The sequence below is a fragment of the Buttiauxella cochleicola genome (assembly GCF_021282435.1).
GTDB classification, from domain to species: domain Bacteria; phylum Pseudomonadota; class Gammaproteobacteria; order Enterobacterales; family Enterobacteriaceae; genus Buttiauxella; species Buttiauxella massiliensis.
On the sequence record NZ_JAJSOT010000014.1, the window covers coordinates 1 to 41,084 of the forward strand.

The window sequence follows — 41,084 nt, forward strand, 5'->3', positions numbered from 1 at the left end:
AAGCTGGGGCTAAAATGTTGGTGGAAGCGTAGAGATTCGAACTCTAGAACCCTTTCGGATCGCCGGTTTTCAAGACCGGTGCCTTCAACCACTCGGCCACGCTTCCAACGAGGCGAACTATAAACATCCCCATACTTCATGTAAAGCACGATTTCGTTCGTTCGCCTGATTAATCACCAATTCGGTATTGTTTGGGCAAAACTTCAACAATTTGATTGGTTTAATAGCAGAAATCATTGTGGGTTTAGCCTCCCAAAATGAAATGCGCCCTAGTGTTTTTTGATAAACATATCTTTGGTGTAGTAGAAACCAAGATTATTTGGCGCGTATCCACCGACATAAGGTTTCACTAACTGGACTAAAACATAGTGATAAACGGGAATCGCTGGCACATCTTCCGCCAGTTTATCCTCGGCCTGTTGGTAGAACTTGCCGCGCTGCGCAACGTTGTCTGCCTTCGCTGCATTTTTCAGTGCGTCATCAAAAGCAGCATTGCTGTACTTCGAGGTGTTTTCACTATCGCCTGTACGGAAGTTATTCAGGAACGTCGCCGCATCGTCGTAATCAGCAATCCACGCATAGCGCACGACGTCAAAAGTCCCGTTGTGCATGGTATCAAGCATCGTTTTCCATTCCTGATTTTGCAGCTTCGCTTCAACACCCAGATTTTTCTTCCACATTGAACTGGCCGCAATCGCAATGCGCTGATGTGACTCAGAGGTGTTGTACAACAGATTGAAACTCAATGGGTGAGACGTATTAAATCCCGCTTCTTCCAGTAGTTTTTTGGCTTCAGTTACACGCTTCTCATGGCTCCAGGACGCATAGTCAGGAGATTTTAGTTCGACACCGCCGATGTTTTTCTGACTGATAACCCAGGCAGGGATCTGCCCCTGTCCTAATACTTTCTCAGCGATGATGTCTTTATCCAACGCCATATTGAGCGCCCGGCGAACGCGCGGATCATTAAATGGAGCTTTGGTTGTATTGAACTGGTAGTAGTAGGTTGCAAGCTTAGGTGTCACATGAACCTGATCCGGAATGGATTTTTTTAATGAAGCAAACTGTGTCTGTGGGACGGTTAAAACAATATCTATTTCACCTGCTTTATAGCGATTGATATCGGCAGTTTCGGAAGCGATGGGTAAGTAAGTTACTTTATTAATAACGGTGTGGCTATCGTCCCAATAGTTTTTATTACGCACCCCGATGACTTTTTCGTTTACCACCCAATCAGAAAGTGTGTATGGCCCACTACTCACAAAATTCGCAGGCTGCGTCCATTTGTCGCCGAACTTCTCTACGACGGCTTTATCAACAACCACCAGCGAGGTGTGTGCAAGCATTGCGAGAAATGCGGCGGTAGGTTGAGTCAGCGTAACTTGTAGCGTTGCATCATCTAACGCTTTAACACCTAACGTATCAGGGGATTTTTTACCTTCTGCAATATCTGCAGCGTTTTCCACATGCATATTGCCGAGATAGCTCGCATAAGGTGATCCTATTTTGGGGTCAACCAGGCGCTGCCAACTCCAGACCACATCTTCAGCGGTGATCGGCTCACCATTAGACCATTTAATGCCAGGGCGAAGATGGAAAACCCAAACCGTACTGCTTTTCTGTTCCCATTTTTCAGCAAGCCTTGGTTCAATCGAACCATCGTTGCGTACTTCTACCAAACCTTCAAAAAAGTCACTAATAATACTCGACTCAACACTGCTTTCGACTTTATGAGGATCAAGCGAGGCTGGCTCGCTGCCGTTGTTACGAACTAATTCCTGTTTTGCGGCCAACTCTGTTCCTGCTGGCACATTGGCAGCCCAGGCTCCAGAAATTGCACAAGCAACGCCAATAGCGACAAACGATCTGATAATTGTGATGTGGTTATTTGCTTTCATTAAACACGCCTTATTTGAGTTATTAACGACGGTACAGTTAACACTCTTAGCATCCGAAATGATTAAAGCAATAATTTTCAGCCACATATAAGTGAGTTTTATGACAGATATCGAATCTGTGAATTAAATCAGAGCAAGGTAAAGATGGGTAAAAGGGCTTCCTTGCAATAAAGGAGGCTATTATTCTCAGTCACCATATACACCTGTAATAAGAGAGAGTTTCTGAATGGATCGCATAATTACTTCCTCGCGTGACCGTTCGTCACTGCTAAGTACCCACAAGGTACTGCGTAACACCTATTTCTTGCTCAGCCTGACGCTGGCGTTCTCTGCGATTACCGCAACCGCAAGCACCGTGTTGATGCTGCCATCTCCAGGTCTGATTCTGACGCTGGTTGGTATGTATGGTCTGATGTTTTTAACTTACCGCCTGGCTGATAAACCGACGGGTATCCTTGCTGCCTTCGCGTTCACCGGGTTCCTGGGGTATATCCTCGGCCCAATGCTTAACTCCTACATCTCTGCCGGTATGGGTGATGTGATTGGTATGGCATTAGGTGGCACGGCGCTGGTGTTCTTTAGCTGCTCCGCTTATGTGCTGACCACCAAAAAAGACATGTCCTTCCTCGGCGGTATGCTGATGGCAGGCGTAGTCGTGGTGTTGGTGGGTATGGTTGCGAACATATTCCTGCAACTGCCTGCTCTGCACCTGGCAATCAGCGCGGTATTTATTCTGATCTCTTCTGGCGCGATTTTGTTTGAGACCAGCAATATTATCCGCGGTGGTGAAACTAACTACATCCGCGCAACGGTGAGCTTGTACGTTTCTCTGTACAACATCTTTATCAGCCTGTTGAGCATCCTGGGCTTCGCAAGCCGCGACTAATCGCTGCTTGTTCCCCATCCAAAGCCTCGCTATCGCGGGGCTTTGTTTTTTCTGACACGCTAAAATTTGCTACACTGCCGCCAGTTTGTCTGGAGCAAAGAATAATTATGTTGATGTTTGAAGGCCGAGAAATAGAAACAGATGCCGATGGTTATCTGAAAAATAGCCAGGAGTGGAGTGAACCGCTTGCCGAAGCTATTGCCGCCAATGAAGGTATTACCCTTGCAGTTGAACACTGGGAAGTAGTGAGATTCGTGCGCGAGTTTTACCTCGAATTTAATACCTCCCCGGCGATTCGCATGTTGGTTAAAGCGATGGCTAACAAATTTGGCGAAGAGAAAGGCAATAGCCGCTATCTGTACCGTTTGTTCCCAAAAGGGCCGGCTAAGCAGGCAACCAAAATTGCAGGCCTGCCAAAGCCGGTGAAGTGCATTTAGTAGCGAATACTGAAATCGGTCCATTGGCGATCGGGTTGATGCGGCTCAGTCAGCACTTTATCGACCCGAGCGCTGCGTGGCCCTCCCGCTTTTAGCCACGCGATAAGTTTATCAACCTGCTGCTCTTCGCCGCAGGCTAATACCTCAACGCTACCATCATCCATATTACGGGCATAACCGGTTAACCCCAGTTTTAACCCTTCACGCTGGGTGCTGTAGCGGAACCCAACCCCCTGAACCAGGCCGTGGACCCAAGCAAGTGTGCATACTGTGGCCATAACTTCCTCCGTTTCGGGTTCTTGCGTTGCATTTAGCCGGTCTAACCCGGAAAATGGCGCCAAATTCTTAGCAAGAAAGCATAGCAAATTATGAGTGTACGTTTAGTGTTAACCAAAGGGCGCGAAAAATCGTTATTGCGCCGCCATCCGTGGGTGTTTTCTGGTGCTGTTGCACGCATGGAAGGCAAAGCCAATCTCGGTGAAACAATTGATGTTGTGGATAGCAATGGCAAATGGCTGGCACGTGCCGCTTATTCGCCATCTTCGCAAATCCGTGCGCGCGTCTGGACTTTCGATGCGAATGAAAGCATCGACATCGATTTCTTCACTCGTCGTTTGCAGCAGGCACAGGTGTGGCGTGAATGGCTCGCCGCTCGTGACGGGTTGGATAGTTATCGTCTGATTGCTGGCGAGTCTGATGGTCTGCCAGGCGTGACGATTGACCGCTTCGGCAACTTCCTTGTGCTGCAATTACTTTCCGCTGGCGCTGAATATCAACGCCCTGCGCTGGTTGCTGCTTTGCAAAATCTCTATCCTGAATGTGCTATTTACGATCGTTCCGATGTTGCGGTTCGTAAGAAAGAAGGAATGGAACTGACGCAAGGCCCGGTCAGCGGTGAACTGCCACCTGATTTGTTACCAATCGAAGAGCACGGCATGAAGTTGCTGGTCGATATTAAAGGCGGCCATAAAACGGGTTACTACCTTGACCAGCGCGACAGCCGCTTTTCAACTCGCCAGTATGTGAAAGATAAGCGCGTGCTGAACTGCTTCTCTTACACCGGCGGTTTTGCGGTTTCCGCATTAATGGGTGGCTGCAGCCAGGTTGTCAGTGTTGATACATCTCAGGATGCATTAGATGTTGCGAAGCAAAACGTTGAGCTGAACAAACTCGACCTGAGCAAAGCTGATTTCGTGCGTGATGATGTATTCAAACTGCTGCGCAAATACCGCGATCAGGGTGAGAAGTTCGACGTTATCATTATGGACCCACCAAAATTCGTCGAGAATAAGAACCAACTGATGGGTGCCTGCCGTGGCTACAAAGATATCAATATGCTGGCAATTCAGCTGTTGAATCCGGGTGGCATTCTGATGACGTTCTCATGTTCTGGTTTAATGACGACAGATTTATTCCAGAAAATCATCGCTGATGCCGCCGTAGATGCCGGGCGTGATGTACAATTTATAGAGCAGTTCCGCCAGGCCGCAGATCACCCTGTGATCGCCACCTACCCGGAAGGGCTGTATCTGAAAGGGTTTGCCTGTCGCATCATGTAACTTGAATTACAAAAACTTGCCCGCACATTAATGGCAGGTAATGTTTCTCAGGAGGTGACTATGATTGCCAGCAAATTCGGCATAGGCCAGCAAGTACGACACTCTTTGTTGGGTTATTTGGGGGTAGTGGTCGATATCGACCCGGAATACTCTCTGGATGAACCTGCAGAAGATGAACTGGCCGACAACGATGCCCTCCGTAGTGCACCCTGGTATCATGTAGTGATGGAAGATGATGATGGCCAGGCTGTGCACACCTATCTTGCTGAAGCCCAGTTAAGTGGGGAGTCACAAGACGAGCATCCCGAACAACCGTCGATGGATGAATTGGCGGCTTCGATACGGCAACAGCTTCAGGCACCTCGCCTGCGTAATTAGCAAAAATCCCGCAATTGCGGTAACACCGTTAGTTTAAGAATGAGATATCCGGGGCGACCACCGGGTTTGGCGTTCCTCCGGGAACCAAATCCCGGCGTTTCCCCTAATTCATTAGCTTAAATGAATGGTGTTACGCAATCGCGGGTTTTTTATTATTTAGCCAGACCTAGTCTTGGTATTTCAATCGCCGGACATTTATCCATCACCACGTTTAAACCGGCATCTTGCGCAAGGACAGCAGCTTGCTCATTAATCACGCCTAACTGCATCCATAACGTTTTGGCGCCAATGGCTATCGCTTCGCGTGCCACTTCCCATGCTGCTTCCGAATTTCTGAACACGTCGACCATATCAACTTTCTTAGGTATTTCTGCAAGTGAGCCATAACCCTGCTGCCCTAACAGGGTTTTACCCGCCACTTTTGGGGACACCGGGATCACTTCATATCCTTGATCGAGCAAATACGCCATCACCCGATAGCTTGGGCGATCTGGCTTATCACTGGCACCGACCAGCGCAATGGTTCGGGTATCTTTTAGAATAGTTTCGATATCAGCCTGTTTCATCACTCTCTCCGCTCGGACTCTGTAATCAAAAGTGTATGTCATCCGTTACTGACTCACCATCTTTCCCATACGCAGGTAGTAGAGCAATTATTGAGAATATGTCTATATGTTAATGAACCGTCCATATGAAAAACTTTGAAACATTCAGTAAGGGATGGTCCTATTTACCCTCAGGCAGGAGAAATTGATGAGAACCGTGTTCTTAATCGCACTATGCTGGATCCTTCTTTTGCCTGGTGAATCGAGGGCGACAACCCTGCGTCTGTCCACAGAGATCGACTTGCTGGTACTGGATGGGAAAAAAGTTTCCAGTTCTTTGCTAAGAGGTGCTGATAGCATTGAGTTGGACAACGGTCCGCATCAGCTAGTATTTCGTGTAGAAAAAAATATCAGAACCAACACGCGAGAACAGCGCCTTTATATTTCCCCACCTTTAGTGGTGAGTTTCGATACCAAAGAAGTCAGCCAGGTAAATTTCAATATCCCACGGATTGAAAATGATAAAGACAGCGATGAATTTGACCTGGCACCTCATCTTCAGTTGCTCGATGGTGACGCTGGAGTCATCCCATCGAAAGTAGATATTTTGCCGGTTAAAAACGCATCACAGGGAATCGACTACGAGCGGGATACTCAGGTCTACAACAAATCGGGGAAAACGGCGGCGGTAAAAGGATTCGCCACTATGATGGCAGACGACAGCGAACTACTCTCGAAAACATCTGAACTCGACGCTCCGCCTCGTCAATCCGATACGTTAATCGAGCAGCGCCTCAGATATTGGTTTCTACAAGCAGATAAACCTACCCGCGACCGTTTCTTGCAATGGGCAAAAGATAATCCAACGCAATAATTGACTTCCAAATCACGCATTTTTGACACCCTTCTCTTGCAGCATCAGTGGCTTCCAGTAAGCTGTAGCCAATATAAATCAATCAGGATTAACCAATGGAATTAACGACCCGCACCCTGGGGGAAAAAAAACATATTGCGCTGGTTGCGCATGACCACTGTAAAGATGCCTTATTGAAATGGGTTGAGCGCCATAAAGTTAATCTTTCACATCACGTATTGTACGCGACCGGCACCACCGGAAATCTCATCCAGCGTGGCAGCGGTCTTGATGTCAACGCTATGCTTAGCGGCCCGATGGGTGGCGATCAGCAAGTCGGTGCTTTGATTTCCGAAGGGAAAATTGATGTGCTGATTTTCTTCTGGGACCCGCTTAATGCAGTTCCACACGATCCTGACGTTAAAGCATTGCTACGTCTGGCAACTGTGTGGAACATACCTGTTGCAACTAACTTATCAACCGCCGATTTTATTATTCAGTCACCGGGTTTTAATCAGGCAGTTGAAATTTTAATCCCCGATTACGCACGTTATCTGGCAGAACGACTGAAGTAATTACGGTCGGTTTGCTGCGGGCACGCCAAGATGTTTCAGGATATCGACAAAACTGGACGGTTCCTGTTTGTTGAATAAAAGCCAGACTCGATGACGGGCCCGCGTCATCGCCACATACAATAATCGCCTTTCTTCAGCATCAGGATAATCTTCCGGCTGCGGCAATAATGCCTTTTCCATTACCGATTCTCGTGCTACAGCCGGGAAACCATCTTTACCCTGCTGTAAGCCCAACACCACAACGTAGTCAGCCTGCTGCCCTTTACTGGCATGAATAGTCATAAAATCAATGGCGAGCTTTGGCCAGCGTGTTACTGCCTTTTCCAGAATCGCCGGACGTAAATGATGGTAACGGGCCAGAACCAGAATGCGCTGCTGCGGGTTCACATATCCGCTCATCTTATCCAGCAGTGCTTCGAGCTGGTCATCAGCCAATAACGTGACGGATTTTTTATCGCCTTTAGACAGACTATTTAATGGTTTAGCCAACTGATGCGGATTTTGCTGTACGAACAGATTCGCTATTTCACCTATACGATCGTTGAAGCGATAAGTGGTATCTAACGCACACTGGTCTGCATCGCCAAAATGGTGGGCAAAAGCGGTGGTCAGCGACATTTCTGCGCCACTGAATCGATAAATTGCCTGCCAGTCATCACCCACCGCATATAGCGAAGTATGCGAGTTTTGTTTTCTGAGTGCCGCCAGCAGTGCTGCACGCTGCGGTGAGATGTCCTGAAATTCATCCACTAAAATATGCTTCCACGGGCTAATAAACCGCCCCTTTTCCAGCACATTAATTGCCTGATGAATTAAGCCCGAAAAATCGACTGCTTCTTCAGCTTTCAGCGCAGTTTTCCAACTTTTCAGTAACGGGGCCATTAGCTTGACGCGTTTGGCAAAGAGATCGCGGATATCCTCAGGCGCTGCAGCAATCATTTCCGCCTGCGAACCACCATGCATACGCAATAACCCCAACCAGCGATCTAACCGGCTTGCCAGACGTTTAGCTAAACGTTCATCTTTCCAGTATTCACCTTCCGGCACTTCCCATTGCAGCTCGTCTCGCAACCACTCACGCCAGCCTTTTGCCTGCGCTTTTTTCTCACGACACTGCTGTTGCCAGCTTTCAATTAGCAATTGGTGGCGTGCCGTAGTATCGGATTCCAGCTCGCTAACACGCGGCACTTTTTTGCTTCCTTGCTGAATAATATGCAATGCAAGAGCATGAAACGTACGTGCAGAGATAGCATCGGTATTCAAGCGTTCAGCAATCCGCTGATCCATCTCCTGCGCAGCTTTGCGCCCAAATGCCAGCAGCAGGATTTGTTCTTCACTGGCTTCGCCGCGTTGTAATAGCCAACCGGCACGTGCAACAAGAACGGAGGTTTTGCCACTCCCCGCCCCCGCGAGCACTAATAGCGAATCTTCGCCATTGACGACGGCACGAGCCTGAGAAGGATTCAGAGGAGAACTTTCTATGTGCTGGAAAAAGTCAGCATACTTTTCCAGCATGTGATTGGTAAAAGCGGTATTGCGTTGATGGCGGCGCGTATCACCTTGTTCAAGCCAGGCTTTACAATGAAACCAAAGTTCGCGGCAATTTTCGAATTCATCAAGCCGTGCTAATGGCAGCGGTAGTGCTGAAAACGCAGCGCGAACATTTTGCTGTAACGCCTGCATATCACTGCGTTTGAACCATTTCTCTTGCTGAACCCTGCGTGTTATTTCGGCATATTGCTGTTGTAGCACCTGAGCTGCCACTTCGCTCATTTCAGTGCTCCAGTTCTGCCACAGTTCGTTCAGGTGATGATAAAAGTGCTGCGTTTCACTCCATTCCGTACCATGCAAACGCACGACTTTATCATCGGGCAAGACAAATTCCAGCTCGCCCCAAACCAGACCACGCTTGCAATTAATTGCGATTAACTGATTGAATGGAATAAGGTATTCATGACGATCGCCCTTTACCTCTACACCCGCAGTCAGTAATCTCACCCGATTGTAGGGATGTTGTGCTAAATGTTTGCCAAGGGAGGTCGCTTTCAATTCCATTACGCTTTGCCTGATCCAAAAAATGGTTGAGGTTAAGTTTACCCGCCGAAGGAATGACGCTCCAGAGTAAAAACGCGTTACAATTGCTGTGGTTATTCATTTATCTACATTCATACCAACAAAGAGTGATTATGCGTACAGTCCTTAATGTATTGAACTTTGTACTGGGTGGTTTTCTCACCACTCTCTCTTGGTTGCTGGCCACTCTCGTCAGTATCATTTTTATTTTCACTCTCCCGCTGACTCGTTCCTGCTGGGAGATAACTAAACTCTCGTTCGTTCCGTACGGCAACGAAGCTGTTCATGTTGATGAGCTCAACCCGCAGGGTAAAAGCACCATCCTGAACACCGGCGGCACGCTGCTAAATATTCTCTGGCTAGTATTTTTCGGCTGGTGGCTATGTGTGCTGCACATTTGTACCGGGATTGCACAGTGCATCACTATTATCGGTATTCCTGTAGGAATCGCTAACTTCAAGATAGCAGCGATTGCACTTTGGCCAGTGGGTCGCCGTGTCGTTTCTGTAGAAACTGCACAGGCTGCACGTGAAGCTAATGCACGACGTCGTTTCCAGTAAATTTGACAAGAATAGTGAGTATTAATGCTTAGCCCAATTCTGCGCCGCTATACCTGGAACAGCACCTGGCTCTATAACTTACGTATTTTCATTGCGCTTACGGGCACCGCTGCCTTCCCATGGTGGTTGGGCGAGGTCAAGCTCACTATTCCGTTAACGCTTGGCGTTGTTGCCGCAGCTCTTGCAGATTTAGATGACCGTCTCACCGGGCGTATACGTAATCTTCTGATTACTTTGGTTAGTTTCTTCATCGCTTCCGCATCGGTGGAGTTGTTATATCCATGGCCTGTACTGTTTGGTATTGGGCTAATGGTTTCCACCAGCGGGTTTATTCTTCTGGGAGGATTAGGTCAGCGTTACGCCACTATCGCTTTTGGGGCGCTGCTTATCGCCATCTATACCATGCTCGGCATTTCTTTGTACGATCACTGGTATCAACAACCTATTTTGCTGTTGGCAGGTGCCATCTGGTACAACTTACTGACACTTGCTGGGCATCTTATATTCCCGATTCGACCGCTTCAGGATAACCTGGCACGCTGTTATGAAAGCCTCGCGCGTTATCTCGAAGTCAAAGCAACCCTATTTGACCCCGATATCGAAGAAGAAAGCCAGGCACCAATGCTTGAACTTGCGATGGCGAATAGCCAGCTTGTGACAATGTTGAATCAAACCAAAGGCTCGTTGCTGACGCGCTTACGAGGAGATCGTGGGCAGCGAGGCACTCGGCGGACTCTGCACTACTATTTTGTCGCTCAGGATATTCATGAGCGCGCCAGCTCTTCCCACATCCAGTACCAGGCACTGCGCGATAAGTTTCGCTACAGCGACATCATGTTTCGCTTTCAACGCCTGTTAACCATGCAATCTCAGGCCTGCTTGCAGCTTTCACGCTCCGTTTTATTACGCGTGAAATATCAACATGACCCACGGTTCGAGCGAGCGTTTACCCATCTTGACGCCGCCATTGAGAGATTAAAAACGGATCAGTCTCTGGCCAGTGAATTAAAAGCACTTGGCTTCCTGGTGAGTAATTTGCGCGCCATTGATGCTCAGTTAGCAACTATTGAATCTGAACAAGCCCTCGCCGCGCCGCACAGCGATATTGAAAACCGACTGTTGGATGATCGCTTAACTGGCTTTGGTGATATCTGGCAGCGATTAAAACGGAATTTAACTCCAGAATCAGCGTTATTCCGCCATGCGGTGCGCATGTCCGTTGTACTATGCGTCGGCTATGCGTTTATTCAATTCACCGGGTTAAAACATGGCTACTGGATACTGTTGACCAGCCTTTTTGTTTGCCAGCCTAACTACAGCGCCACTCGCCGACGCCTGGCTTTACGTATTATTGGCACTTTGGTAGGCGTGGCTGTCGGGCTTCCGGTATTGTTCTTTGTGCCATCAATTGAAGGACAGCTTGTTTTAATTGTGATTACCGGCGTGCTGTTCTTTGCTTTTCGCAACGTACAATATGCGCACGCCACCATGTTTATCACCTTGCTAGTGTTGCTCTGTTTCAACCTGTTGGGCGAAGGGTTTGAAGTCGCAATGCCACGTATCTTCGATACCTTATTAGGATGTGCCATAGCCTGGGCCGCAGTCAGTTTCATCTGGCCTGACTGGCGTTTTCGCAGATTGCCATTAGTGGTGGAGCGTGCATTTAACGCTAACTGCCGTTATCTGGATGCGATTCTTGAGCAATATCACCAGGGTCGTGACAATAGGCTTGAGTACCGTATTGCACGCCGGGATGCACATAACAAAGATGCTGAACTGGCTTCTGTTGTGTCGAATATGTCGTCTGAACCGCGTGTTTCACCGGAGATGCGGGAAACAGCATTTCGACTATTGTGCCTGAATCATACCTTCAACAGCTATATTTCAGCGTTGGGTGCACATCGTGAAAGACTGACCAACGAGGATATTTTGCTCCTGCTTGATGATGCTGTGTGCTACGTCGACGATGCACTTCATCACCTGCCAGCAGATGAAGAACGAGTACAAAAAGCACTTCAGGGACTATCTGAACGTATAACCACACTTGAACCGCAACCAGACTCCAAAGAGCCACTGGTGCTTCAGCAGGTTGGTCTGCTGGTTGCGCTATTACCTGAGATATCGCGCCTTCAACAACTTGTGTCGCAACAACACGATTAACGCCTTTGGCGTTTCTCGTAATGATGCCCCCACTCGACCAACTCCTGGCGCGTTGCCGCCGGGAGTGCAGCCTCATGAATTCCGCAAATAGCACCAGCTAATGCCAGCAATACCTGTACGCCAAGCCCTTTCTTAATGCCTCTAAGCTTTATCCAGGAGCGCTTTGCGCCGTAGGCATGAAGGGTACGTACATCGGCAATACCGACTTCCCACAACATCATTTCCAGACTGTGCGTTAAATTGGGTAAATCTTTAAGCCTTTGCTGAGCACGCTGCCGGGATTTTTGGCGCCGGGCACTGAATAGAGCATCCATTGACAGTTGCACTAGCTTTTCCCGATCGCTCCACAACCCCTCATCAACGAGGTAATAATTGAGTTCGATAGTACGTCCGCGTTTATTGTAGAGCAGAGGCTGCGAGGCTCGTTTAACAAAATAGACTTCCGTTTGTTCACATGCTCGCAGGTAGAGCTCCCCTTCTGAAACCATGGCAAACACAACATTTTCTACCGTCAGGCTATATCCACCAAATAGCGATCGACAGCCTATTTCCCCTAGTGGTGATAAGTATTCTTTGGACTGATGAATCCTTGCATATGATTTATTTTTCATGAATATATCCCTAAATATCATGTATTAACGCATCATCACAGTTTATTACCGCTTCCTGTAGTACGAAAATAAGTAACCTAATCACTCACCGCAATCACATTCTCACTTTCCGTCGAATTACATGATGAAATTGCGAGACACTTTCCGAAATTTAGATTGATCTTTATCCAAACAGGCATTACTGTATATCCATACAGTAACCCATCAGGCGGGATTAACTATGCATTCACATAACGTTCGAACTCAGGTTGCCACTGTTACAAATGCTGTGCCTTCTGTGGCCCAGTCATCAGCGGGTAACAAAATTAAAGGGTTGATCAGTGAAGTGATCTACAGCGAAGATCAGCCATGGGTTACACAGCTGGTTTTATTGCCACTGCTTCAACAACTGGGACAACAGTCACGCTGGCAGCTGTGGCTAACACCACAGCAGAAATTAAGTCGTCAGTGGGTACAATCAGCAGGTCTTCCGCTGGCAAAAGTTATGCAAGTGAGCCAGTTAGATCCACTTTTCACAGTAGATGCTATGGTAAAAGCATTGCAGACAGGAAATTACAGTGTTGTTATCGGTTGGTTACCTGAAGAATTGACGAATGAAGAGCATTCGCAACTGTCATCTGCCGCCGAAATAGGGAATGCGATCGGCTTCATTATGCGTCCAACCCGTATCTCGGAAACAGGGTGTCGACCACGAAGTGAGCTAAAAATTCATTCTAGTTTGTATCATTAAGTAAATTTAAGAGAATTCCTGGAACTTTTTATGAACTCTTGACAATCCATTGTGAATTATCAAGAATCCGCGTCCCAAGCCGCTCCAGGCGGCCTTCCAGCAAATCTTTAGAGTGTGAATTACGCGCAAAAATGTTAGAAAATGTTTATACAAGTCGTTTTTTTTCATATGCCTGACGGACTTCACACTTGTAAGTTTTAAACTACGTTGTAGACTTTAGCTCGCCAGGGTTGCTCTTCATAACACCGATTGATCGGTAGAGTAACAAGTGAGCATAAACTCGGGCGAAGGATTTAACCCTGGGCTTTAGAGCGATTTTAAAGCTCATGGCCTTTTTGGATGATAATGAGGCGCAAAAAATGAAAAAGACAGCTATCGCGATTGCAGTGGCACTGGCTGGCTTCGCTACCGTAGCGCAGGCCGCACCGAAAGATAACACCTGGTATGCAGGTGGTAAGTTGGGTTGGTCCCAATTCCACGACACCGGTTTCTCTAACCAGAACGGCTATGATAGCGGCATCGGTAATGGCCCTACTCATGAAAGCCAACTGGGTGCTGGTGCGTTCGGTGGTTACCAGGTTAACCCGTACGTTGGTTTTGAAATGGGTTATGACTGGTTAGGTCGTATGCCATATAAAGGCAGCGTAGAAAACGGTGCTTTCAAAGCGCAAGGCGTTCAACTGACCGCTAAACTGGGCTACCCAATCACTGACGATCTGGACATCTACACTCGTCTGGGTGGTATGGTATGGCGTGCAGATTCTACAGCTATGAATGCTGCTGGTAACCGTGTAAGCGATCACGACACTGGCGTATCTCCGCTGGCTGCTGGTGGTATCGAGTGGGCTGTTACCCGCGATATCGCTACCCGTCTGGAATACCAGTGGACTAACAACATTGGTGACGCTGCTACCGTTGGTACTCGTCCAGACAACGGCTTGTTGAGCCTGGGTGTTTCTTACCGTTTCGGTCAGGGCGAAGTTGCAGCTCCAGTAGTAGCTCCAGCTCCAGCACCAGCTCCAGAAGTACAGACCAAGCACTTCACTCTGAAGTCTGATGTTCTGTTTAACTTCAACAAAGCAACTCTGAAACCAGAAGGTCAGCAGGCACTGGATCAGCTGTATACTCAGCTGAGCAACCTCGACCCGAAAGATGGTTCTGTTGTAGTTCTGGGCTTCACCGACCGTATCGGTTCCGATCAATACAACAACAAACTGTCTGAAAAACGTGCACAGTCAGTTGTTGATTACCTGATCTCTAAAGGTATCCCAGCTAACAAGATCTCCCCACGCGGTATGGGCGAATCTAACCCAGTTACTGGCAACACCTGTGATAACGTAGCTCCTAAAGCTAAACTGATTGATTGCCTGGCTCCAGATCGTCGCGTAGAGATCGAAGTTAAAGGTATCAAAGACGTTGTAACTCAGCCTGCGGCATAAGTTACCGTTATAAAAAAACCCCGCTAAGGCGGGGTTTTTTGTTTTTATTCTTTGGTGGATACCCAGAACCCAAAAATAGAACTCTGGGTCAATACAACCGCCCCTCTACTCTTTGCCTAGCAAAGCCTGGAGATCCTGTTTGAGCGATGACATCTGATTGGCGTATTGCTCTTTACGCTCAGCATCTTCAATCAATTGCACAATAGTTTCTGAGAGAGTGCATCCTCGTCGATGAGCAAGCCCTGCTAACCGCTGCCAAACCAAATATTCAAGGTCGATGGACTTCTTACGGGTATGTTGATGCTCGGCATTAAAGTGCCTTTTACGCCGCGCACGGATAGTTTGCTTCATACGATTATGAAGCTCTGGATTCATATGTTTCTCAATCCAACTCAACACAAGCACAGGTTCATTTTCGAAGCGTAACAGTTCATCAACGGCTTCTTTCGCCGCACTAGCTTCGATGTAACGTGTAATTAATTCGCCTTCGCGGTGTTTTTTGACCAGATACTTCCACTTCCAGCCGCTCTCGAGATTTTCCAACTGTTGATATTTCATTGCGATCTCAGTGTGACCGTGTAACTCATTTCAGAATAACAGTTTTTTTTATTTTCGCTTACCTGAAAAATGAAAGCTGTGAGCTAAGTAAACTTGCCGCTCCGCATAAACCGTGTGCTGCCTTCCCTATTCTTGTATAATCGCGCCTTTGACATCTAATTAATAAATAGCGACTTTGACGACTAATCGACTTGAATGGCGTGCTCTTGTACCTGATACCGAAAGCTATCAGGAAATTTTCGCACAGCCTTATGATTCCGAAACTGCCCCTTTCTCCGCTGTGCAACCCCGTCTGTCTTACGGACTGGTGCAGCTCAGCCAACCGGTAGCCTCGGCCGATCTGATGCTGGTAAAAGCCGCTGAAGAAGCCGAATACCTTAATCTTATTACCGAAGCAGCACGCGAGTGCTGGTCGCATGACAACGCTCTGACGGGCGGTCATTATCTGGTAGAAGGCAGTCACGTAACGTTACGCCCGGCCGAGTCCGCAGAAGACAATTTTGCAGGGCTGTCTGAGGTTGTCGCTGCCGACTGGATTGAAGCGGACCAGCTGTTTGGCTGCGTGCGCCAGTTTGCAGGCGAAATTACTCTGACTCCAGGCCTGGTTCACCGTGCAAACGGTGGCATTCTGGTGCTGTCATTGCGCAGTGTGCTCGCACAACCGCTATTGTGGTTACGCCTAAAGCAAATGGTCATTCAGGGTCGCTTCGACTGGATTTCACCTGACGAAACGCGTCCTCTGCCAATTAATATTCCTTCATTACCATTGAGCCTGAAACTGATTCTGGTAGGCGAGCGCGAATCGCTGGCAGACTTCCAGGATATGGAACCTGAACTGGCTACTTCGGCGATTTATAGTGAATTTGAAGAAAATCTGCAGATCGCCTCTGCTGATGATATGGCGTTATGGTGCCAGTGGATTTACGCGGTAGCCAAATCAAAATCTCTGCCTGCCCCTGCAACTGATGCATGGCAAGTGTTAATCCGTGAAGCCGTGCGTTATACCGGCGACCAGGAAACACTGCCGCTATGTCCATCGTGGATTAGCCGTCAGCTGCGCGAAGTTGCCGCCTTTACTGAAGAAGAAAGTTTCGGTGCTGACGAACTAACGCAAATGCTGGCACAGCGTGAATGGCGTGAAGGTTATCTTGCTGAACGTATGCAGGATGAAATTCTGCTTGAGCAGATCCTCATCGAAACTGAAGGTGAAATGGTCGGGCAGATCAATGCCCTGTCGGTGATTGAGTTCCCAGGGCATCCACGTGCATTTGGTGAACCTTCTCGTATCAGCTGTGTGGTGCATGTCGGTGATGGCGAGTTTACTGACGTTGAACGCAAAGCGGAGCTGGGCGGCAATATTCATGCGAAAGGCATGATGATCATGCAGGCATTTTTAATGTCTGAGTTGCAACTTGACCAGCAAATCCCCTTCTCTGCATCTCTGACTTTTGAACAGTCTTATAGTGAAGTGGATGGCGACAGTGCCTCAATGGCCGAACTTTGCGCATTAATCAGTGCACTGGCAAATGTACCTATTTATCAGCATATTGCGGTGACAGGTTCCGTAGACCAGTTTGGTCGAGTGCAACCCGTTGGCGGTCTGAATGAGAAGATCGAAGGTTTCTTCCGAATTTGCCAACAACGCGAGTTTACCGGCAAGCAAGGCGTGATTATCCCGGTTGCCAACGTGCGTCACCTTTGCCTGCATCAGGACGTTCTGGATGCTGTAGAACAAGGGCAATTCACCATTTGGGCCATCGATGATGTCACTGATGCACTACCCTTATTAACAAATCTGCCCTGGGATGGCGAAGGGCAAAATACGCTCATGCGTGCGGTACAAGAGCGAATCGCTCAGGCATCCGCGCAAGATATTCGGCACCGCTATCCATGGCCACTGCGTTGGCTCAATTGGTTCAATCAAAACTGATCGGACTTGTTGAGCGTACACGTGTTAGCTAACATGCGTGCTTCATTACAATAAGGCTTACTGTAAACATGGTAGATAAACGCGAATCCTATACAAAAGAAGATCTTCTTGCCTCTGGTCGTGGCGAACTGTTTGGTGCTGAAGGCCCACGTTTGCCTGCGCCATCCATGCTGATGATGGACCGCGTCGTCAAGATGACCGAAGACGGTGGTAACTTCGATAAAGGTTACGTTGAAGCAGAATTAGATATTAATCCTGACCTGTGGTTCTTCGGTTGCCACTTTATCGGCGATCCAGTAATGCCTGGTTGCCTGGGTCTGGATGCGATGTGGCAGCTGGTAGGTTTTTACCTCGGCTGGTTAGGCGGTGAAGGTAAAGGCCGTGCACTGGGCGTGGGTGAAGTTAAACTCGCGGGTCAGATCCTGCCGACAGCGAAAAAAGTCAGCTACCGTATTCACTTCAAACGCGTTATCAATCGCCGCCTGATTATGGGCCTGGCAGATGGTGAAGTGTTGGTTGATGGACGTGTAATTTACACCGCCACCGATCTGAAAGTGGGTCTTTTCAAAGACACCACCGCTTTCTAAGCCTGATTTTATACCCAAAATAATTCGAGTGGCATCGAGGCGGCAAGAAAGCAAGTCCCGATGAACTTACATAAGTAAGTGATTATTCGGCCCATCCATGCGCCTCACCCCTTCGGGGCGCTGGTAACAGCGTTCAAATCTGCTCCAGGCAGATTTGTCGGGCGCGTGAACGAGCCAACAAAGATGCAGCTCGAAGTATGAAGGGTATAAACGCGAAACCTCCGCTATGCGGAGGTTTCTTTTTCTAAAGAGACAGTGATTACGCGGTAACCGCCCTGTCTTCCATGGCTTCTCGCCAGCCTCCCATCCAGTACGACCTTTGATTCAGTGTCTGATAGGGACACATCTCTTTGGAGCGTCCGACGATACCTGCTTGATAACCACGTTGATGAGCCCGTTCCAGGCGATCTCGTTTTTGTCTCTTCATGCCTCGTTTCCCTCATTTCTATATAATCTGGTGGAAAGAAAACAGTGGCCACAAAACGTGCAACCACATATAAGCAATAACTCCTAAAGCCTCTATCGTCAATGCGCAAAATTCACGCCAATGTCATAAATGTGAGCTACAAGAGTTTTGTTTTGCACAAAAAGTGTGAGAACGCATGGGTAACAAATTAATGCCAAAAGAAAAGCTGCGTTCCGCTTTGTAGGCGAATGACGCAGCTTTTTTGTGCTACTGAGATGATTAGTTAAAGCGAGTCAGCTCACCAGCGATACTTTTCGCTTCTTGCTGCCAGGCCTGAGCTAAGGTTTTCACCATGGCATCATAACCATCAGCTTCTTGCTTCAGCTCAACGTGGAACGGACGTTTAATCAATTGCCCCTGATGTTTGAGCAACCACTCGCCACTTACAATCACTTTCCCGTCATAACGTCCGTGAAAACCGGTCACGTTAACATTCAGAGTATCCTGATCGTTGCCTAGTGGTTGTGATGCCACAACCCAACCAGGTAACGCGCTACTCAGATTGCTGACAAGAGTATTTCGCAATTGCTGATCCAACGGACTTGCCCACAAATTGCTGGAGGCAATGACGTACTGCACCTCACTGGTCTGATAAACCACGCCATTGCCAGCGAGGTAATCAGGAACCGCAACCTGCTCTACCCACAATAAATGGGTTCCAGGCTGGCTCACGGCCTGCATAGCAGGTGCGGAGCTTTGAGGTAGCTGGTAATAGGTCTTTCCATTATCGCTGCTGCTACAGGCCGTTAGAGCCAATGCAGCAAAGAGTGGGAGCCATTTTTTCATTCTTTCGCCCTCTTCGGCTGGGGATCTTTTTTATCCTTCGCTTCAAAGACCAGCGAATTGCTCTTATCGTTCAACGTGCGCAGTACAGGCTGCAATTCACGCAGAACCTGATCAAGACGCTGCATATCGGCCACCATCTTGTTGTAGGCCGCAGAACCCGGCTGGAAGCCCTGCATACTGCGATTAAGTTCACGCAGCGTTGACTGCATATCTTCAGGCAAAGATTGCATCGACTTATTCGCGGTAATCTTATTAAGATTATCGAGCGTCTGCTGCAAGCGCTTCATGGTTCGCTGACTTTCCGCAAGCGAATTGGTGGTTTGTTCAATCATCGGATTGAGCGGCAAGTTGTTAATCTTATCCAGTGTCTCCAGCAAGCGTTGTTGGATTTGCGCCAGTCCACCACTCATCGTTGGGATTATCGGGTAACCCGCAAATGTCGGTAACTCGGTTACCGGCGGCGCTTTAGGATTGAAATCCAGGTCGATAAACAGTGCCCCGGTAACAATGCTGCCCGTTTTCATAGACGCTCGTAAACCACGTTTAATCAACGCTGTCATGTTGTCCTGGATATGGACATCATCACCGACAAGATTTTGCAAACGCTCAGGTTCAAGACGGATCAGAACCGGAATACGGAAGTCATCATTGATCTTCTGGCGCATCCCATCGGTAAAGAATGGCACCTTAGCCACGGTTCCCAATCGAATGCCGCGGAACTCAACTGGTGCTCCTGGCTGCAGACCACGCACTGAATCTTTAAAGAACATCAGGTAGTCAATGTGATCTGTATACAGAGAATCCTGAATGCTTTTCTGATCGTCGAAGAGATTGAACTCGCTACCCGGTTTCGCAGGTTTACCAAGCTCCCAGCCTTCTGGTACGTCAAAACTAACACCGCCGCTAAACAGCGTGGTAAGAGACCCCATCTCTACGCGCATACCTTGTGAAGACATATCAACGGCAATGCCGCTGTCTTTCCAGAAGCGTACGTTACTGGTCACCAGGCGATCGTTTGGCGCACTGATGAATAGCTGATAACTGATGCTACGTTTCGCCGCATCAAAGGTACTGGTTTCTACTGAACCAACTCTATAGCCACGGAACAGCACCGGGTCACCTGGAGAAAGCTGCCCTGCTTTATTACTGTCGAGGGTAATGCGGATACCTTTAGCATCAGGTGGTGCCAATGGAGGAGCATCCAGCAAATCATATTTAGCGGATTGCGACCCCTTATTGCCCGGTTGCAGTTCGATATATGCACCAGAGAGCAGAGTACCAAGCCCGGAAATACCTTCACGCCCGACTTGCGGCTTAACGACCCAAAATACTGTGTCATTATGCAGAAGTTTTTCCATGCCCGAATTCAGCCGGGCTGTAATTTCGACATGAAGCAAATCGTCTGACAGCACCGCGCTTTCAACCACGCCCACATTGACACTGCGGCTTTTAATCATGGTTTTCCCACCTTCGATGCCTTCGGCATTAGTGGTAATCAACGTGACTTCAGGCCCTTGATGGCTGTAGTGATAAAATAAGATCCACGCGCCGATTAGCACGGTTACGATAGGGAAAATCCATACCGGGGACCAATTTTTCACCTTTGCTACTTTTGCTTCCCCGCTTTTATTTTCCATGCTCAGACGACTCCTCATGAGTTGAATCCGGTGCGCGATCCCAGGACAAGCGAGGGTCAAAGGTCATCGCCGCAAACATTGTTAAAATCACTACTAATGCAAACATCACGGCTCCGATCGCCGGGTAGATACTCATCAATCCTCCCATACGCACCAGAGCCGATAATACCGCTATAACGAACACATCGATCATTGACCAACGCCCGACAAATTCGACCACCTCGTAGATCAAATGCATTCTTTCACTATCACGCTGACCGTGGCCTTTAGCATCCCAGCACAACCAGGCAATCGCTAACATTTTCAGTGTCGGAACCAAAATACTGGCGATGAAAATAACACCAGCAACCGGGTAAGAGCCTTCGCTCCACAACAATATAACCCCGGCAATAATCGTCGACGGGATTTTGCTGCCCAATACTTCGGTTATCATGATGGGCAATATATTTGCGGGTAGGTAAAGCATAATTGAAGTCAGCAACAGAGCGAGTGTCCATTGCAAGCTATGACGGCGACGAACGTACCCTTTGGTTTCGCAGCGGGGACAAATTTCCTGATCCTCTGGCACGATTGCTGTGCAGCATGAACAAGAACGCAGCCCCTGGCGAAGGCCTGATACACCGACTTTAAGCGGTACCGAAATCGCCGGCTCAGGCGCAATATCATCCCAAAGCCAGCGCCGGTCCACACACTGGAAAGCCCGTAGTTGCAACACACAGAACAGGCACCACGGAATAAAACTGCTCCCGACGCCAATGTCGCCGTAAGCCATTAATTTGACGAAACTCACCAAGACGCCAGCAAGAAAAATTTCAGCCATACCCCAGGACTTTAGCTGGAATAGGATTCGTGCCAGGCGCTTTTTAAGAGTTAGTGGTAATGCCACCTGGTTAACTAATAACAAAATCGTGATTAAACAGAACGTAGGCACCGCCTGCACAAAGACCATAAAGAAAGTGCCGAGGCTTGCGTAGTCTTCATTGAACATGACGCCTGGAATTTCAAGCAGCGAAACTTCACTACTCAGTCCTGCTACTTTCATGTTGATGAAGGGAAATAGGTTGGCGAGCAGCAACATAAACAGAGCTGCCAGCGCATAAGCTGTAGGACGTTGACGTGGTGAGGACCACTGAGTGAGAAGTGTTGTACCGCAACGTGGACAGACGGCCTTATGGCCGTCCTCCAATACCGGTAGCGCGACCAGTAAATCACATTGTGAGCATAATATGTGTGAACGATGATGATGCGTGGCACACATATCGTGTCTCCTTGTGTTACGCGCCGTTTTTCAGAGCTTCAAGATATTCCCAGCGTTCAAAAGCCTCTTCCAGTGCTTTTTCTGCCGTGGTCAGGTCGCTCAATGTTTTTTGTGTGACGTCGTGTGGTTGGTTGAAAAACTCAGCATCTCCGACCTTAGCCTGGATAGCTTCCAGTTCCGCTTCAAGTTGTTCAAGACGTTGTGGTAATTGCTCTAATTCACGTTGCAGGTTATAGCTTAGCTTGCTACTTGCACGTTTAACAACTTCCGCCTTTGCTGGCTGGTTGTTTTGCGCCTTATCTGCCACAGCGTGGCGCAAAGTTTGCGCAGATGCCTGTTGACCTTTGGCGTCATGATAACCACCGACGTAACGACCAATCTTACCTTCGCCTTCAAAAATCCAGCATTCAGTAACAGTGTTGTCCACAAATTGACGATCGTGGCTCACCAACATGACCGTGCCCTGGTAACCATCAATCAACTCTTCAAGTAATTCGAGAGTTTCGACATCCAGGTCATTCGTCGGTTCATCGAGAATCATCAAGTTGCTTGGTTTTAGGAATAACTTCGCCAGTAAAAGGCGGTTACGCTCACCACCAGACAACGCACGAACCGGAGTCATGGCGCGTTTCGGATGGAACAAGAAGTCCTGCAAGTAACCCAGTACATGGCGTGGCTTGCCATTCACCATCACTTCTTGCTTACCTTCCGCCAGGTTGTCCATTACCGTACGATCAGGATCAAGCTCCGCGCGGTGTTGGTCAAAGTACGCTACTTCAAGCTTGGTACCGCAATGCACACGCCCGCTATCCGCTTTCAACTGATCTAACATCAGTTTCAACAATGTGGTTTTGCCACAGCCGTTTGGCCCCACCAGCGCGATTTTGTCGCTGCGCTGCACCTGGGCTGAGAAATCCGACACCAGATTTTTGTTAGCGATCTGGTAAAACACGTTTTCCATTTCAAAGACGATCTTGCCGGAACGCGCCGCTTCACCAACTTGCATTTTAGCGCTACCCAACACTTCACGACGAGCACTACGTTCGTTACGCATCGCTTTCAAGGCACGCACACGGCCTTCGTTACGCGTACGGCGTGCTTTAATGCCCTGACGGATCCACACTTCTTCCTGCGCAAGTTTGCGATCAAACTCGGCATTTTGCAGATCTTCAACACGCAAAGCTTCTTCTTTTGCCAACAAATACTGATCGTAATCGCCAGGGTAAGAAACCAGTTTGCCGCGATCAAGATCGACGATACGCGTCGCCATATTGCGAATAAATGAACGGTCGTGCGAGATGAAAATAATGCTGCCCTGGAACTCTTTCAGGAAACCTTCCAGCCAGTCGATAGCTTCGATATCCAGGTGGTTGGTTGGCTCATCAAGCAACAAAACGCGTGGAGAACTCACCAGCGCACGGCCCAGTGCCGCTTTACGCAACCAGCCGCCAGAAAGTGCCGACAGTTCAGTATCAGCTTCCAGGCCTAATTGTTCGAGCACTTCATTGATGCGGCTATCCAGTTGCCAGAGATTCTGATGATCCAAAATCTCCTGGATACGCGCCATTTCATTGAGGTTTTTATCGCTCGGGTCGGTCATCACTTTATGGGAAATATCGTGATACGCCTTGAGGTACTCGGCCTGCTCTTCCACGCCTTCCGCAACGAAGTCGTAAACCGTGCCCGCGACATTACGCGGAGGATCTTGTTGCAAACGCGCGACAATCAAATCCTGTTCGTAAACCATGCGCCCATCATCAAGCGGCACTTCACGGTTGAGGATTTTCATCAGTGTGGATTTACCTGCACCGTTACGGCCAACCAGACAGACGCGTTCGTTTTCTTCAATATGAAGTTCGGTGTTATCTAACAACGGTGCGTCACTAAACGACAACCAGGCACCGTGCATACTAATCAATGACATGACAATTAATCCTTGGCTACGTGAGTAACGAGCCAGCAGTTATGAATTTGGCGATTACGGGCAAAATCTTGTGACAAGGTTTTCTGCGTGATTTCCTGAGCACTCAAGCCCAGATTAGCCAGCCCGTCAAAGTCCATTTTGAAGCCACGTTTATTGTTGGAGAACATAATGGTGCCACCCTGGCGCAACAGACGCTTAAGGTCTTTCATCAGCACGATATGGTCGCGCTGGACATCAAAAGATTCTTCCATACGTTTTGAGTTTGAGAACGTCGGTGGATCGATAAAAATCAGATCAAACTGTTCATCGGTTTCACGCAACCAGCCCAGGCAATCAGCCTGAACCAAGCGGTGTGCACGGCCACTCAAGCCGTTAAGACGCAAGTTACGCTCAGCCCACTCAAGGTAAGTACGAGACATATCAACGGTGGTCGTCGTTTTAGCGCCACCTAACCCTGCGTGAACTGTCGCGCTGCCGGTATAAGCAAACAGATTAAGGAAATCTTTCCCTTTGCTCATTTTGCCCAGCATTTGGCGCGCGATACGGTGGTCGAGGAACAAACCGGTATCAAGATAGTCAGTCAGGTTGACCCACAGACGAGCGTTATATTCGCTCACTTCCATGAAGTCGCCCTTCTCATCCATTTTCTGATACTGGCTTTTCCCTTTCTGACGCTCACGGGTTTTCAGAATCAGACGGTTGGATGGTAATTCCAGTACAGACATTGTTGCAGCGATCACATCAAACAGACGCTGACGTGCTTTATTAGCATCAACCGTTTTCGGCGGCGCATATTCCTGGACCACAACCCACTCGCCGTAGCGGTCAACAGCAACGTTATAGTCTGGCAAATCGGCATCGTAAATTCGGTAGCATTCGATGCCTTCCTGCCGCGCCCATTTATCGAGTTTTTTGATATTTTTGCGCAGGCGGTTCGCGTAATCGTCAGCGATCTGACCTGATTGCGCACCCGTGCTGGTGGCAGATAATTGATAGTTTTTCTGCACACAATCCAGCGGGCCGTTCTTCGCTTTAAACTGGCGTTCGGCGCGCAGTTGCAGGCAGCTTAGCAAATCCGGAGATGCACTAAACAGCGACAAATTCCAGCCGCCAAAATGGTTTTTCATATTGCGGCCAAGCAGGCTGTGCAACGCAATCAACGCAGGTTCGCTATCCAGACGCTCGCCGTATGGCGGGTTACTGACCACCGTACCAACCGGGCCTTCCGGCAGCGGATTGGTCAATTTAGCCACGTCTTTGACTTCGTAGCTGATGATATCGCCCAGACCCGCACGACGGGTGTTGGCGCGGGCGCGTTCAATCACGCGTGAGTCGTTATCCGAACCATAGAAACGCGAAGTGTATTCGCCGAGACCTTTACGTGCACGAACCTGCGCTTCGGTGGTGATCTCTTTCCACAGATCGAAATCATGGTTCGCCCAACCAAGGAAACCCCAATGTTTGCGATGTAAACCAGGCGCACGATCGGTGGCGATCATCGCTGCTTCAATCAACAGCGTGCCGGAACCGCACATTGGATCGAGCAGCGGAGTACCCGGCTGCCAGCCTGAACGCATAACAATAGCGGAGGCCAGCGTTTCTTTAATAGGAGCAGCACCAGTGCTATCGCGGTAACCGCGCTGATGTAGACCTTCGCCGCTTAAATCCAGCGCGATGCTGGCGGTATCTTTGTTCAGCCAAACGTTAATGCGCAGATCTGGCTGTTCACGTTCAACGTTCGGACGCGGCAAGTTTTTACGCGTGAAGGAGTCAACAATCGCATCCTTCACTTTTAACGCGCCATATTGACTGTTACGGATGACGTCATTCAGGCCACTGAAATGCACTGCAAATGTGGCATCCGAGCCAAACAATGCAGGCCAGTCGATGGTCTGTACGCCCAGATATAAATCCAGGTCGCTATAAACACTGCATTCATTTAATGGCAGCAAAATGCGGGACGCAAGGCGGCTCCACATCAAGCTTTGATAGAGCAGACGTGAGTCCCCCTGGTAATGTACGCCGCCCTGAACCACCTGGCATGCTTGCGCACCAAGGCCCTCCAGTTCAGTTTTTAATAGCTCTTCAAGCCCACGCGCCGTACTGGCAAACAGAGAATTCATATCGTCACTTAATCAGGTATAAAAAGAAAATTGTGGCGCATTATAGCCAATCCGCCACGCATGTCATAAAGTTGGCCTCTTATATTCTCTTTTTCTTCATTTATGCAAGGAGCGCGTGCGTATCATGATCACCCTATCCCAGCTTTATATTCACCCGGTGAAATCGATGCGCGGCCTTGCGCTCTCCCATGCACAGGCAACAACTAGCGGCTTAGCTTTTGACCGCATCTTTATGGTGACAGAACCTGACGGCACTTTTATTACCGCACGTCAGTTCCCGCAGATGGTGCTATTTACTCCGGCCATTATTCACGATGGTCTATTTTTGAGTGCGCCAGACGGCAGTTCCGCCACAATACGCTTTAGCGATTTCCGGCCTGAGGCTGCGCCAACGGAAGTCTGGGGAAACCATTTCACCGCCCAAATTGCTCCAGATGACATTAACCAATGGCTAAGCGGTTTTTTCTCACGCCCGGTACAGTTGCGCTGGCTGGGTGAAAATTTAACGCGTCGCGTTAAACGCCATGAAGAGGTACCACTCTCTTTTGCCGACGGTTTCCCATTCTTGCTGGCTAATGAAGCTTCGCTGCGCGATTTGCAAAATCGCTGCCCAGCGAGTGTAAAAATGACGCAATTTCGCCCGAATATTGTGGTCACCGGCGCACAAGCCTGGGACGAAGATAGCTGGCAAGTAGTACGGATTGGCGGCGTCATCTTTGATGTAGCAAAACCATGTAGCCGCTGTATTTTCACCACCGTCAGCCCGGAGCGTGGCCGCAAACATCCGAGTGGCGAGCCGCTGGCAACATTACAAAAATTCCGTACCGCACTGGATAATGGTGATGTCGATTTTGGCCAAAATCTGATTGCCCGCAATAGCGGTGTGATTCGCGTGGGTGATGAACTCGAAGTACTGGCGACAAAACCTGCGAAAGTTTATGGCGCAGGAGTGACCGAAGAAACTCTTGAGCCTTTCGAGCAGCAAGAAAGTTTGGTGGCGATTGACTGGCAGGGTCAACAATTTCGCGGTAACAACCAACAAATTTTACTAGAACAACTCGAACAACAAGGAATTCGCGTGCCCTATTCTTGTCGGGCCGGGATTTGCGGCAGCTGCCGGATAAAGTTAGTCAGTGGGGAAGTCAAAGCGTTGAAGAAAAATGCTATCAATGATGATGGCACAATCCTTTGCTGTAGTTGTATTCCTGCAGGAGATGTAGAGTTAGCGGGAAATTAAACTGCCTGATCAAGGTTAAGGGCGTGACTTGTTGGTTGCGGCCTTAATCTGTCATTCATCACTTTAATCGCATCACCGAGCTGCATGGTACGGCCAGCAAGTTGCAAGCCTGGTTGTGCTAATAAACAGAGTGCAGCGTTATCACCTGTTTCTACCACCAGCAGATTCACCTGCTGCATATCGTCGCTTAACCACACACAGGCTGCATCGCCCGGTATTGGCTGCCAGCATTCCCCATGAGAGAGAAAGTGCCAGCTTTTTGGCATCTGCGGCTTGAGATAACGAATCGCTACGAGTGCGTTTAATACCAGTTCAGCGCGCTGCTCTTTGCTTAATACGAGATCACGACATTTTTCTTCAAAAGAGAAAAAAAGAGCTGCATCATCAACACAAAACCCTGTGTTTTCAAAGGCATCGGGAGTAAGCATTTTACGAGGGAAACGGGAACGGAAAAGCATACCATTGGCTAAATCGAGCATCATACGATCATGCTCCTCATCATAATACCAACGCCAATTATCGTCCGGTTTAATCCGCATAATTATTTGCCCTTATCCCCATATACCTGCGATTAGAAATATCCTTATCACCGCTTCGTAAATGAACACATTAATAAAAGACCAATATGTTCAAATTAGCAACAGTGATGGAATATAAAACAACCGGGACTCAAAATAAAGCCCCGGTTGTCCGAAAGTAAAACATTCAGAGATTACAAACCTGAAATGATTTCTTTAATCAGAGGTGGGCCTTTAAATATGAAGCCGGAATATATTTGTACTAAAGAAGCACCCGCTGCCATTTTCTCACGAGCAGCAATCACCGAATCAATACCGCCTACGCCAATAATCGGCAGACGACCATTTAATTCTTGCGACAAGCGGCGAATAATTTCTGTGCTTTTTAACTGAACCGGACGACCACTTAAGCCACCCATTTCATCGCAATATTTCATACCCTGCACCAGGCTGCGATCCAATGTCGTATTGGTCGCAATTACCCCATCAATATTATGGCGTACCAAACTATCAGCTACCTGGATCAATTCTTCTTCAGAAAGATCTGGTGCGATTTTCACCGCCACAGGTACATATTTATGATGCAATTCCTGAAGCGCTTGCTGCTTATTTTTGATTGCAGATAACAGATCATCCAGCGCATCGCCGTATTGCAACGTGCGTAATCCAGGGGTATTTGGTGATGAAATATTAATCGCTATATAACCCGCGTAAGGATAAATTTTATCCATGCAGATCAAATAGTCATCTTTCCCTTGTTCAACTGGAGTGTCTTTATTCTTACCAATATTGATGCCAAGTACCCCGTCAAAATGGGATTTTTTGACATTCTCAACCAAGTTATCAACACCGTGGTTATTGAAACCCATACGGTTAATTAATCCTTCAGCCTCTACCAGACGAAAGATCCTTGGCTTGTCATTACCAGGCTGTGGGCGAGGCGTTACCGTGCCAATTTCAATGGAGCCAAAGCCCATTGCACCCAACGCATCAATGCACTCACCATTTTTGTCCAGACCTGCAGCCAGGCCTAATGGGTTCTTAAAGGTCAATCCCATACAAGTGACAGGTTTTGACGGCACGTTTTGCCGCACCAGCCATTCGAGAGGTGTACCTGATACACGACGCAATTGCTGGAATGTCACTTCATGAGCGCGCTCTGGATCGAGCTTGAATAGGGCTTTACGAACGAAGGGGTAGTACATGAACTCTCCTGGATTCCCGGTATGCAAACCGGGGCCGTATTATCGTCGATAACGTCATTGAATGGAATTGACCTGTGACAAAAAAGGCTGAATCAGCGCAATCGTTTCCCTCTATCCCTGATGTTATGCGTTTTTTAGCAATTGTTTTCCAGATAAATCATTTAGTGGAATAAGAGTTCTGCGCGAATATCACACTCAATTGTTATCAATGTTATCTAAAAGCAAACAATTAGTTATAAGGAAACGATATGCGTGTGATTACCCTTGCTGGAAGCCCGCGCTTCCCATCCCGTTCTAGTGCACTGCTGGAATATGCCCGCGAAAAACTGAGCGCTCTGGATATCGAGGTGTGTCACTGGCATCTACAGAATTTCGCGCCTGAAGATTTGCTGTACGCACGTTTCGATAGCCCCGCTCTTTTAGCGCTCATTGAGCAATTGCAGCAGGCCGATGGCGTGATCATCGCAACACCTGTTTATAAAGCTTCATTTTCTGGCGCGCTGAAAACGCTGCTCGACCTGCTTCCTGAGCGCGCACTGGATAAGAAAGTCGTTCTGCCTTTAGCCACTGGCGGTACGGTCGCGCACATGCTGGCAGTCGATTACGCACTAAAGCCTGTCCTTAATGCGCTAAAAGCTCAGGAAATCCTACATGGCGTGTTTGCTGATGACAGCCAGATAGCGGATTACCAGCACAAACCAGTGTTCAGCAACAACTTACAACAACGCCTCGATAACTCGCTGGAAACCTTCTGGCAGGCTCTGCACCGCCGGGATTTCATTGTCTCCTACCCTTTTAAAACGCAAGGAGTTGCTCATGTTTAACTTTCTGAAACGAACCGCGCCCTGGCTTGCACTCGCAGGAACATTAAGCCTGAGCGCTACACTTCACGCGGCTGAAACTGGTCCTGAGCAGCTACGCATTGGTTATCAAAAAGGCTCGGTCAGCATGGTGCTGGCGAAAAGCCACCAGCTGCTGGAAAAAGAGTATCCAAACACAAAATTCCAGTGGATTGAATTCCCGGCGGGCCCGCAAATGCTCGAAGCGCTGAACATCGGCAGTATCGATCTTGGCAGCACCGGTGATATTCCGCCAATATTCGCGCAGGCCGCGGGCGCTGATCTTGTGTATGTCGGGTCTGAGCCTGCAAAACCAAAAGCCGAAGTGATTCTGGTACCGGAAAATAGCCCAATAAAAACCGTGGCGGATCTTAAAGGACATAAAATTGCTTTCCAGAAAGGTTCCAGTTCCCACAACCTGGTACTACGAGCGCTGCAAAAAGCTGGGCTGAAATTTACCGATGTCCAGCCTGCTTATTTAACGCCAGCAGATGCGCGTGCTGCATTCCAACAGGGCAACGTTGATGCCTGGGCGATTTGGGACCCGTACTATTCTGCGGCCTTGTTAAACGGCGGTGTGCGCGTGTTAACCGACGGCAGCGAGCTGAATCAGACGGGTTCTTTCTATCTTGCTTCACGCCCTTATGCCGAACAAAACGGTCCGTTCCTGCAACAGGTTCTGAAAACATTTAGCGACGCCGATGCGTTAACCCGTAGCCAACGTGATGCAAGCGTCGCGCTGCTGGCAAAAACCATGGGGCTACCGGAAAAAGTGATTGCCACCTATTTCGATCATCGCCCACCAACGGTGATTACACCAGTCAGCGCCGAGACTGCGAAAAAACAACAGCAAACCGCAGATCTGTTTTATGACAACCACTTAGTGCCTAAGAAAGTCGATATTCGCACCCGCATCTGGCAGCCCTCAACACAAGGAAACAAGTCATGAGTTTAAATATGTTCTGGTTCTTACCTACCCATGGCGATGGCCACTACTTAGGAAGCAACGATGCAGCACGCCCGGTTGATCACGGTTATCTGCAACAGATTGCTCAGGCTGCTGACAGACTCGGTTTTACTGGCGTACTGATCCCAACGGGCCGTTCTTGTGAAGATGCCTGGCTGGTTGCCGCATCTATGATTCCGGTGACGCAGCGTTTGAAATTTCTGGTCGCGCTGCGCCCAAGCGTGACCTCGCCAACCGTGGCTGCACGCCAGGCCGCAACGCTCGACCGACTTTCCAACGGGCGTGCTTTATTTAACCTGGTGACCGGTAGCGACCCGGAAGAGCTGGCTGCAGACGGCGTGTTCCTCAATCATAAAGAGCGTTATGAAGCCTCTGCGGAATTTACCAATATCTGGCGTCGTTTGCTGGAAGGCGAAACGGTAGATCACGAAGGCAAACACATTCAGGTTAAAGGGGCAAAACTGTTGTTCCCGCCAGTGCAACAGCCCCGTCCCCCGCTCTATTTTGGTGGCTCTTCAGATGTGGCACAGGATCTTGCCGCCGAACAAGTGGATCTCTATCTCACCTGGGGCGAGCCACCACATTTAGTGAAAGAAAAAATTGAGCAAGTCCGAGCGAAAGCCGCAGCTCATGGCCGCACGGTACGTTTCGGCATTCGCTTGCATGTGATAGTGCGCGAAACCAACGAAGAAGCATGGGATGCCGCTAATCGCCTGATTTCTCAGCTTGATGATGAAACCATCGCCAAAGCGCAGGCCGCATTTGCGCGCACCGATTCCGTCGGGCAGCACCGCATGGCGGCGTTGCACGGCGGCAAACGTGACAACCTGGAAATTAGCCCGAACCTGTGGGCGGGCGTTGGCCTGGTGCGTGGCGGTGCGGGTACTGCGTTGGTAGGTGATGGCCCAACTGTTGCGGAGCGCATCAACGAATACGCTGCGCTTGGTATCGACAGTTTTATTCTTTCGGGATACCCGCATCTGGAAGAGGCTTATCGAGTTGGGGAGTTGCTGTTCCCACATCTTGATGTCGCGATTCCACAAATTCCACAGCCGCGCCTGGTTCATGAACGGGGCGAAGTGGTAGCAAATGACTTTATCCCGCGCAAAGTGGCGCAAAGCTAAGGAGCAGCCAATGACCCCTTCAACGCACAAACTGTTACTGAGGCTGGCACCGTGGTTTTTGCCGGTTGCGGTTATCGCAATCTGGCAACTCTCTTCGAGCGCAGGCTGGCTCTCGTCGCGAATCCTCCCTTCTCCTGAAGGGGTGGTGATTGCATTCTGGAATCTCTCAGCCAGCGGTGAATTATGGCAGCACCTGGCTATCAGCTCATGGCGTGCGGTGATTGGTTTTAGCATTGGCGGTTCTCTGGGGTTAGTGCTCGGATTGATAAGCGGCCTGTCTCGCTGGGGAGAGCGCCTGCTGGACAGTTCGATTCAGATGCTGCGTAACGTCCCGCACCTGGCGCTGATTCCGTTGGTGATTTTGTGGTTCGGTATCGATGAATCTGCGAAGATTTTCCTCGTCGCACTCGGTACGCTGTTCCCTATTTATATCAATACCTGGCATGGCATCCGTAATATCGACCTGGGTTTGTTGGAGATGGCACGTAGCTATGGGTTGTCGGGCTTTAGTCTGTTCTCGCAGGTGATTCTACCCGGTGCACTTCCTTCGATTATGGTCGGAATTCGTTTCGCCTTAGGCCTGATGTGGTTGACTTTAATCGTGGCAGAAACCATTTCTGCTAACTCAGGAATTGGTTATCTGGCAATGAACGCCCGCGAATTCCTGCAAACCGATGTGGTGGTGGTCGCCATCATTCTTTACGCCCTGCTCGGCAAACTCGCTGACATCAGCGCGCAATTACTCGAACGTGTCTGGCTGCGCTGGCATCCGGCTTATCAGTTGCAGGAGGAGAACGCATGAATACCGCTCGCTTAAACCAGGGGACTCCCCTGCTCCTTAACAGCGTAACCAAACGCTACGGTAATAAAACGATTCTTGATGAGCTGGAATTACATATCCCTGCCGGGCAATTTGTTGCCGTGGTTGGGCGCAGCGGCGGCGGTAAAAGTACCTTGCTGCGTTTATTGGCAGGGTTGGAAAATGCCAACGGTGGCTCGCTGATTGCCGGAAACGCACCACTGCGCGAGAGCCAGGATGAAACACGCTTAATGTTCCAGGATGCTCGCCTGCTGCCGTGGAAATCAGTGATTAACAATGTTGGCCTGGGGCTGAAAGGGAACTGGAAAGAATCGGCGATGAAAGCGCTGGAAGCGGTTGGGCTTGCCAATCGCGCTACCGAGTGGCCGGCCGCCCTGTCCGGCGGCCAGAAACAACGCGTGGCGTTGGCCCGGGCTCTAATTCATCGCCCACGCCTGTTATTGCTGGATGAACCGTTGGGTGCACTGGATGCCCTGACGCGTATCGAAATGCAGGAGTTGATTGTCTCTTTGTGGCAGGAACATGGGTTTACGGTATTGCTGGTGACGCACGATGTTAGCGAAGCCGTTGCGATGGCGGATCGAGTGTTACTGATTGAAGAAGGAAAGATCGGTTTGGATCTGACGGTAGATTTGCCACGTCCCCGTAAGCTCGGCTCTGTCCGGCTGGCTGAACTGGAATCTCAGGTGTTAGAACGAGTGATGAAACGGCAGGTTATAGAAGAACCGGCACGCGTGGTGCGCACCGGTTAAATTATGTCGGATGTCGCTTACGCTAATCCGACCTGGTCAAACTTTTGTAGGGTGGATTAGCGGTAAGCGACATCCACCTTATAAAAGCGATATTAAGCTAACGCTTTAGAAATTTTCTCGAACAGATCGCCTGACAAATTCTCCAGCCCTTTCAGCTGTTCCAGCGCTGCACGCATCATGCCCTGACGTTTCTCGTCATAGCGTTTGAGGCGAATCAACGGCTCAATCAGACGCGACGCCACCTGCGGGTTGCGGTGGTTCAGCTCGCTGAGCATTTCCACCATAAACTGATAACCGCTACCATCAAGCGCGTGGAATGCAGACGGGTTAGCCGAGGCAAAAGCACCAATCAGCGAGCGCACGCGGTTCGGGTTACCCATGCTGAACGAGCGATGGTTTAGCAATTCACGCACTTTGCTCAGCGTGTCAGCCGCAGGACTTGTCGCTTGCAGCACAAACCATTTATCCATAACCAGACCGTCCTGATGCCATTTCTCATCAAACGCGGCCAGCAGTTCTGCACGGCACGGCAATTGCGCAGCAACTGACGCAGATAAAGCGGCAATAGAGTCCGTCATGTTATCAGCGCTTTCGAACTGGTTACGCACCAGTTGCTCAGCAAGCTGCTTCTCGCCAAAGGCCAGATAACGCAGGCAAGTATTACGCAGCGCGCGTTTGCCGATATCCGCATGCTCGACGCGATAAGCATCGAGTTTGTTGGCGTTATAAACCGCCAGGAACTCATCAGCCAGCTCGTTTGCCAAAGTACGAGTCAGTGCTTCATGCACTGCAGCAATTGCCTGTGGATCGATTTTCTGGAACAGCTCGGCGATTTCGTTCTGCGATGGCAGCGTCAGAATTTCTGCCGCCAGTGCCGGGTCAATTTTCTCATCCAACAAAATTGCACGGAACGCATCAGCAACATGCAGCGGCAGCGACAACGGCTGGCCCTGTTGGCTGCGGTTGACGTTCAGCTTGATGTACGTCGCCAGCAAACTTTGCGCTGCATCCCAACGAGAGAAATCGTTACGCGCATGACGCATCAGGAACGTCAGCTGCTGGTCGCTCCATTTGTATTCCAGTTTCACTGGCGCAGAGAATTCACGTAGCAAAGACGGAACTGGCTGGAAGTAAACGTTATCAAAAACAAACGTCTGCTCGGCCTGAGTCACATTCAGCACGTGGTGAATCGGATGACCATTTTTCTGCAAAGGAATCACTTTGCCCTCGTTGTCATACAGTTCGATGTCGAACGGAATATGTAACGGGTGCTTTTCCTGCTGCTCGGCGGTTGGCGGTGTGTGTTGGCTGATGGTCAGCGTATACAGCTCTTTTTCCGGGTCGTAGTCATCACGCACGGTGACTACAGGCGTACCTGCCTGGCTGTACCAACGGCGGAAGTGCGATAGGTCAACGTTCGACGCATCTTCCATCGCCTGCACGAAATCATCACAGGTTGCTGCGCTGCCATCATGGCGCTCAAAGTAAAGTAGCATCCCTTTCTGGAAGTTCTCTTCACCCAGCAAAGTGTGCAGCATACGGATAACTTCTGAACCCTTCTCATACACCGTCAGGGTGTAGAAGTTGTTCATTTCAATGACTTTGTCCGGGCGAATCGGATGCGCCATCGGGCTTGCGTCTTCAGCGAACTGCGCAGCACGCATGGTGCGCACATTCTGAATGCGGTTTACTGCGCGTGAACCGAGGTCTGAACTAAATTCTTGATCGCGGAAAACAGTCAGCCCTTCTTTCAGGCTTAACTGGAACCAATCACGACAAGTCACGCGGTTACCGGTCCAGTTATGGAAATATTCGTGGCCGATAACGGCTTCGATATCGAGATAGTCTTTGTCCGTCGCGGTTTCCGCACGGGCCAGCACGTATTTGGAGTTAAAGACGTTAAGCCCTTTGTTCTCCATCGCGCCCATGTTGAAGAAATCGACGGCGACAATCATATAGATGTCGAGGTCGTATTCCAGGCCGAAGCGGGTTTCATCCCATTTCATCGACGCTTTCAAAGAGGTCATCGCCCAACCTGCGCGGTCGAGATTGCCACGATCGACGAACAATTCCAGCGCCACATCGCGGCCAGAACGCGTTTTGAACGTGTCACGTAAGACGTCGAAATCACCCGCCACCAGCGCAAACAGGTAGGAAGGTTTTGGGAACGGATCCTGCCACTGAACCCAATGACGGCCATTTTCCAGTTCACCTTCGGCAATGCGGTTGCCGTTAGATAACAGGAATGGATATTTGGATTTATCGGCAATGATTTTGGTGGTGAAACGCGCCAGAACGTCTGGTCGGTCGAGATACCAGGTAATGTGGCGGAAACCTTCAGCTTCACACTGAGTGCAAAGCGCATCGCCTGAAAGATAAAGCCCTTCGAGCGCGGTATTAGTTGCCGGGCTGATTTCATTAGCGATGGTCAGCGTGAAGGCTTCTGGCAGCGATTCAATAATCAATGCGCCATCTTCCTGGCGATAATCTTCCCAGGCAGCACCGTTGACCGAAATTGAAACCAGCGTCAGGTCTTCGCCATCAAGACGCAGTGGCGCACCAGCCGCGCCCTGGCGGGTAATTTGGCTGACCGCAGTGACCAGGGTTTTTGTGGCATCAAGGTCAAAGGTCAAATCGATATCGGTAATCGTGTAATCTGGCGCACGGTAGTCGTGGCGATATTTGGCTTGTGGCTGTTGTGTCATAAAAAACCTTATATATCTTCCGTAAGTTTTCGGGGTTCAGTCTATTCCTGTTGCTCTAATGTTGCCACGCAGAATCATCAACTTTTCTGGGCATCTGGCGCATATTGCTACATTTATATAACAAGCGGCACAAATTGCCATCGACCCGGATCGGTTCGTGTGTTGTGATCCAGGTTTAATAAACAGATAATCAGGGTATACTCCTGCGTCTTTTATCTGCTTAGCCCTTATGGAAACGCTCCTGTGAGAGGATGCTGCAACGCGCCATGACACGATACGCTTCCCCGATTTTGCAAACGCTTCTGGATACTGACGCCTATAAGCTTCATATGCAGCAGGCGGTTTTCCACCGTTATCACGACGTGAGCGTCGCGGCCGAGTTCCGTTGCCGCGGTGACGATCTGCTGGGCATTTATGCAGATGACATCCGTGAACAGGTTGATTTAATGCAGCACCTCGCGCTTAGCGACGAGGAATTTACCTTCCTGGAAAGTCTGCCGTTCTTTAAAGCAGATTATCTCGCGTGGCTGCGTACTTTTCGCTACGACCCCTCGACAGTCCATATCCGCAATAACAATGGTCATTTAGACATTCGTCTGACCGGCACCTGGCTGGAAGTAATTATGTGGGAAGTGCCGCTGCTGGCCGTGATCAGTGAAGTGGTGCATCAGCACCGTTCACCCGGCGTCACGCCGCAAATGGCGCTGGAGAGTCTGGAAAGTAAGCTGGTTCAATTCAAAGAACTGACAGCAGACACCGACCTTTCCAAATTCCGTCTGATGGATTTTGGTACCCGCCGCCGTTTCTCCCGTGAAGTTCAGGAGGCGATTGTCAGCCGCCTGCAACAAGAAACGTGGTTTGTCGGTACCAGTAATTACGACCTGGCGCATCGACTGAATTTAACCCCAATGGGCACTCAGGCCCACGAATGGTTCCAGGCACATCAGCAAATCAGCCCTACACTGGCGAACAGCCAACGTGCAGCACTCCAGGCATGGCTTGACGAGTATCCTGACAAACTCGGTATCGCATTAACGGATTGCATCACTATGGATGCCTTCTTGCGCGATTTTGACCTCTCGTTTGCCAGCCAATACCAGGGATTGCGCCATGATTCAGGGGATCCAGTCGAATGGGGCGAAAAAGCTATCGCTCATTATCAGAAGCTGGGCATTGGTCCAAAAACCAAAGTATTGGTGTTCTCTGATAATTTGGATTTGCCAAAAGCTATTGAGTTGTATCGCCACTTCGCAGCGCGCATCAATTTAAGTTTTGGTATCGGTACTCGCCTGACCTGCGATATTCCACATGTGAAGCCGCTGAATATTGTTATCAAGTTGGTAGAGTGTAACGGCAAGCCGGTTGCCAAACTTTCTGACAGCCCTGGCAAAACCATATGCCACGACAAAGCGTTCGTCCGCGCACTGCGTAAAGCCTTCGATTTGCCACAGGTTAAAAAAGCCAGCTGATTCAGATAAACTCATGGGTGATATTCATTGAGCCCATGAGTTTTCCTATTTATCCCCACACGCCCCCTTCTTTATTGTATTTCTTGCTCTCTGATGATTTTTCTACTTGTCTGATTGCTCGCGACAGGTAACATAGATAACCCCCCATTGTGGGTAATTTATTTTTGTCATTGACCAATTAATAGAGAGAAAAATATGAGCGTTGTGCCTGTAGCCGACGTACTCCAGGGCCGTGTAGCCGTTGACCAAGAAGTCACCGTGCGCGGATGGGTGCGTACTCGTAGAGATTCAAAAGCTGGTATCTCCTTCCTCGCCGTCTATGACGGTTCCTGCTTCTCTCCTGTACAGGCCGTCATTAATAATACTCTGCCTAATTACAATGAAGACGTACTGCGCCTGACCACTGGCTGTTCAGTCGTTGTCACAGGTAAAGTTGTAGAGTCTCTCGGTCAGGGCCAGAGCTTTGAAATCCAGGCCACTGAAGTTGAAGTGACTGGTTGGGTTGATGATCCTGATACTTACCCGATGGCGGCTAAACGCCACAGCATTGAGTATCTGCGTGAAGTTGCTCACTTGCGTCCGCGTACCAACATGATCGGCGCTGTTGCACGCGTTCGTCATACACTGGCCCAGGCGCTGCATCGCTTCTTCCATGAGCAAGGTTATTTCTGGGTTTCTACACCACTGATTACTGCCTCAGACACCGAAGGCGCAGGCGAGATGTTCCGCGTGTCTACGCTGGATATGGAAAATCTGCCACGTACCGACGCAGGCAAAGTCGATTTCGATAAAGACTTCTTTGGTAAAGAAGCGTTCCTGACCGTATCGGGTCAGTTGAACGGTGAAACCTATGCGTGCGCGTTGTCCAAGGTTTATACCTTCGGCCCAACCTTCCGTGCTGAAAACTCTAACACCAGCCGTCACCTGGCTGAGTTCTGGATGTTAGAACCGGAAGTCGCTTTCGCAAATCTGGACGACGTAGCAGGTCTGGCAGAAGCGATGCTGAAATATGTCTTCAAAGCGGTGCTTGATGAGCGCATGGATGACATGGAGTTCTTCGCAGAGCGCGTTGACAAAGATGCAGTCGCACGTTTACAGCGTTTCATTGATGCTGATTTCGCTCAGGTTGACTACACCGACGCTGTTACAATTCTCGAGAATTGTGGCCAGAAATTCGAAAACCCAGTTTACTGGGGCGTTGACCTTTCTTCTGAGCATGAACGTTACCTTGCTGAGCAACACTTCAAAGCACCGGTAGTTGTGAAGAATTACCCGAAAGATATTAAAGCGTTCTATATGCGCCTTAACGAAGACGGTAAAACCGTCGCAGCGATGGACGTGTTAGCGCCGGGCATTGGTGAGATCATCGGTGGTTCTCAGCGTGAAGAGCGTCTGGATGTGCTGGACGCGCGCATGGCTGAGATGGGTCTGAATAAAGAAGACTACTGGTGGTACCGCGACCTGCGTCGTTACGGCACCGTTCCACATTCGGGCTTCGGTCTTGGTTTTGAGCGTCTGATTGCCTATGTAACCGGTGTTCAGAACGTTCGTGACGTGATTCCATTCCCACGTACACCGCGTAACGCAAGCTTCTAAGTCGTCGTTTTTCTAAGGCCAGCATCGCTGGCCTTTTTTTTGCCTGTCGTACAAACGTCTTTTTTCTTCAACGAAAGTTAAACAAACGTCAATTTCAACCCCTTCCTGCAACTTGCCCGTTACCAATTGTGTCTATGAAACAGACAAACACAAAATAACCTTACTTTCCCCTTGCAGCCTCATTCTGATGTTTGACTTAGCACATTCGGCCAAAATTCACACAGATGTCTGGACATCCAAAAAACACTCGAAAAATGTGTAAATGTAAGCGAAGAATTCACTAAGTTTATCCTTATACGGATTAAACATAAGTAATTCATATATATAGGAATGGAAAGGTCGAATTTTATACGAAGCGGCTAAGAAGTTTGAGTTAGTTCACAAAGTTCCATAAAATACACATTTAGTTACACATAGTTTCTTATTGTAACTCACTCTCGATGTTTGTAGCACTTTCAGGCTAGCGAAACGGTTTCATGGATGGAAAGATGCCTGACAGATACAGAAAGACACCAAACTCTCATCAATAGTTCCGTATAGAATTATTGACGGCAGTGGCAGGTGTTACAAAAAAACCTAATGAGGGTAATAAATAATGATGAAGCGCAATATTCTGGCAGTGGTAATCCCTGCTCTGCTGGTAGCCGGTGCAGCTAACGCTGCAGAAATCTACAACAAAAACGGCAACAAACTGGACTTCTATGGTAAGGCTGTTGGTGAACATGTTTGGACTACCAACGGTAACACCAGCAACGAAGACACCACTTACGCTCGTATCGGCTTCAAGGGCGAAACTCAGATCAATGACCAACTGATCGGTTACGGCCAGTGGGAATACAACATGGACGCCTCCAATGCGGAAGGCTCCCAGGGTACTAAAACCCGTCTGGCCTTCGCTGGTCTGAAATTTGGCGATGCCGGTTCATTCGATTATGGCCGTAACTATGGCGCAATCTATGACGTAGAATCTGCAACAGATATGCTGGTTGAATGGGGTGGTGACGGCTGGAACTACACTGACAACTTCATGACTGGTCGTACTAACGGTGTAGCAACTTACCGTAACTCCGATTTCTTCGGTCTGGTTGATGGTCTGGCATTCGCTGTTCAATATCAAGGCAAAAACGAATCTTCTACCCGTAGCGTGTTCAAACAGAATGGCGACGGCGTGAGCACCTCAGTATCTTATGACCTGGGCGAAGGTTTCGGTCTGTCTGCGGGTTATGCTTCTTCTAACCGTACCGTTGATCAGAAAGCTAACGGCACTGGTGACAAAGCTGAAGCATGGGCAACTTCTGCTAAGTACGATGCAAACAACCTGTACGCAGCAGTTATGTATTCCCAGACTTACAACATGACGCCAGAAAGCCGTGCTAACGATACTGATGCAGCTTTCTTCGCTAACAAAACTCAAAACCTGGAAGCGGTTGTTCAGTACCAATTCGACTTCGGCCTGCGTCCATCCGTTGGTTACGTACAGTCCAAAGGTAAAGATCTGGAATCACGCGCTGGCTTCAGCGGCGGCGATGCTGACCTGGTCAAATACGTAGAAGTGGGTACCTGGTACTACTTCAACAAAAACATGAACGTATACGCAGCGTATAAGTTCAACCTGCTGGATGACAACGATTATGCTAAAGCGACCGGTCTGGCTACAGACGACCAGGCAGCAGTTGGTATCGTTTACCAGTTCTAATTATCCAGCAACTTTGTTGCAAGGATGATTTAAAAACAGGGCTTCGGCCTAATGCTGATCGTTTAAGGATCAGTTGACCGATCCGGTGGCTCGTGTAAAAAGGGTTCATGCACAACATGGACCCTTTTTAAATGGAACTTTCACAAGCTCTCGGTATTATCAATCTCACTGCCCCCGATGAAG

36 protein-coding genes and 1 tRNA gene are annotated in these 41,084 nt (G+C 49.1%); 21 read left to right on the top strand and 16 right to left on the bottom strand.

The features are described 5' to 3' along the window. Positions 1-18: 18 nt before the first annotated feature. Both LVQ77_RS21470 and LVQ77_RS21475 read right to left on the bottom strand, forming a co-directional pair. Positions 19-106, bottom strand: a tRNA-Ser gene (locus LVQ77_RS21470). A gap of 163 nt (positions 107-269) precedes the next feature. Then, positions 270-1,898, bottom strand: a complete 1,629-nt coding sequence (locus tag LVQ77_RS21475) for an ABC transporter substrate-binding protein (protein WP_232905451.1) — start codon at positions 1,896-1,898, stop codon at positions 270-272. Between the two features lie 226 nt (positions 1,899-2,124). Here LVQ77_RS21475 and yccA point away from each other — a divergent pair, with 226 nt between their 5' ends. Together yccA and tusE are read left to right on the top strand one after the other, a co-directional pair. Next, positions 2,125-2,784, top strand: a complete 660-nt coding sequence (gene yccA, locus LVQ77_RS21480) for an FtsH protease modulator YccA (RefSeq protein ID WP_034456301.1) — start codon at positions 2,125-2,127, stop codon at positions 2,782-2,784. 107 nt (positions 2,785-2,891) lie between these two features. Further along, positions 2,892-3,221, top strand: coding sequence for a sulfurtransferase TusE (gene tusE, locus LVQ77_RS21485; RefSeq protein ID WP_064517637.1), 330 nt, complete (start codon positions 2,892-2,894; stop codon positions 3,219-3,221). On the opposite strand, the gene yccX is transcribed toward tusE, so the two are convergent. Continuing rightward, positions 3,218-3,499 carry an acylphosphatase gene (gene yccX, locus LVQ77_RS21490; RefSeq protein WP_232864980.1) on the bottom strand — a complete coding sequence of 94 codons (282 nt, stop codon included), beginning with the start codon at positions 3,497-3,499 and terminating at the stop codon, positions 3,218-3,220. The genes tusE and yccX overlap by 4 nt on opposite strands. 90 nt (positions 3,500-3,589) lie before the next feature. Between yccX and rlmI the strand changes: the two genes are divergently transcribed. Beyond that, entirely contained in the window at positions 3,590-4,780 is a 1,191-nt protein-coding gene (rlmI, locus tag LVQ77_RS21495) for a 23S rRNA (cytosine(1962)-C(5))-methyltransferase RlmI (RefSeq protein WP_232905452.1), read from the top strand. A 60-nt stretch (positions 4,781-4,840) separates the two neighbouring features. After that, positions 4,841-5,158, top strand: a complete 318-nt coding sequence (gene hspQ, locus LVQ77_RS21500; RefSeq protein ID WP_034456306.1) for a heat shock protein HspQ — start codon at positions 4,841-4,843, stop codon at positions 5,156-5,158. A 152-nt stretch (positions 5,159-5,310) separates the two neighbouring features. Here hspQ and LVQ77_RS21505 read toward each other — a convergent pair whose 3' ends face one another. Beyond that, positions 5,311-5,724, bottom strand: a complete 414-nt coding sequence (locus LVQ77_RS21505; RefSeq protein ID WP_064517615.1) for a CoA-binding protein — start codon at positions 5,722-5,724, stop codon at positions 5,311-5,313. A gap of 187 nt (positions 5,725-5,911) precedes the next feature. Between LVQ77_RS21505 and csgI the strand changes: the two genes are divergently transcribed. After that, positions 5,912-6,577, top strand: a complete 666-nt coding sequence (gene csgI / locus LVQ77_RS21510) for a curli synthesis inhibitor (RefSeq protein ID WP_232864982.1) — start codon at positions 5,912-5,914, stop codon at positions 6,575-6,577. Between the two features lie 95 nt (positions 6,578-6,672). Beyond that, on the top strand, positions 6,673-7,131 hold the full coding sequence (gene mgsA / locus LVQ77_RS21515) for a methylglyoxal synthase (RefSeq protein WP_064517611.1): 459 nt from the start codon (positions 6,673-6,675) through the stop codon (positions 7,129-7,131). On the opposite strand, the gene helD is transcribed toward mgsA, so the two are convergent. Then, entirely contained in the window at positions 7,132-9,186 is a 2,055-nt protein-coding gene (gene helD / locus LVQ77_RS21520; RefSeq protein WP_232905453.1) for a DNA helicase IV, read from the bottom strand. A gap of 131 nt (positions 9,187-9,317) precedes the next feature. Between helD and LVQ77_RS21525 the strand changes: the two genes are divergently transcribed. Continuing rightward, a complete protein-coding gene (locus LVQ77_RS21525; protein ID WP_232905454.1) occupies positions 9,318-9,764 on the top strand; it encodes a YccF domain-containing protein in 447 nt (148 codons plus the stop codon). A 24-nt stretch (positions 9,765-9,788) separates the two neighbouring features. Continuing rightward, on the top strand, positions 9,789-11,924 hold the full coding sequence (gene yccS, locus LVQ77_RS21530) for a YccS family putative transporter (RefSeq protein WP_232864984.1): 2,136 nt from the start codon (positions 9,789-9,791) through the stop codon (positions 11,922-11,924). On the opposite strand, the gene LVQ77_RS21535 is transcribed toward yccS, so the two are convergent. Further along, the gene (locus LVQ77_RS21535) at positions 11,921-12,535 is read right to left on the bottom strand and encodes a TfoX/Sxy family DNA transformation protein (protein ID WP_232905455.1); all 615 of its coding nucleotides are present in this window, start codon (positions 12,533-12,535) and stop codon (positions 11,921-11,923) included. The two genes, yccS and LVQ77_RS21535, sit on opposite strands and share 4 nt — an antisense overlap. 220 nt (positions 12,536-12,755) lie before the next feature. Between LVQ77_RS21535 and sulA the strand changes: the two genes are divergently transcribed. Both sulA and ompA read left to right on the top strand, forming a co-directional pair. Beyond that, the gene (sulA, locus tag LVQ77_RS21540) at positions 12,756-13,265 is read left to right on the top strand and encodes an SOS-induced cell division inhibitor SulA (protein WP_232905456.1); all 510 of its coding nucleotides are present in this window, start codon (positions 12,756-12,758) and stop codon (positions 13,263-13,265) included. A gap of 359 nt (positions 13,266-13,624) precedes the next feature. Next, the gene (gene ompA, locus LVQ77_RS21545) at positions 13,625-14,704 is read left to right on the top strand and encodes a porin OmpA (RefSeq protein WP_232864986.1); all 1,080 of its coding nucleotides are present in this window, start codon (positions 13,625-13,627) and stop codon (positions 14,702-14,704) included. A gap of 105 nt (positions 14,705-14,809) precedes the next feature. Here ompA and matP read toward each other — a convergent pair whose 3' ends face one another. Further along, positions 14,810-15,262: a macrodomain Ter protein MatP gene (gene matP, locus LVQ77_RS21550; protein ID WP_151992685.1), complete on the bottom strand. Its 453-nt coding sequence runs from the start codon at positions 15,260-15,262 to the stop codon at positions 14,810-14,812. Between the two features lie 175 nt (positions 15,263-15,437). On the opposite strand from matP, the gene LVQ77_RS21555 reads away from it, so the two are divergent. Both LVQ77_RS21555 and fabA read left to right on the top strand, forming a co-directional pair. Beyond that, positions 15,438-17,192 carry an AAA family ATPase gene (locus LVQ77_RS21555; protein ID WP_232905457.1) on the top strand — a complete coding sequence of 585 codons (1,755 nt, stop codon included), beginning with the start codon at positions 15,438-15,440 and terminating at the stop codon, positions 17,190-17,192. Between the two features lie 68 nt (positions 17,193-17,260). Continuing rightward, a complete protein-coding gene (fabA, locus tag LVQ77_RS21560; protein WP_034494356.1) occupies positions 17,261-17,779 on the top strand; it encodes a bifunctional 3-hydroxydecanoyl-ACP dehydratase/trans-2-decenoyl-ACP isomerase in 519 nt (172 codons plus the stop codon). Positions 17,780-18,038: 259 nt separating this feature from the next. Here the strand turns inward: fabA and rmf are convergent, their stop codons facing one another. The 6 genes from rmf to rlmKL all read right to left on the bottom strand — a co-directional run bounded on the left by rmf (position 18,039) and on the right by rlmKL (position 25,973). Continuing rightward, complete coding sequence (rmf, locus tag LVQ77_RS21565) at positions 18,039-18,206, bottom strand: ribosome modulation factor (protein WP_034456319.1); 168 nt, start codon at positions 18,204-18,206, stop codon at positions 18,039-18,041. Positions 18,207-18,464: 258 nt separating this feature from the next. Beyond that, a complete protein-coding gene (gene pqiC, locus LVQ77_RS21570) occupies positions 18,465-19,031 on the bottom strand; it encodes a membrane integrity-associated transporter subunit PqiC (RefSeq protein ID WP_064517598.1) in 567 nt (188 codons plus the stop codon). Beyond that, the gene (gene pqiB / locus LVQ77_RS21575; protein ID WP_232864988.1) at positions 19,028-20,668 is read right to left on the bottom strand and encodes an intermembrane transport protein PqiB; all 1,641 of its coding nucleotides are present in this window, start codon (positions 20,666-20,668) and stop codon (positions 19,028-19,030) included. Before pqiB ends, pqiC begins: the two co-directional genes overlap by 4 nt. Continuing rightward, positions 20,658-21,926, bottom strand: coding sequence for a membrane integrity-associated transporter subunit PqiA (gene pqiA, locus LVQ77_RS21580; protein WP_232864989.1), 1,269 nt, complete (start codon positions 21,924-21,926; stop codon positions 20,658-20,660). Before pqiA ends, pqiB begins: the two co-directional genes overlap by 11 nt. Before the next feature lie 16 nt (positions 21,927-21,942). Beyond that, complete coding sequence (locus LVQ77_RS21585; protein ID WP_232905458.1) at positions 21,943-23,850, bottom strand: ABC transporter ATP-binding protein; 1,908 nt, start codon at positions 23,848-23,850, stop codon at positions 21,943-21,945. Positions 23,851-23,855: 5 nt separating this feature from the next. Beyond that, positions 23,856-25,973 carry a bifunctional 23S rRNA (guanine(2069)-N(7))-methyltransferase RlmK/23S rRNA (guanine(2445)-N(2))-methyltransferase RlmL gene (gene rlmKL / locus LVQ77_RS21590; protein ID WP_151992691.1) on the bottom strand — a complete coding sequence of 706 codons (2,118 nt, stop codon included), beginning with the start codon at positions 25,971-25,973 and terminating at the stop codon, positions 23,856-23,858. Between the two features lie 124 nt (positions 25,974-26,097). On the opposite strand from rlmKL, the gene LVQ77_RS21595 reads away from it, so the two are divergent. Next, positions 26,098-27,210: a YcbX family protein gene (locus LVQ77_RS21595; protein WP_232905459.1), complete on the top strand. Its 1,113-nt coding sequence runs from the start codon at positions 26,098-26,100 to the stop codon at positions 27,208-27,210. On the opposite strand, the gene zapC is transcribed toward LVQ77_RS21595, so the two are convergent. Further along, positions 27,207-27,749, bottom strand: a complete 543-nt coding sequence (zapC, locus tag LVQ77_RS21600) for a cell division protein ZapC (protein ID WP_154149524.1) — start codon at positions 27,747-27,749, stop codon at positions 27,207-27,209. The genes LVQ77_RS21595 and zapC overlap by 4 nt on opposite strands. 173 nt (positions 27,750-27,922) lie before the next feature. Beyond that, complete coding sequence (pyrD, locus tag LVQ77_RS21605; RefSeq protein ID WP_151992694.1) at positions 27,923-28,933, bottom strand: quinone-dependent dihydroorotate dehydrogenase; 1,011 nt, start codon at positions 28,931-28,933, stop codon at positions 27,923-27,925. Between the two features lie 248 nt (positions 28,934-29,181). Between pyrD and ssuE the strand changes: the two genes are divergently transcribed. The 5 genes from ssuE to ssuB are packed head-to-tail and all read left to right on the top strand — an operon-like array spanning position 29,182 to position 33,435. Continuing rightward, the gene (gene ssuE, locus LVQ77_RS21610) at positions 29,182-29,757 is read left to right on the top strand and encodes an NADPH-dependent FMN reductase (RefSeq protein WP_232905460.1); all 576 of its coding nucleotides are present in this window, start codon (positions 29,182-29,184) and stop codon (positions 29,755-29,757) included. Continuing rightward, positions 29,750-30,721 (top strand): sulfonate ABC transporter substrate-binding protein, encoded by a 972-nt coding sequence (locus tag LVQ77_RS21615; RefSeq protein WP_232864992.1) that lies wholly within the window; start codon positions 29,750-29,752, stop codon positions 30,719-30,721. The genes ssuE and LVQ77_RS21615 overlap by 8 nt, the downstream gene beginning before the upstream one ends. Continuing rightward, positions 30,718-31,863 carry an FMNH2-dependent alkanesulfonate monooxygenase gene (gene ssuD / locus LVQ77_RS21620; protein ID WP_064517574.1) on the top strand — a complete coding sequence of 382 codons (1,146 nt, stop codon included), beginning with the start codon at positions 30,718-30,720 and terminating at the stop codon, positions 31,861-31,863. Before LVQ77_RS21615 ends, ssuD begins: the two co-directional genes overlap by 4 nt. A 10-nt stretch (positions 31,864-31,873) precedes the next feature. After that, the gene (ssuC, locus tag LVQ77_RS21625) at positions 31,874-32,665 is read left to right on the top strand and encodes an aliphatic sulfonate ABC transporter permease SsuC (RefSeq protein WP_232905461.1); all 792 of its coding nucleotides are present in this window, start codon (positions 31,874-31,876) and stop codon (positions 32,663-32,665) included. Then, the gene (gene ssuB, locus LVQ77_RS21630; protein WP_232864994.1) at positions 32,662-33,435 is read left to right on the top strand and encodes an aliphatic sulfonates ABC transporter ATP-binding protein; all 774 of its coding nucleotides are present in this window, start codon (positions 32,662-32,664) and stop codon (positions 33,433-33,435) included. The genes ssuC and ssuB overlap by 4 nt, the downstream gene beginning before the upstream one ends. A gap of 92 nt (positions 33,436-33,527) precedes the next feature. On the opposite strand, the gene pepN is transcribed toward ssuB, so the two are convergent. Beyond that, the gene (pepN, locus tag LVQ77_RS21635; RefSeq protein WP_232905462.1) at positions 33,528-36,140 is read right to left on the bottom strand and encodes an aminopeptidase N; all 2,613 of its coding nucleotides are present in this window, start codon (positions 36,138-36,140) and stop codon (positions 33,528-33,530) included. Positions 36,141-36,406: 266 nt separating this feature from the next. Between pepN and pncB the strand changes: the two genes are divergently transcribed. The 3 genes from pncB to LVQ77_RS21650 all read left to right on the top strand — a co-directional run bounded on the left by pncB (position 36,407) and on the right by LVQ77_RS21650 (position 40,901). Beyond that, a complete protein-coding gene (gene pncB, locus LVQ77_RS21640) occupies positions 36,407-37,609 on the top strand; it encodes a nicotinate phosphoribosyltransferase (protein WP_232905463.1) in 1,203 nt (400 codons plus the stop codon). Between the two features lie 195 nt (positions 37,610-37,804). After that, positions 37,805-39,205, top strand: coding sequence for an asparagine--tRNA ligase (asnS, locus tag LVQ77_RS21645; RefSeq protein ID WP_232905464.1), 1,401 nt, complete (start codon positions 37,805-37,807; stop codon positions 39,203-39,205). Between the two features lie 595 nt (positions 39,206-39,800). Further along, positions 39,801-40,901, top strand: a complete 1,101-nt coding sequence (locus LVQ77_RS21650) for a porin (protein WP_304503001.1) — start codon at positions 39,801-39,803, stop codon at positions 40,899-40,901. Positions 40,902-41,084: the final 183 nt, after the last annotated feature.

Bases quoted from the DNA above. Each gene is read 5' to 3' on its own strand.
- LVQ77_RS21475 (WP_232905451.1), bottom strand. From the start codon at position 1,898: ATGAAAGCAAATAACCACATCACAATTATCAGATCGTTTGTCGCTATT.
- yccA (WP_034456301.1), top strand. From the start codon at position 2,125: ATGGATCGCATAATTACTTCCTCGCGTGACCGTTCGTCACTGCTAAGT.
- tusE (WP_064517637.1), top strand. From the start codon at position 2,892: ATGTTGATGTTTGAAGGCCGAGAAATAGAAACAGATGCCGATGGTTAT.
- yccX (WP_232864980.1), bottom strand. From the start codon at position 3,499: ATGGCCACAGTATGCACACTTGCTTGGGTCCACGGCCTGGTTCAGGGG.
- rlmI (WP_232905452.1), top strand. From the start codon at position 3,590: ATGAGTGTACGTTTAGTGTTAACCAAAGGGCGCGAAAAATCGTTATTG.
- hspQ (WP_034456306.1), top strand. From the start codon at position 4,841: ATGATTGCCAGCAAATTCGGCATAGGCCAGCAAGTACGACACTCTTTG.
- LVQ77_RS21505 (WP_064517615.1), bottom strand. From the start codon at position 5,724: ATGAAACAGGCTGATATCGAAACTATTCTAAAAGATACCCGAACCATT.
- csgI (WP_232864982.1), top strand. From the start codon at position 5,912: ATGAGAACCGTGTTCTTAATCGCACTATGCTGGATCCTTCTTTTGCCT.
- mgsA (WP_064517611.1), top strand. From the start codon at position 6,673: ATGGAATTAACGACCCGCACCCTGGGGGAAAAAAAACATATTGCGCTG.
- helD (WP_232905453.1), bottom strand. From the start codon at position 9,186: ATGGAATTGAAAGCGACCTCCCTTGGCAAACATTTAGCACAACATCCC.
- LVQ77_RS21525 (WP_232905454.1), top strand. From the start codon at position 9,318: ATGCGTACAGTCCTTAATGTATTGAACTTTGTACTGGGTGGTTTTCTC.
- yccS (WP_232864984.1), top strand. From the start codon at position 9,789: ATGCTTAGCCCAATTCTGCGCCGCTATACCTGGAACAGCACCTGGCTC.
- LVQ77_RS21535 (WP_232905455.1), bottom strand. From the start codon at position 12,535: ATGAAAAATAAATCATATGCAAGGATTCATCAGTCCAAAGAATACTTA.
- sulA (WP_232905456.1), top strand. From the start codon at position 12,756: ATGCATTCACATAACGTTCGAACTCAGGTTGCCACTGTTACAAATGCT.
- ompA (WP_232864986.1), top strand. From the start codon at position 13,625: ATGAAAAAGACAGCTATCGCGATTGCAGTGGCACTGGCTGGCTTCGCT.
- matP (WP_151992685.1), bottom strand. From the start codon at position 15,262: ATGAAATATCAACAGTTGGAAAATCTCGAGAGCGGCTGGAAGTGGAAG.
- fabA (WP_034494356.1), top strand. From the start codon at position 17,261: ATGGTAGATAAACGCGAATCCTATACAAAAGAAGATCTTCTTGCCTCT.
- rmf (WP_034456319.1), bottom strand. From the start codon at position 18,206: ATGAAGAGACAAAAACGAGATCGCCTGGAACGGGCTCATCAACGTGGT.
- pqiC (WP_064517598.1), bottom strand. From the start codon at position 19,031: ATGAAAAAATGGCTCCCACTCTTTGCTGCATTGGCTCTAACGGCCTGT.
- pqiB (WP_232864988.1), bottom strand. From the start codon at position 20,668: ATGGAAAATAAAAGCGGGGAAGCAAAAGTAGCAAAGGTGAAAAATTGG.
- pqiA (WP_232864989.1), bottom strand. From the start codon at position 21,926: ATGTGTGCCACGCATCATCATCGTTCACACATATTATGCTCACAATGT.
- LVQ77_RS21585 (WP_232905458.1), bottom strand. From the start codon at position 23,850: ATGTCATTGATTAGTATGCACGGTGCCTGGTTGTCGTTTAGTGACGCA.
- rlmKL (WP_151992691.1), bottom strand. From the start codon at position 25,973: ATGAATTCTCTGTTTGCCAGTACGGCGCGTGGGCTTGAAGAGCTATTA.
- LVQ77_RS21595 (WP_232905459.1), top strand. From the start codon at position 26,098: ATGATCACCCTATCCCAGCTTTATATTCACCCGGTGAAATCGATGCGC.
- zapC (WP_154149524.1), bottom strand. From the start codon at position 27,749: ATGCGGATTAAACCGGACGATAATTGGCGTTGGTATTATGATGAGGAG.
- pyrD (WP_151992694.1), bottom strand. From the start codon at position 28,933: ATGTACTACCCCTTCGTTCGTAAAGCCCTATTCAAGCTCGATCCAGAG.
- ssuE (WP_232905460.1), top strand. From the start codon at position 29,182: ATGCGTGTGATTACCCTTGCTGGAAGCCCGCGCTTCCCATCCCGTTCT.
- LVQ77_RS21615 (WP_232864992.1), top strand. From the start codon at position 29,750: ATGTTTAACTTTCTGAAACGAACCGCGCCCTGGCTTGCACTCGCAGGA.
- ssuD (WP_064517574.1), top strand. From the start codon at position 30,718: ATGAGTTTAAATATGTTCTGGTTCTTACCTACCCATGGCGATGGCCAC.
- ssuC (WP_232905461.1), top strand. From the start codon at position 31,874: ATGACCCCTTCAACGCACAAACTGTTACTGAGGCTGGCACCGTGGTTT.
- ssuB (WP_232864994.1), top strand. From the start codon at position 32,662: ATGAATACCGCTCGCTTAAACCAGGGGACTCCCCTGCTCCTTAACAGC.
- pepN (WP_232905462.1), bottom strand. From the start codon at position 36,140: ATGACACAACAGCCACAAGCCAAATATCGCCACGACTACCGTGCGCCA.
- pncB (WP_232905463.1), top strand. From the start codon at position 36,407: ATGACACGATACGCTTCCCCGATTTTGCAAACGCTTCTGGATACTGAC.
- asnS (WP_232905464.1), top strand. From the start codon at position 37,805: ATGAGCGTTGTGCCTGTAGCCGACGTACTCCAGGGCCGTGTAGCCGTT.
- LVQ77_RS21650 (WP_304503001.1), top strand. From the start codon at position 39,801: ATGATGAAGCGCAATATTCTGGCAGTGGTAATCCCTGCTCTGCTGGTA.